This window comes from Spirillospora sp. NPDC029432 (assembly GCF_040703975.1).
Lineage (GTDB): Bacteria > Actinomycetota > Actinomycetes > Streptosporangiales > Streptosporangiaceae > Spirillospora.
The window spans coordinates 1-55,423 of record NZ_JBEZWH010000031.1; the positions used below are offsets into that span (position 1 = coordinate 1).

Annotated in this window: 57 protein-coding genes, 1 tRNA gene and 1 pseudogene (1 of these 59 cut by a window edge); 28 read left to right on the forward strand and 31 right to left on the reverse strand. The window is 74.1% G+C overall.

Annotation, left to right across the window (positions count from 1 at the left end; translation table 11 throughout):
- From AB0881_RS23495 to AB0881_RS23505, 3 genes and pseudogenes are all read left to right on the forward strand, one after another.
- Positions 1–185, forward strand: a pseudogene (locus AB0881_RS23495) (bifunctional (p)ppGpp synthetase/guanosine-3',5'-bis(diphosphate) 3'-pyrophosphohydrolase); the annotation flags it as partial.
- Positions 186–198: 13 nt separating this feature from the next.
- Positions 199–717: a universal stress protein gene (locus AB0881_RS23500; RefSeq protein ID WP_366619866.1), complete on the forward strand. Its 519-nt coding sequence runs from the start codon at positions 199–201 to the stop codon at positions 715–717.
- Positions 718–762: 45 nt separating this feature from the next.
- Positions 763–1,581, forward strand: a complete 819-nt coding sequence (locus tag AB0881_RS23505; RefSeq protein WP_366619868.1) for a hypothetical protein — start codon at positions 763–765, stop codon at positions 1,579–1,581.
- On the opposite strand, the gene AB0881_RS23510 is transcribed toward AB0881_RS23505, so the two are convergent.
- A complete protein-coding gene (locus tag AB0881_RS23510; RefSeq protein ID WP_366619870.1) occupies positions 1,578–2,207 on the reverse strand; it encodes a hypothetical protein in 630 nt (209 codons plus the stop codon). The two genes, AB0881_RS23505 and AB0881_RS23510, sit on opposite strands and share 4 nt — an antisense overlap.
- A gap of 65 nt (positions 2,208–2,272) precedes the next feature.
- Positions 2,273–2,551, reverse strand: coding sequence for a hypothetical protein (locus AB0881_RS23515; RefSeq protein ID WP_366619872.1), 279 nt, complete (start codon positions 2,549–2,551; stop codon positions 2,273–2,275).
- 191 nt (positions 2,552–2,742) lie between these two features.
- On the opposite strand from AB0881_RS23515, the gene AB0881_RS23520 reads away from it, so the two are divergent.
- On the forward strand, positions 2,743–3,114 hold the full coding sequence (locus tag AB0881_RS23520) for a DUF2203 domain-containing protein (RefSeq protein ID WP_366619874.1): 372 nt from the start codon (positions 2,743–2,745) through the stop codon (positions 3,112–3,114).
- A gap of 57 nt (positions 3,115–3,171) precedes the next feature.
- Here the strand turns inward: AB0881_RS23520 and glnII are convergent, their stop codons facing one another.
- A complete protein-coding gene (gene glnII / locus AB0881_RS23525; protein ID WP_366619876.1) occupies positions 3,172–4,185 on the reverse strand; it encodes a glutamine synthetase in 1,014 nt (337 codons plus the stop codon).
- A gap of 162 nt (positions 4,186–4,347) precedes the next feature.
- Positions 4,348–5,214, reverse strand: a complete 867-nt coding sequence (locus tag AB0881_RS23530) for an endonuclease (protein WP_366619878.1) — start codon at positions 5,212–5,214, stop codon at positions 4,348–4,350.
- A gap of 171 nt (positions 5,215–5,385) precedes the next feature.
- On the opposite strand from AB0881_RS23530, the gene AB0881_RS23535 reads away from it, so the two are divergent.
- Complete coding sequence (locus AB0881_RS23535; protein WP_366619880.1) at positions 5,386–6,228, forward strand: helix-turn-helix transcriptional regulator; 843 nt, start codon at positions 5,386–5,388, stop codon at positions 6,226–6,228.
- On the opposite strand, the gene AB0881_RS23540 is transcribed toward AB0881_RS23535, so the two are convergent.
- Both AB0881_RS23540 and AB0881_RS23545 read right to left on the reverse strand, forming a co-directional pair.
- Complete coding sequence (locus AB0881_RS23540) at positions 6,186–6,440, reverse strand: helix-turn-helix domain-containing protein (protein ID WP_366619882.1); 255 nt, start codon at positions 6,438–6,440, stop codon at positions 6,186–6,188. The two genes, AB0881_RS23535 and AB0881_RS23540, sit on opposite strands and share 43 nt — an antisense overlap.
- Positions 6,441–6,522: 82 nt before the next feature.
- A tRNA-Val gene (locus AB0881_RS23545) sits at positions 6,523–6,594 on the reverse strand.
- 235 nt (positions 6,595–6,829) lie between these two features.
- On the opposite strand from AB0881_RS23545, the gene AB0881_RS23550 reads away from it, so the two are divergent.
- Entirely contained in the window at positions 6,830–7,999 is a 1,170-nt protein-coding gene (locus tag AB0881_RS23550) for an alpha/beta hydrolase-fold protein (RefSeq protein WP_366619883.1), read from the forward strand.
- Here AB0881_RS23550 and AB0881_RS23555 read toward each other — a convergent pair.
- The 4 genes from AB0881_RS23555 to AB0881_RS23570 form a co-directional block, all read right to left on the reverse strand.
- A complete protein-coding gene (locus AB0881_RS23555; RefSeq protein ID WP_366619885.1) occupies positions 7,996–8,898 on the reverse strand; it encodes a PAC2 family protein in 903 nt (300 codons plus the stop codon). The two genes, AB0881_RS23550 and AB0881_RS23555, sit on opposite strands and share 4 nt — an antisense overlap.
- 73 nt (positions 8,899–8,971) lie before the next feature.
- Positions 8,972–9,970 (reverse strand): CbbX protein, encoded by a 999-nt coding sequence (gene cbbX, locus AB0881_RS23560; RefSeq protein ID WP_366619887.1) that lies wholly within the window; start codon positions 9,968–9,970, stop codon positions 8,972–8,974.
- Positions 9,967–10,386: a ribulose bisphosphate carboxylase small subunit gene (locus AB0881_RS23565; RefSeq protein WP_366619889.1), complete on the reverse strand. Its 420-nt coding sequence runs from the start codon at positions 10,384–10,386 to the stop codon at positions 9,967–9,969. The genes cbbX and AB0881_RS23565 overlap by 4 nt, the downstream gene beginning before the upstream one ends.
- Positions 10,386–11,819 (reverse strand): form I ribulose bisphosphate carboxylase large subunit, encoded by a 1,434-nt coding sequence (locus AB0881_RS23570; protein ID WP_366619891.1) that lies wholly within the window; start codon positions 11,817–11,819, stop codon positions 10,386–10,388. Before AB0881_RS23570 ends, AB0881_RS23565 begins: the two co-directional genes overlap by 1 nt.
- A 115-nt stretch (positions 11,820–11,934) precedes the next feature.
- Between AB0881_RS23570 and AB0881_RS23575 the strand changes: the two genes are divergently transcribed.
- On the forward strand, positions 11,935–12,810 hold the full coding sequence (locus tag AB0881_RS23575; protein WP_366619893.1) for a LysR substrate-binding domain-containing protein: 876 nt from the start codon (positions 11,935–11,937) through the stop codon (positions 12,808–12,810).
- Here AB0881_RS23575 and AB0881_RS23580 read toward each other — a convergent pair.
- Positions 12,807–12,977 carry a hypothetical protein gene (locus AB0881_RS23580; protein WP_366619895.1) on the reverse strand — a complete coding sequence of 57 codons (171 nt, stop codon included), beginning with the start codon at positions 12,975–12,977 and terminating at the stop codon, positions 12,807–12,809. The two genes, AB0881_RS23575 and AB0881_RS23580, sit on opposite strands and share 4 nt — an antisense overlap.
- Before the next feature lie 99 nt (positions 12,978–13,076).
- Between AB0881_RS23580 and AB0881_RS23585 the strand changes: the two genes are divergently transcribed.
- On the forward strand, positions 13,077–14,252 hold the full coding sequence (locus tag AB0881_RS23585; RefSeq protein WP_366619897.1) for a saccharopine dehydrogenase NADP-binding domain-containing protein: 1,176 nt from the start codon (positions 13,077–13,079) through the stop codon (positions 14,250–14,252).
- Between the two features lie 6 nt (positions 14,253–14,258).
- Here the strand turns inward: AB0881_RS23585 and AB0881_RS23590 are convergent, their stop codons facing one another.
- A complete protein-coding gene (locus AB0881_RS23590) occupies positions 14,259–15,473 on the reverse strand; it encodes a GAF domain-containing sensor histidine kinase (RefSeq protein ID WP_366619899.1) in 1,215 nt (404 codons plus the stop codon).
- Positions 15,470–16,126, reverse strand: coding sequence for a response regulator transcription factor (locus tag AB0881_RS23595; protein WP_366619901.1), 657 nt, complete (start codon positions 16,124–16,126; stop codon positions 15,470–15,472). The genes AB0881_RS23590 and AB0881_RS23595 overlap by 4 nt, the downstream gene beginning before the upstream one ends.
- Positions 16,127–16,288: 162 nt before the next feature.
- Between AB0881_RS23595 and AB0881_RS23600 the strand changes: the two genes are divergently transcribed.
- A complete protein-coding gene (locus AB0881_RS23600; protein WP_366619903.1) occupies positions 16,289–17,287 on the forward strand; it encodes a phosphoribulokinase in 999 nt (332 codons plus the stop codon).
- A 147-nt stretch (positions 17,288–17,434) separates the two neighbouring features.
- On the opposite strand, the gene AB0881_RS23605 is transcribed toward AB0881_RS23600, so the two are convergent.
- The 6 genes from AB0881_RS23605 to AB0881_RS23630 all read right to left on the reverse strand — a co-directional run bounded on the left by AB0881_RS23605 (position 17,435) and on the right by AB0881_RS23630 (position 20,873).
- A complete protein-coding gene (locus AB0881_RS23605) occupies positions 17,435–18,496 on the reverse strand; it encodes an ion channel (protein ID WP_366619905.1) in 1,062 nt (353 codons plus the stop codon).
- A 76-nt stretch (positions 18,497–18,572) separates the two neighbouring features.
- Positions 18,573–18,923: a hypothetical protein gene (locus AB0881_RS23610; protein WP_366619907.1), complete on the reverse strand. Its 351-nt coding sequence runs from the start codon at positions 18,921–18,923 to the stop codon at positions 18,573–18,575.
- Between the two features lie 54 nt (positions 18,924–18,977).
- The gene (locus tag AB0881_RS23615; protein WP_366619909.1) at positions 18,978–19,439 is read right to left on the reverse strand and encodes a peroxiredoxin; all 462 of its coding nucleotides are present in this window, start codon (positions 19,437–19,439) and stop codon (positions 18,978–18,980) included.
- Between the two features lie 151 nt (positions 19,440–19,590).
- Positions 19,591–20,019, reverse strand: coding sequence for a DUF3052 domain-containing protein (locus AB0881_RS23620; protein ID WP_366619911.1), 429 nt, complete (start codon positions 20,017–20,019; stop codon positions 19,591–19,593).
- 190 nt (positions 20,020–20,209) lie between these two features.
- Positions 20,210–20,617 carry a secondary thiamine-phosphate synthase enzyme YjbQ gene (locus tag AB0881_RS23625; RefSeq protein WP_366619913.1) on the reverse strand — a complete coding sequence of 136 codons (408 nt, stop codon included), beginning with the start codon at positions 20,615–20,617 and terminating at the stop codon, positions 20,210–20,212.
- A gap of 49 nt (positions 20,618–20,666) precedes the next feature.
- Positions 20,667–20,873 carry a DUF1918 domain-containing protein gene (locus tag AB0881_RS23630; protein ID WP_366619915.1) on the reverse strand — a complete coding sequence of 69 codons (207 nt, stop codon included), beginning with the start codon at positions 20,871–20,873 and terminating at the stop codon, positions 20,667–20,669.
- Between the two features lie 308 nt (positions 20,874–21,181).
- Here AB0881_RS23630 and aceE point away from each other — a divergent pair, with 308 nt between their 5' ends.
- Positions 21,182–23,992, forward strand: a complete 2,811-nt coding sequence (gene aceE, locus AB0881_RS23635; protein ID WP_366619917.1) for a pyruvate dehydrogenase (acetyl-transferring), homodimeric type — start codon at positions 21,182–21,184, stop codon at positions 23,990–23,992.
- Between the two features lie 144 nt (positions 23,993–24,136).
- On the opposite strand, the gene AB0881_RS23640 is transcribed toward aceE, so the two are convergent.
- From AB0881_RS23640 to AB0881_RS23650, 3 genes are all read right to left on the reverse strand, one after another.
- The gene (locus tag AB0881_RS23640) at positions 24,137–24,517 is read right to left on the reverse strand and encodes a VOC family protein (protein ID WP_366619919.1); all 381 of its coding nucleotides are present in this window, start codon (positions 24,515–24,517) and stop codon (positions 24,137–24,139) included.
- A 77-nt stretch (positions 24,518–24,594) separates the two neighbouring features.
- Positions 24,595–25,299 carry a YafY family protein gene (locus AB0881_RS23645; protein WP_366619920.1) on the reverse strand — a complete coding sequence of 235 codons (705 nt, stop codon included), beginning with the start codon at positions 25,297–25,299 and terminating at the stop codon, positions 24,595–24,597.
- Positions 25,300–25,341: 42 nt separating this feature from the next.
- The gene (locus tag AB0881_RS23650; RefSeq protein ID WP_366619922.1) at positions 25,342–26,292 is read right to left on the reverse strand and encodes an alpha/beta hydrolase; all 951 of its coding nucleotides are present in this window, start codon (positions 26,290–26,292) and stop codon (positions 25,342–25,344) included.
- Between the two features lie 194 nt (positions 26,293–26,486).
- On the opposite strand from AB0881_RS23650, the gene AB0881_RS23655 reads away from it, so the two are divergent.
- Positions 26,487–27,791, forward strand: a complete 1,305-nt coding sequence (locus tag AB0881_RS23655; RefSeq protein ID WP_366619924.1) for a helix-turn-helix transcriptional regulator — start codon at positions 26,487–26,489, stop codon at positions 27,789–27,791.
- Positions 27,792–27,987: 196 nt separating this feature from the next.
- On the opposite strand, the gene AB0881_RS23660 is transcribed toward AB0881_RS23655, so the two are convergent.
- Genes AB0881_RS23660 through AB0881_RS23670 form a run of 3 tightly spaced genes read right to left on the reverse strand, consistent with a single transcriptional unit; the run spans position 27,988 to position 30,290 of the window.
- Positions 27,988–28,338 (reverse strand): DoxX family protein, encoded by a 351-nt coding sequence (locus tag AB0881_RS23660; protein WP_366619926.1) that lies wholly within the window; start codon positions 28,336–28,338, stop codon positions 27,988–27,990.
- A gap of 4 nt (positions 28,339–28,342) precedes the next feature.
- Entirely contained in the window at positions 28,343–29,218 is an 876-nt protein-coding gene (locus tag AB0881_RS23665; protein ID WP_366619927.1) for a sigma-70 family RNA polymerase sigma factor, read from the reverse strand.
- Positions 29,219–29,261: 43 nt separating this feature from the next.
- Positions 29,262–30,290 (reverse strand): PHP domain-containing protein, encoded by a 1,029-nt coding sequence (locus AB0881_RS23670; RefSeq protein WP_366619929.1) that lies wholly within the window; start codon positions 30,288–30,290, stop codon positions 29,262–29,264.
- Positions 30,291–30,372: 82 nt separating this feature from the next.
- Between AB0881_RS23670 and AB0881_RS23675 the strand changes: the two genes are divergently transcribed.
- The 10 genes from AB0881_RS23675 to AB0881_RS23720 all read left to right on the forward strand — a co-directional run bounded on the left by AB0881_RS23675 (position 30,373) and on the right by AB0881_RS23720 (position 40,795).
- Entirely contained in the window at positions 30,373–31,713 is a 1,341-nt protein-coding gene (locus AB0881_RS23675; RefSeq protein WP_366619931.1) for a sensor histidine kinase, read from the forward strand.
- On the forward strand, positions 31,710–32,393 hold the full coding sequence (locus AB0881_RS23680; protein WP_366619933.1) for a response regulator transcription factor: 684 nt from the start codon (positions 31,710–31,712) through the stop codon (positions 32,391–32,393). Before AB0881_RS23675 ends, AB0881_RS23680 begins: the two co-directional genes overlap by 4 nt.
- Before the next feature lie 156 nt (positions 32,394–32,549).
- On the forward strand, positions 32,550–33,512 hold the full coding sequence (locus AB0881_RS23685; RefSeq protein WP_366619935.1) for an alpha/beta hydrolase: 963 nt from the start codon (positions 32,550–32,552) through the stop codon (positions 33,510–33,512).
- Positions 33,496–34,659 (forward strand): acyltransferase, encoded by a 1,164-nt coding sequence (locus AB0881_RS23690; protein ID WP_366619937.1) that lies wholly within the window; start codon positions 33,496–33,498, stop codon positions 34,657–34,659. Before AB0881_RS23685 ends, AB0881_RS23690 begins: the two co-directional genes overlap by 17 nt.
- A gap of 180 nt (positions 34,660–34,839) precedes the next feature.
- A complete protein-coding gene (locus tag AB0881_RS23695; RefSeq protein ID WP_366619939.1) occupies positions 34,840–35,781 on the forward strand; it encodes an alpha/beta hydrolase in 942 nt (313 codons plus the stop codon).
- Positions 35,782–35,892: 111 nt separating this feature from the next.
- Entirely contained in the window at positions 35,893–37,086 is a 1,194-nt protein-coding gene (locus AB0881_RS23700) for a helix-turn-helix domain-containing protein (protein ID WP_366619941.1), read from the forward strand.
- A gap of 127 nt (positions 37,087–37,213) precedes the next feature.
- Positions 37,214–38,134, forward strand: a complete 921-nt coding sequence (locus AB0881_RS23705) for an ACP S-malonyltransferase (RefSeq protein ID WP_366619942.1) — start codon at positions 37,214–37,216, stop codon at positions 38,132–38,134.
- Positions 38,131–39,099, forward strand: a complete 969-nt coding sequence (locus tag AB0881_RS23710; RefSeq protein WP_366619943.1) for a beta-ketoacyl-ACP synthase III — start codon at positions 38,131–38,133, stop codon at positions 39,097–39,099. Before AB0881_RS23705 ends, AB0881_RS23710 begins: the two co-directional genes overlap by 4 nt.
- A 48-nt stretch (positions 39,100–39,147) precedes the next feature.
- On the forward strand, positions 39,148–39,396 hold the full coding sequence (locus AB0881_RS23715; protein WP_366619945.1) for an acyl carrier protein: 249 nt from the start codon (positions 39,148–39,150) through the stop codon (positions 39,394–39,396).
- A gap of 91 nt (positions 39,397–39,487) precedes the next feature.
- Positions 39,488–40,795 (forward strand): beta-ketoacyl-[acyl-carrier-protein] synthase family protein, encoded by a 1,308-nt coding sequence (locus AB0881_RS23720; protein WP_366619947.1) that lies wholly within the window; start codon positions 39,488–39,490, stop codon positions 40,793–40,795.
- 104 nt (positions 40,796–40,899) lie between these two features.
- Here the strand turns inward: AB0881_RS23720 and AB0881_RS23725 are convergent, their stop codons facing one another.
- Positions 40,900–41,394: a DUF3145 domain-containing protein gene (locus tag AB0881_RS23725; protein ID WP_366619949.1), complete on the reverse strand. Its 495-nt coding sequence runs from the start codon at positions 41,392–41,394 to the stop codon at positions 40,900–40,902.
- Between the two features lie 291 nt (positions 41,395–41,685).
- Entirely contained in the window at positions 41,686–43,194 is a 1,509-nt protein-coding gene (gene lnt, locus AB0881_RS23730) for an apolipoprotein N-acyltransferase (protein ID WP_366619950.1), read from the reverse strand.
- A 99-nt stretch (positions 43,195–43,293) separates the two neighbouring features.
- On the opposite strand from lnt, the gene AB0881_RS23735 reads away from it, so the two are divergent.
- Genes AB0881_RS23735 through AB0881_RS23755 form a run of 5 tightly spaced genes read left to right on the forward strand, consistent with a single transcriptional unit; the run spans position 43,294 to position 48,722 of the window.
- Positions 43,294–44,463 carry a S8/S53 family peptidase gene (locus AB0881_RS23735; RefSeq protein ID WP_366619952.1) on the forward strand — a complete coding sequence of 390 codons (1,170 nt, stop codon included), beginning with the start codon at positions 43,294–43,296 and terminating at the stop codon, positions 44,461–44,463.
- Positions 44,450–44,986, forward strand: coding sequence for a sigma-70 family RNA polymerase sigma factor (locus AB0881_RS23740; protein WP_366619954.1), 537 nt, complete (start codon positions 44,450–44,452; stop codon positions 44,984–44,986). The genes AB0881_RS23735 and AB0881_RS23740 overlap by 14 nt, the downstream gene beginning before the upstream one ends.
- Positions 44,987–44,994: 8 nt before the next feature.
- Positions 44,995–45,441 carry a hypothetical protein gene (locus tag AB0881_RS23745; RefSeq protein WP_366619956.1) on the forward strand — a complete coding sequence of 149 codons (447 nt, stop codon included), beginning with the start codon at positions 44,995–44,997 and terminating at the stop codon, positions 45,439–45,441.
- Positions 45,438–48,059: a CHAT domain-containing protein gene (locus AB0881_RS23750; protein WP_366619958.1), complete on the forward strand. Its 2,622-nt coding sequence runs from the start codon at positions 45,438–45,440 to the stop codon at positions 48,057–48,059. Before AB0881_RS23745 ends, AB0881_RS23750 begins: the two co-directional genes overlap by 4 nt.
- 18 nt (positions 48,060–48,077) lie before the next feature.
- Positions 48,078–48,722 (forward strand): class I SAM-dependent methyltransferase, encoded by a 645-nt coding sequence (locus tag AB0881_RS23755; protein WP_366619960.1) that lies wholly within the window; start codon positions 48,078–48,080, stop codon positions 48,720–48,722.
- A gap of 9 nt (positions 48,723–48,731) precedes the next feature.
- Here the strand turns inward: AB0881_RS23755 and AB0881_RS23760 are convergent, their stop codons facing one another.
- A complete protein-coding gene (locus AB0881_RS23760) occupies positions 48,732–49,559 on the reverse strand; it encodes a sulfurtransferase (protein WP_366619962.1) in 828 nt (275 codons plus the stop codon).
- Between the two features lie 86 nt (positions 49,560–49,645).
- Here AB0881_RS23760 and AB0881_RS23765 point away from each other — a divergent pair, with 86 nt between their 5' ends.
- Complete coding sequence (locus tag AB0881_RS23765) at positions 49,646–50,428, forward strand: Clp protease N-terminal domain-containing protein (protein ID WP_366619964.1); 783 nt, start codon at positions 49,646–49,648, stop codon at positions 50,426–50,428.
- On the opposite strand, the gene AB0881_RS23770 is transcribed toward AB0881_RS23765, so the two are convergent.
- The 3 genes from AB0881_RS23770 to AB0881_RS23780 form a co-directional block, all read right to left on the reverse strand.
- Positions 50,415–51,530, reverse strand: a complete 1,116-nt coding sequence (locus tag AB0881_RS23770) for a nucleotide pyrophosphatase/phosphodiesterase family protein (protein WP_366619966.1) — start codon at positions 51,528–51,530, stop codon at positions 50,415–50,417. The two genes, AB0881_RS23765 and AB0881_RS23770, sit on opposite strands and share 14 nt — an antisense overlap.
- Positions 51,527–52,108, reverse strand: coding sequence for a DUF5998 family protein (locus AB0881_RS23775; RefSeq protein ID WP_366619967.1), 582 nt, complete (start codon positions 52,106–52,108; stop codon positions 51,527–51,529). The genes AB0881_RS23770 and AB0881_RS23775 overlap by 4 nt, the downstream gene beginning before the upstream one ends.
- 577 nt (positions 52,109–52,685) lie before the next feature.
- Positions 52,686–55,127: a GNAT family N-acetyltransferase gene (locus tag AB0881_RS23780; RefSeq protein ID WP_366619969.1), complete on the reverse strand. Its 2,442-nt coding sequence runs from the start codon at positions 55,125–55,127 to the stop codon at positions 52,686–52,688.
- A 189-nt stretch (positions 55,128–55,316) separates the two neighbouring features.
- Here AB0881_RS23780 and AB0881_RS23785 point away from each other — a divergent pair, with 189 nt between their 5' ends.
- Positions 55,317–55,423, forward strand: partial view of a sugar kinase gene (locus AB0881_RS23785; protein ID WP_366619971.1) — the 5' portion only. It continues 820 nt past the right edge of the window; only the first 107 of its 927 coding nucleotides appear in the window; its start codon is at positions 55,317–55,319; the stop codon falls past the right edge of the window.

Below are 55,423 nucleotides of genomic sequence, written 5' to 3' on the forward strand. Positions count from 1 at the left end.
GCCGCGCCCGGCTGCGCCGCGCGCTCGCGGGGCGCGGCGCCGACCTGCTGGCCGCCGAGGCGCGCGGCGTCTCGCTGGCCGTGGCGCGCGACCTCGGGTACGGCGAGGTCGACGGCATGTACGCGGCCCTGGCGGCGGGCTCGCTCACTCTGGAGGACCTGCTGGCCCGGTTCTCGCGGGCGTGACTAGGCTGGCGGCGTGAGCGAGGAAGCGCCGTCCGGCGAGGGCCCGTCTCAGGAGGGCCCGTTCGAGACCGGCCCGTTCGGCGAGGGGCCGTTCGAGATCCGCGGCGACGGGCCGCGCATGATCGTGGCCGGGGTGGACGGCTCGGACACCTCGATGCGCGCGGGCGCGTACGCGTGGGGGCTGGCCCGCCGCAACGACGCCCGGCTGCTGCTGGTGCACGTCGCGCCGCTGGCCTCGCTGTCCAGCCTCACCCCGGGCGGCGCCGCCGTCATGCGGGAGGCCGCCGAGGAGACCGCCCGCGAGCTGCGCGAGGAGATCGAGCGGGCCATCGCGCGGAGCCGCCCGCCGGTCCGCTACGAGTTCGTGGTGGAGCAGGGCGACGCGGCCGGCGCGCTGGCCCGGATCGCCGACCGGGTCCGCGCCGACGTCGTGGTCGTGGGCGCGTCCGCGCAGGCCGGGCACCGGCTGGTCGGGTCGGTGGCGGTACGGCTCGTGCGGACCGGCCGCTGGCCCGTGACCGTCGTCCCGTAGGGCCGCCGGCCGGTTCCGGAGCCCCCGGCGGGGAAGATCACCGCCATGGAGGAACCCTTCCTGACCGACGTGCGCTGGACCGGGAGCGTGCTGCGCGTCGAGGGCCGGCTCGGCTCCGCCGGCGGCGCTCCGGGCGAGCCGTCGATCGTGCTGCGCGAGCGCGACGGCGACCGGCGGCTGCGCGTCCCGGCGGCCCGGACCGGCGCGGGCGCGTTCCGCGCGGAGATCGACACCACCGCCGCGGCGGACGGCGCGCCGCTGCCCACCGGCCTGTGGGACCTGGAGCTGGCCGCCGGGGACGCGCCGCCGCTGCCGCTGGGCCGCGAGCACGGCGCCGGGCCGGATCTCGACCCGCAGCGCCGGTTCCGGCCCGACGCCACCGCGGTCACCGCGTACTTCAGCGTGTACGGGCCGCTGGCGATCGACGTGGGCGGCGCGTCCCATCCCGGCGACCCGGTCCGGGCCGACGAGCTGGCCTGGAACGGGCACGACGAGGAGCTGGTGGTCACCGGCCGGCTCGCGCTGGAGTCCCTGGCCCGGCCGCTGTCGGCGACGCTGGCGCTGCGCGAGCGCCGCACCGGCCGGATCTACGAGGTCATCGCCGCCCTCCAGGACGCGCGCGGGCGGGTGGGGTACGCGGCGGCCGTCCCGATGACCCGGGCGTTCGTGGACGATCCGCTGCCGCGCGGCTCCTGGGAGGCGTTCCTCGTCCTCGGCTTCTCCGGAATGCACCGGGAGCTGCGGCTCATGGCACCGGACCGCGCGATCGAGCGGCGGGTGCGGCGGCGGCTCGTCCCGGTGCGGTTCGGGACGACGCGCGCCCCGGAGCCGCTCACGATCACCGTCGGCCGCCGGCGGGCCTAGGGTCTGCGGCGCCGGCGGGTCCTGGACCTGCGCACGCAGGCGGGCGCGACCGCCGCCAGCAGGCCGACCAGGGTCGTCCCGCCGAACAGGTTGAGCCCGGCGGTCGCCAGCGCGGCCGCGGCGGGCACCCGCAGCGTCAGCGGCAGCAGCGTCACCAGCGCGACCGCCGCGCCGCCGATCCACACGAACGCCCGCACCGGCCGCTCGGCGACCCCGATCAGCAGGTGCAGCAGCGCCGTGGCCTGGAGCGCCGCGGTGATCGCGCACAGCGAGTAGGCGAGCGCGGCCGGCTCCGCGCCGACGTCGCGCCCGATGAACACCGGCACCTGGACGTCCAGCATGCCGCGGACCAGTCCCACGCCTCCGAACATCAGCGCGGCCACGATCGTCGCCGCCCCCAGCCCGCACAGCCAGAGCCGCCGCGCGTACACGCCCGGCCTGGCCGAGATCTCCTCGTGCAGGCGGACGAACTCCTCGTACTGGGACAGCGGCGCCACGGCGGGGCCGCGCAGCGACGCGCGGCACCGGAACGACCGTTCCAGCGGCCGCCGCCGCGCCCGCGATCCGCGTGCCTGGCCGCGCCGGCGAGGATCGTGGAAGAACGACTCGAACGGCGTCTCCCCCATACGGGACTGCTACCCGGTCCCGTTGGGGGGACTCCACGCCGGTTCTGATGTTTGTGGACTTTTTGTCACGCTAGGGCGAGGTCCGCGCCTCCGGCCGGTTCGCCCGCGTACGCCTCGTTCACCGCGCTCAGCGCCCACCGCATGCGCGGCAGGTAGACCTCCGGATGATCACCGGCCTCCTGCGCCACCAGCGCCAGGCAGTCCCCGGCACCGGCCGCCAGCGCGGCCTCCACCACGACCCTGACCTGCTGGGACGTGGGCCGTCCCGATTCCTGAAGCCGCGAGGCGAACAGCGCCCTGGCACGATCGGGCACGGTCAGTGCGTCCGTCGTCGCGTCCGTCATCGCGACGCCTCCCTCCGGGCGGGGAACCACCGCGGGCGGCGGCCGCTGCCCCCGTTCCCGCCCTACCGTCCACCATCTTCCCGGGAACGCTCCACGCATATCCGGGAATTCACGGACAAGTGGGACACCGTCCGGCAACGGCCAGGGCACCCCTGGGTAACGTGGCGGGACCGACGACCCCGGGAGTGACGATGGAGACCACGGAACGCGAGTTCACCGTGGACGAGGCGCGCGCGCTGATCCCCGAGGTGCGGGCCCGCGCCGCGGAGATCGTCCGGCAGCGTGCCGACCTCGCCGAACTGACCCTCGACCTGCGCGTCCACGGCGCCTCCGGCCGCGGCGGCATCCCGGAGGTCAAGGCCGCCGAGGCCCGCCTGGACGAGGAGATCGCCTGGTTCACCGGGCAGGGCATCGAGGTCAAGAACATCTCCCCGGTCCTGATCGACTTCCCCGCCGTGCTGGACGGCCGCTCGGTGCGGCTCTGCTGGCTGGAAGGCGACACCGAGCTCGCCTGGTACCACCGCACCGACCTCGGCTTCGCCGGCCGCCGCCCCCTCCCCTAGGCATGGAACAGGGGACCCCGGAAGCGCCCGCTCCGGGATCCCCTGAGTCCTGCCGGATCAGACCTGGCCGGCGGCCTCCAGCGCCTCGCAGCAGGTGCCGGTGATCAGGCGGGCGACCACGTACGGGTCGACGTTCGCGTTCGGGCGGCGGTCCTCGATGTAGCCCTTCTTGTCCACCTCGACCTGCCACGGGATCCGCACCGACGCGCCGCGGTCGGACACGCCGTAGCTGAACTCGCTCCACGGCGCCGTCTCGTGCATGCCGGTCAGGCGGCGCTCGATGTCGGCGCCGTACCCCTGCACGTGCTCCTGCGCCTTCTTCGCGAGCGCCTCGCAGGCGGTGATGATCGCGTCGTAGCCCTCGCGCATGGCCTTGGTGGAGAAGTTGGTGTGCGCGCCGGCGCCGTTCCAGTCGCCCTCGACCGGCTTGGGGTCGAGGGTGGCGGACACGTCGAACTCCTCGGCGATCCGGTACAGCAGCCAGCGGGCCACCCACATGTGGTCGCCGACCTCCAGCGACCCGGCCGGGCCGATCTGGAACTCCCACTGCCCCGGCATGACCTCGGCGTTGATGCCGGAGATCTTCAGCCCGGCGGCCAGGCAGGCGTCCATGTGCCGCTCGACGATCTCGCGCCCGAACACCTCGTCGGCGCCCACGCCGCAGTAGTAGAAGCCCTGCGGCGCCGGGTAGCCGCGCTCGGGGAAGCCCAGCGGGCGGCCGTCCTTGAAGAACGTGTACTCCTGCTCGATGCCGTACCAGGACTCCTGCGCCGCGTACTTCTCGGCGATCGGACGCAGCTGCGCCCGCGTGTTGGTCGGGTGCGGCGTGCCGTCCACGAGGAAGACCTCGCACAGCACCAGCTTGTTGTCACCGCCGCGGATCGGGTCCGGGCAGCTGAACACCGGCTTGAGCACGCAGTCCGAGTTGTCACCCGGCGCCTGGTTGGTGCTGGAGCCGTCGAAACCCCAGTCCGGCAGCTCGGCGCCGTCGGCAAGGATCCTGGTCTTGGAACGGAGCCGGGCGGTGGGCTCGGTGCCGTCGATCCAGATGTACTCGGCCTTGTAGCTCAACGTCGGGTCCCCTTCGCTCCATGTTTCGGGCCATGACGAGGTTGACAATCCGCCATTTCGGACCTGTTGCCCATATGTGAACGCCGTGTTAAATGCCCCCTGAGCTGCCCGAACACACATGAGAGCCCGCTCACATCACCCGATAACGGACCACCGTACCCGTCATCCGCTCCAGGTCAGCGTGGCCGCGATCGGGTAGTGGTCCGACATCATCGCGCCGCCGTCCGTACGGAACCGCGCGTTCTCGTTGGAGTAGCCCGACAGCCGCAGCGCGACCCGGTCGCTCCCCCTGAAAAGGATCTTGTCGACGACCTCGCAGGCATCCGTGACCGCCGCGTCATCGCAGGTCAGCGCCGGACTTCCAGCCGCCGGCGGCACCCCGCCCCGTTCCGCCTCCACCCAGGCGTCGGTCAGCCCGGCCGCGCTCACCAGCTCGCGGATGTTGTCCCCCGCTCGCGTGTACCGCGTGTTGGCGTCACCCATCACGATCACCGCATTCCCCGCCGAATTGGCCGCGATGTACGCCGCCAGCTGCGTGATGTTGTCCCGCCGCGCCGCGAGGTCGGCACTGGTCGTCCCCGCGTTGGCGTGCAGGTTGTAGAGATCGACCGAAACACCCTCCGCCAGGCGGATCCGCTTGAACGTGAACCCCTTCGGCGTCAGGCAGTCGAACCCGTTGCACCGGTTCCACCTGATCCGCCGCAGGTCGCCGTACGGATGATCGGACATCGTGTTGAGCCCGCTCCCGAACAGCACGCCCCCGCTCGTCGGCGTCCGGTACGGATGGCGGTCGGTGCTGTAGAGATCGGCGTGGTAGTTGAAGTCCTCCTGCACGTTGACGACGCCGTACGCGTTGACCCGCTCACCGATGGGCTTGGTGTTGTTCGCGGGGTCCCCACCGGAGATCGGCTCGGGCAGCCCCGCCACGTTGTACGTCAGCAGCGACAACGTCCCCCCGACCTCCGCCCGCGCGGGAACCGCCAGGCTCCCGGCCATGACCACCGCCGCCAGTACGAGAGAGATCCGCATGCCCGTCCTTCCGCCGACCTCCTCGCAATCTCCACCGTCCACCCCACCAAGAAAAGACCAAAAACTAACAAATCAGGCACCCGACTGAGGCCAGGCGGCCAACAAGATCGGCATCGCCCACCACGACCCCGGCTCCGCCACCCCTGCCGACCCGGCACGTACCCTCAGGGAATGGAATTCCCTCCGTTCGGCGTGCTCCTGGAACGGCTGCTCGACCATCGAGGATCGGACACGGCCTCCCTCGCACAGGCCGCCGGCGTCCCCGAATCCGAACTGGGAAATGTCATCGCGGGCCTCCGCCCAAGCCCCGAACTGCTCAGGGCACTGGCTCCGGCACTGGACCTGCACGCGGCGGACCTGTTCGTGCTGGCCGCCCAACGGGTGCCGGACGACCTGACCCCCTTGGACGGGTCCTTCTACTGCAGGCGGTACCTCGACCACTTGATGAGCGACACGAACTGCCTTCCGGCGGACCAGCGCGCCGAACTGCGCCGACTGGCGCAGGAAATGCCACAGGAACCCCGCCGCCGACCGTACGTGCCCTGGAAATGGTACGACCCGCATAAGGCAGGCCTCGGAGCCCTGGTCGGGAACCTCCTGTTCGCGAACCGGAATCTCAGCGGCAGCGAAGCGGCACCGATTCTGGCGTTCCTCTCACCGGGCCGCAGGTACGTGTCCTCGACCACGGTCGTGATGGTCGGAACGGGCCACCTCGAACTTACCCCCGACTGGCTGGCCGACCTGTCCGCCCTGATCGACATCCCCGCCGGCGATCTCGCCGCGATCACCGGCATCCCCCTACCGGACGGCTCTCTCCCCGAGGACCCCGCCGCCGCCGACGCGGCCGCCCTGCTCTGGGACGTCCGGCGCCTGTCCGCCGAGCAACTGTGGAAGGTCTGCGTCCGAGCGGAGGAAATGCGCTACGCCCAACCCGAAGACGCACTCGCCGGAAAAGCCCGCTACACAGGCCCCTACCGAGTCTCCCGCAACCCGCCGCTGAACCCGGATTCCTGACCTCGGCCGGCAATACTTCGGGAGCCCGCTCCTGGTAGGAAGCGGGGCCGTTCGCGTAAAGCGGGCACAACGAACGGGAGGCCGTCATGCTCCGCGCGCCTCCGCAGAGCCAGCCCGTCGTTGAAGACGGTGCGCGCGCATCCGAAGGCCCGGGCGAGCATGTCCCGCTGCTCGGCAGTGGGATACAGGCGGTAGTTGTATCGCAACCACACGTGACGAAAGTAGCAGGGGCCATTCGGCGATGCGGGCGAAATCCGAAGTCGGGAGGGACACCCGCAGCGGGAAGGGTCGGGGTGGGCGCAGCAAGGATCGAACTTGCGACCCCTCCGTTGTAAGCGGAGTGCTCTTCCACTGAGCTATGCGCCCCGGTCCACGCGAAGTGGCCCCGGTAAGCGTATCGGGTCCGGGCGGGTTACCGCGAAACGGTTTCCGGGGCGAGGTGGGGCGGAGCGGGGGGTTGGTTTGGGTGGTGGTTAGCTTAGGGTCGCCTAAGTTCTGGTGCCGTCCGGGAGGTTTGATGATCACGGGGCCGCCGCGGGTGCCACGTCCTGGTCCGGCCGAACGGGCGCGGAGTGCGCTCGTCGAGGCTCTGGAGAGGGACGTGCGGGACGGGCTGGCGGGGGCCGAGGAGGGGTTCTGGGGGGAGGTCGAGGAGCGGGGGACGCCGCTGGTCGAGCCGATCCCGGGCGACCCGGGCCATCTGGCCGTCACGTTCCTGTGGCGGGGTACGGGTGCGACGCGGCGGGTGCTCGCGCTGGTCAATCGCCTCATGGATCCGCTCGACCTGGGCGGCAGCCTGATGCGGCGCGTGCCGGGGACCCGCGTCTGGTCGATCACGTACCGGATGGCGCCCGATCATGCCGGCTCGTACCGGCTGGCCTCGGGTGAAGCGGAGGATCTCCGGGAGGTCGCCGCGCGGGCGGGGCATGATCCGTTGAACGGGCGTACGATCCCGGTCCGCTGGGGTGAGGGCCGGGCGTCGGTCTTCGAACTTCCCGGTGCGCCGGTGCCGCCGTGGCGTCCTTGGAACGGGCCACAGGCCGGTGTCCCCGAGGGCGCGGTCACGCGGGAGCGGATCCGCAGCGCTGCCCTAGGTGATGAGCGCGACGTCTGGGTCTACCTGCCGCCGGGGCCGCGGAACGGGCCGCTCGACACGCTCGTCCTGCTGGACGGCGACATGTGGTTCGGCAAGTTCGGCGTGCGGGCGCTGTTCGACCGGCTCGTCGCGGACGGGACGGTCCCGCCGCTCGCGGTCATCGCTCCGCACGCGGTGAGCAACGCGGTGAGGATGGCCGAGTACGGCGGGAACCCCGCGCACGCCGAATATCTAGCGGACGAGCTGCTCCCATGGGCGCGCGGGCGCCTGCCGCTCACGGCCGACCCGGCGCGCACCGTGATCGCCGGGGAGAGCCTCGGCGGGCTGACGGCGCTGCATCTCGGCCTGGCGGCGCCCGGCGCGTTCGGGAAGGTCCTCGCGCAGTCCGCGTCGCTGTGGTGGCACCCGGACGGCGACCGGGACGCCGATCCCTGGATCACCGCCCGGTACGCCGCCGCGCCGCGCCGCGGCCTGCGCCTGCATGTGCGGGTCGGGCGGCACGAGTGGGCCGTGGTGGACGGGCACAGGGATCTGGACCGCACGCTGCGCGCCAAGGGGTATCCCGTCGCGTACAGCGAGTACAACGGCGGCCACGACTACGTGTGCTGGGCCGATGGCCTGGCCGCCGGCCTCGCCGATCTGCTCGGCGGCGCCCGTGAAGGCCGTCCGGGTTAGGCGTCGGGGCCGTCCTGTTCGGCGAGGAAGCGTTCGAACTGGGCGCCGAGCTCGTCGGCGGTGGGCATGTCCTGGGACTCGGCGAGGAGGCTGTCGCGTTCCGCGGCGCCCGCGAACGCGTCGTACTGCTGCTCCAGCGCCTGCACGACCTTCTCGACCTCGTCGTTCCCGGCGACCTGCTCGGCGATGTCGGCGTCGGTCTTGGCGGCGGCCTCGCGGAGCGCGTCGGTGGGGAGGACCAGGCCGGTCGCCGTGATGACGGCCTCCAGGGCGGCCAGGGCGGCGGCCGGGTAGGCGGACTGGGAGAGGTAGTGCGGGACGTGCACGGCGAAGCCGAGCGCGTCGTGGCCCGCCTCGCCCAGCCGGTACTCCAGCAGGCCGGCGGCGCTGCCGGGGACCTGGACCTTGTCGAACCAGGACGTCTTGGTGATCAGCTCGGGGCGGGTGGCGTGCGAGGTCAGCCCGACCGGCCGGGTGTGCGGCACGCCCATCGGGATGCCGTGGAAGCCGACCACGAGGCTGACGCCCAGCCGCTTGACCAGGTCCTGGACGGCGGCGACGAAGCCCTCCCAGAGGCGGTCGGGCTCGGGGCCGGTCAGGAAGAGGAACGGGCTGCCGACCTCGTCCTTGACCAGGTGGACGGCCAGTTCGGGGGCGTCGTAGGACGCCCAGTGGTCGCGGTCGTAGGTCATCAGCGGCCGCCGGGCCCGGTAGTCGATCAGCGAGTCGACGTCGAAGCGCGCCACGACGCGGTGGTCCAGGTGCTCGAGGAGGTGGTCGCGGACCAGCTGGCCGGTGGAGCCGGCGTCCACGAAGCCGTCGAGGCTGTGCAGCAGCACCGGCCCCGCCATCTCCGGGAGCCCGGCGTCCAGCTCGTACAGATCCTCAGGGTTCAGCACCGTCTCCCCCACATCTTCATCGGACAGTCTCCAGATTAAAGCCTGAGATCCGCCGTCCGATTCCTGCGGGGCGCTATCCGGCGAAGACGCGGCTCCCCCGGAAGTCCTCCGGCCGCAGGGTCGTGAGGTCCTCCAGGCCGACCTCGCCGGCCGCGGCGACCAGCCGGCTCGCGTGCCGCAGCCGGGCGCGTTCGATGCCGTTCCGTACGGAGCGGGCGTTGGCGAAGCGGGGCTGCGCGCGGCGCCGTTCCAGGTAGTCGCGGAAGACGGGCTCGGTCTCGGGGGCCAGCCGGTAGCCCTCGCGGGACATCATCAGGTGGCCGATCTCCTCCAGTTCCCCGGGCTCGTAGTCGGGGAAGTCGATGTGGTGGGCGATGCGGGAGCTCATGCCGGGATTGGAGGAGAAGAACGCGTCCATCCGGTCCTTGTAGCCGGCGAGGACGACGACCAGGTCGTCGCGCCGGTTCTCCATGACCTGGAGGAGGATCTCGATGGCCTCCTGGCCGTAGTCGCGCTCGTTCTCGGCCCGGTACAGGTAGTAGGCCTCGTCGATGAACAGCACGCCGCCCATCGCGCGTTTCAGGACCTCCTTGGTCTTGGGGGCGGTGTGGCCGACGTACTGGCCGACGAGGTCGTCGCGGGTGACGGAGACCAGGTGGCCCTGGCGGATGTAGCCGAGGCGGTGCAGGAGTTCGGCGAGCCGGGTCGCGACGGTCGTCTTGCCGGTGCCGGGGCTGCCGGTGAAGCACATGTGCAGGCTGGGGCGGCCGGAGTCGATGCCGTAGCGGGCGCGGACGCGGTCGACGAGGAGCAGGGCGGCGATCTCCCGGATGCGGGTCTTGACGGGGGCGAGCCCGACGAGTTCGGCGTCCAGGGCGTCCAGGACCTCGTCGGCGTGCGAGTCGGCGCGCTCGCGGGCCAGGTCGACGCGGGCGTGCGGCGGCAGCGGCGGGGGCTCGTCGGGCAGCGGTTCCCCGGTGCCGAAGGGGGGGTTCGGGGACTGCACCGGGGAACCGCCGTTCTGGGACGGCCGCATGCCGAAACCGGGCCGGTCGTTCGTTCGCTCGGTCATGGGTAGCGCTCGCCCTGGGGCCGGTCGAGGGCGTACGGGTGGATCCGGACCCGGACGCGGCGGTCCGAGGTCTCCTCCCGCTCCAGCCGGAATCCGGGCTCGGCGGCCGGGCGCTGGACGATGAACGACAGGGCCGTGGTCTGGCGGCCGTAGCGCGCGTCGTAGGCGTTGAGGCGCACGTAGTGGCCGGGGTACGCCCTGCGGCACTCGTTGAGCTCGTACAGGACGCCGGCGGGGTCGGCGAGGTCGAACATCGGCAGTCCCCACATCTCCCAGTACGAGTTGCGCGGGTGCGGGTCGTCGGTGAACTCGACCGAGCACGGCCAGCCCTGCCGCAGCGCGTACGCGATCTGTGCCGTGATCTCCTCGTCGGTGAGGTCGGGCAGGTACGAGAAGGTGCCTTGGGTGATCCGCATCAGACGCTCACAGGGGTCTCGACGACGTCGGGGGTGTCGGTGGACTCGTAGGTGAAGGTGATGTCGCCCCAGGTGGAGAGGGCGACGTCCAGTTCGCGGCTGTGCTTGGCGGCCGTCCGCAGGATGTCGGGGCCCTCGGCCAGGTAGTCGCGGCCCTCGTTCCGCGCCTTGATCATCGCCTCGAGCGCGACCCGGTTGGCGGCGGCGCCGGCGGCGATGCCCATCGGGTGGCCGATGGTGCCGCCGCCGAACTGGAGGATGACGTCCTCGTCCAGGTAGTGCAGGAGCTGGTGCATCTGCCCGGCGTGGATGCCGCCGGACGCGACCGGCATGCAGCCGGGCAGGGACGCCCATTCCTGGTCGAAGTACAGGCCCTTGACGGGGTCGGCGGCGGTGCGGTCCTGGCGCAGGGTGTCGTAGTAGCCGGCGACGCTGTTGGGGTCGCCTTCCAGCTTGCCGACGACGGTCCCGGCGTGGATGTGGTCGACGCCCGCCAGCCGCATCCATTTGGCGATCACGCGGAAGTTGACGCCGTGGTTCTTCTGCCGGGTGTACGTGGAGTGCCCGGCGCGGTGCAGGTGCAGCAGGACGCCGTTGCGCCGCGCCCACAGCGCCATCGACTGGATGGCGGTGTAGCCGACGGTCAGGTCGATCATGACGATGACGCTGCCGATCTCCCGGGCGAACTCGGCGCGCTCGTACATCGCCTCCATCGTCCCGGCGGTGACGTTGAGGTAGTGGCCCTTGACCTCGCCGGTGGCGGCCTGCGCCTTGTTGACGCCCTCCATGCAGTAGAGGAAGCGGTCGCGCCAGCGCATGAACGGCTGGGAGTTGATGTTCTCGTCGTCCTTGGTGAAGTCGAGGCCGCCGCGCAGCGCCTCGTACACGACGCGGCCGTAGTTGCGGGCGGACAGCCCGAGCTTGGGCTTCACCGTGGCGCCGAGGAGGGGGCGGCCGAACTTGCCGAGGTACTCGCGCTCCATGACGATGCCGTGCGCCGGCCCCTGGAACGTCTTCACGTAGTGGGTGGGAATCCGCATGTCCTCCAGCCGCAGCGCCTTGAGGGCCTTGAAGCCGAAGACGTTGCCGATGATGGAGGAGGTCAGGTTCGCGATCGACCCTTCCTCGAAGAGGTCCAGGTCGTAGGCGATGTAGGCGATGAACTGCCCTTCGGAGCCCGGGACCGGCTCCACCCGGTAGCACTTGGCCTGGTAGTTCTCGTACGCGGTGAGCCGGTCGGTCCACACGACGGTCCAGGTGGCGGTGGACGACTCGCCGGCCACGGCCGCGCCCGCCTCCTCCGGCGGGACGCCCGGCTGCGGGGTGATCCGGAAGGCGGCCAGGATGTCGCTGTCCTTCGGCTGGTAGTCCGGGCGCCAGTAGCCCATCTCCGCGTACGGGATCACGCCCGCCGACCAACGGCCACCGCTCATCGGTTTCCTCCTCCGTGGGGTTGCCTTGAGCCTGCCGCCGCGATACTTGCCTTGTCCATCAAGTGTTCCGGGCGGACGATCAACCGATCGCTCAAGTGAGAGGCGGGACGGCGGCATGACCGAGGCGCGGCTGCGGACGTTCGTGGCGCTGGCGGACACGGGTTCGGTGCGGGAGGCGGCGCGGCGCCTGTACGTGACCGAGTCGGCGGTGTCGGCGGCGGTCGCGGCGCTGGCCCGCGAGCTGGGCGTGCCGCTGGTGGAGCGGGCCGGGCGCGGGCTGGCGCTGACGCCGGCCGGGTCGGTGTACGCCGCGTACGCCCGGCGGGTACTCGGGCTGCTGGAGCAGGGCCGGGCGGCGGCGCGCGGCGCGGCCGACCCGGCGCGCGGGCCGCTGCGGCTGGCGGCCGTCACCACGGCCGCCGACCAGGTGCTGCCGGGGCTGCTGGCGGGCTTCCGGGCCCGGTTCCCGGAGGTGGAGCTGGCGCTGGAGGTCGGCCCGAGCCGCCGCGTGTGGGCGAGCCTGGCCGCGCACGAGGCCGATCTCGTCCTGGCCGGCCGGCCGCCCGCCGGGACCGCGGCGACGGTGCTCGCGCGCCGCCCGAACGAGCTGGTCGTCGTGGGCACCCCGGAGCTGGCGGGCGCGTTCTCGCTCACCGCGACGCCGTGGGTGATGCGCGAGCCGGGTTCGGGCGTGCGCGCGACCGCCGAGGCCTACCTGGCGGAGCGGGACGTGGCCCCGCCGCGCCTGGTGCTCGGCTCCAACGGCGCGGTGATCGCGGGCGCGGCGGCCGGGCTGGGCGTGGCGCTGGTCTCCCGGGACGCGGTCGGCGCCGAGCTGGCGGCCGGCCGGCTGGTGGTGGTGGACGCGCCCGGGATGCCGCTGGACCGCCCCTGGCACGCGGTCGCCGGCACGGCCCCCACGCCGACGACGCGCCTGTTCGTCGGCCATCTGCTCGGCGCCCCCGGCTGGACCGCCGCGAGCCCCGCCTAGCCGCCGTCGCCGCCCGCGGCGGCCAGCCACAGGGCGATCGACAGCAGCGCCAGGCTGGCGGCGACCATGGCCAGGCCCGTCCGGCTCCAGCCGTCCCGGGCCGGGAGGCCCGCCGCCCCCAGGACCAGCAGGGCGGCGACGTCCATCGACAGGGCCAGCGCGATCACCGTCCCATCGTAGGCAGGCCGCGGCGCTTCGCGAACGGGCCCGCCGCCCGAGTAGCGTTCGGTGCGGGACCGTACCGAACGCCTCCGGGAAGGGCAGCCATGACCGCCGACCGCTCGTACGACATCGTCCTTTTCGGCGCCACCGGGTTCACCGGCGGGCTCACCGCCGAGTACCTGGCCCAGCGCGCCGGGGAAGGCACCCGCTGGGCGCTGGCCGGCCGCAACCAGGCCAGGCTGGAGGCGGTGCGCGAGCGGCTCGCCCAGGTCGAGCCCGCCTGCAAGGACCTGCCGCTGCTGCACGCCGACAGCACCGACCCCGCCTCGCTGGAGGAGATCGCCCGCGCCGCCCGCGTCGTGATCACCACGGTCGGCCCGTACGCGCGGTACGGCGAGCCGCTGGTCGCCGCGTGCGCCCGGAACGGCACCGACTACGTCGACCTGACCGGCGAGCCGACGTTCGTCGACCGGATGTACGTGAAGTACCACGACGAGGCCGCGCGCAGCGGCGCCCGGATCGTGCACGCCTGCGGGTTCGACTCCATCCCGTACGACCTGGGCGCGTACTACACCGTCCAGCGGCTGCCGGAGGGCGTCCCGCTGCACGTGGAGGCGTTCCTGCGGGCGTCCGCGCAGTTCTCCGGCGGGACGCTGCACTCGGCGCTGGACATCTTCGCGGACCCGGCCGGGATGGTGCGCGCCGAGCGGGAGCGGCGCGCGGCCGAGCCGCGCCCGGCGGACCGGCGGGTCCGGATCTCGCGGCGGCCCGTCCCGCGGACCCGCGTCGCCGGCGGCTACCTGCTGCCGATGCCGACGCTGGACCCGCAGATCGTGGAGCGTTCGGCGATGGCGCTCGACCGGTACGGGCCGGACTTCTCGTACGGCGAGTACCTCGCGGTCCGGCACCTGCCCGCCGCGCTGGGCATCGCCGCGGGCGCGGCCGCGCTGCTGCCGCTGACGCAGCTGCCGCCCGCCCGGTCGCTGCTGATGCGGCTGGGCACGCCCGGCGAGGGCCCGTCGGCGGAGCGGCGCGCGCGGAGCTGGTTCAGCGTGAAGTTCGCCGGCGAGGGCGGCGGCGAGAAGGTCGTCACCGAGGTCAGGGGCGGCGACCCCGGCTACACCGAGACGGCCAAGATGCTGGCGGAGTCGGCGCTGTGCCTGGCGCACGACGATCTGCCGCCGACCGCCGGGCAGGTCACCACGGCGGTGGCCATGGGGAACGCGCTCATCGAGCGGCTCGACCGCGCCGGGATCACGTTCCGCACGCTGCGCGGCTGAGGCGGGCTAGGCGCCCGGGACGGGGATCACGGCCTCGACGGTGGTGCCGGCGCCGAGCCTGCTGGTGACGGTGAACCGGCCGCCCAGCAGCTCGGCGCGCTCGGCCATGCCGCGCAGGCCGTACGACTCGGCGCGGCGGCCCGGCCGGTCGTGGCCCGCCGGGGCCAGCACGTCCGGGAGCGAGAACCCGACGCCGTCGTCGCGCACCCGGAGCCTGACCCGGTCGCGGTCGTGCTCCAGCAGCAGGTCCACGTACGAGGCCGACGCGTGCCGCAGGCAGTTGCCGACGGCCTCCTGCGCGATGCGGTAGAGCGCCGTCTGGACGTGGTCGGGCAGCGCGTCCTCCAGCTCGCCGGACACGGCCACGGTCACCTCCAGCCCGGAGCGGGCCGAAGTGGGCGAAGTCGAGGTGGGAGAGGAAGCGGCCCCGCACGGGGTGCCGCCGGCCTCGCGGGCGAGCGTGGCCAGCGCCGCCGACAGGCCCAGGTCGTCCAGTACGGGCGGCCGCAGCCCGCCGATCGCGGCGCGGGTCTCGGCCGCGGCGAGCTCGCAGAGCCCGCGCGCGTGCCGGATCTGCTCGCGCGCCTCGGGATGGTGGGCGGGGACCGCGCTCTCGGCCGCCGACAGGTGGAAGCCCAGCCCGGCCAGCCGCTGCGCGATGCCGTCGTGGATCTCGCGGCTGAGCCGCGACCGCTCGGCCTCCTGCACCTCGACGGCGCGTTCGGCGAACCGCTCGGCCGCGCGCTCGCGCTCCTCGGCGGCCCGCAGCCGGCGGCACGAGCAGAGGACCGGCGCGAACAGCTCGGCCAGCGCGGTCACCAGCAGGACGTCCTCGGGCGCGCAGCGGCCCGCCGACCGGGCGTCCAGGACCGCGATGGTCGTCCGGCCGCTGTGCATGGGCACGGCCACGCCGCGGCCGTCGGCGTGCTCGCGGGGGCGGCCGTGCGCGGCCACCCATCCGGCGTCGCCCTCCCCCAGCGGTACGGGCGGCCCGGTCCCGGAGCGGCGCAGCGCCCGCTCGTCGTCGTCCAGCAGGTAGACGTCGCAGAACGCGATCTCCCGCGCGGACCGCACGACGAGCCCGGCCAGCTCGTCGGCCATCTCCGCCAGGGTCCGGTCGGAGCAGGCGACGGCGACGATCCGTACGAGCAGGTCGCGGCCGTGCGCGGCCAGCGGTTCCAGCGCGGCGGGCGGCCCCGGCCGGGACGGCGCGGCCGTCACCGGAACAGTCCTTCGCGCAGCGCCACCGCGATCGCCGCGGACCGGTCGGTGACCTCCAGCTTGCGGTAGAGCGCCCGCAGATGGCTCTTCACGGTCTCCTCGCCGACCACGAGCCGGGCCGCGATGGCCTTGTTCGAGAGCCCGCCGACCAGCAGCGACAGCACCTCGCTCTCGCGCTGCGTGAGGCCCCGGTTGGCGCCCGGCCAGAACTCGCCGCGGGTGAGCCGGGCGGCGGTGACCGCCATCCGCCCGGCCAGGGTCGGATCGACGACCGTCTCCCCCTGCGTGACCTCCTCCAGCCGCCGCACCAGCTCGGCCCCGTCGACCCGCTTGAGCAGGTAGCCGCCGGCGCCGGCGCGCAGGGCCTCGAAGACGTACTGCTCGTCGTCGTACACCGACAGGAACACCACCCGCGACTCCGGCACCCGGGTGGTGATCACCCGGCACAGGTCGAGGCCGCTCTCCGGGCCGAGCCGGACGTCCAGCAGCACCACGTCCGGGCGCAGCGTGGTCACCAGCCGGGTCGCCTCGCCGGACGTCCCGGCCTGGCCCACGACGCGCACGCGCCCCGCGAAACCGGCCAGCATCGCCTGCAGCCCGGCGAGGATCATCTCGTGATCGTCCACCAGGACGACGCGCACAGGGGGGTTCACTCCGGCACGATAACAACCGCAAACTACCGGCCAGTAGCCCCCGCGGGCGCGAAGGTTTCACGCTTTTCACCCGCCATCTCCCCTGATTGGGGGACGCCCCAACCGGAACGCCCGCCTACCGTCTCGGGCGACAACAGAACACCGCCGGGACGGAGGACACACGTGCCCCATCGGATCGTGCACATGCTCCGGGCGCGCGGCTCGGGCCGCCGCCCCGTCATGCTCGCCATCGCCGGGGACAGCGCCGCGGGCAAGACGACACTGACCAGGGGGCTAGTGCGGTGTCTGGGGGAGGACCGCATGACCGCGGTCTGCGTGGACGACTACCACCGCTACGACCGTTCCGAGCGCGAGGGGAAGCCGTTCACGGCGCTGCACCCCGACTGCAACCACATCGACGTGATGGAGCAGCACCTCCAGTTGCTGTCCATGGGCGAGCCGATCCTCAAGCCGGTGTACGACCACGCGACCGGCGAGCTGGTCCGGCCCGAGCTGGTCGAGCCCCGCGAGTTCGTGATCGTCGAGGGCCTGCTGCCGCTGCACACCCGGCTGGCCCGCGCCTGCTTCGACATCACCGTCTACCTCGACCCGCCCGAGGAGCTGCGGCACGCCTGGAAGGTCCGCCGCGACTGCGACAAGCGCGGCTACACGCCCGAGCAGGTCAGGGCCGAGCTGGACCGGCGGGAGCCGGAGAGCGCCGCCTACATCCGGCCGCAGCGCCGGTGGGCCGACATCGTGGTCAGGTTCGCGCCCGTCGCCGGCCGGCAGGACCCGCCGGGCACGCCGCTGTCGGCCGAGCTGCTGCTGCGGCCCACCATCGACCACCCCGAGCTGGACACGGTCATCGGCGACTCCGCCCCGCCGCCGCCCGCCCCCGGGTCGCCGCACGGCGCGGAGACCGCCATGCACCTGCGGCTGCACCGCGACACCGACGGCCGTCCCGTCGACGCGCTGCACGTCCACGGGTACGTGTCGCCCGACGAGTCGCGGATCGTCAAGAAGGCCATCTGGGAACGGCTCGGCCCCCGCGCCGGCGACGGCGGCCTCGACCCGGACGCGCTCGGCCGCTTCGGCGACGGCGGCACCAGCGACCCGCTCGCGATCACGCAGCTGCTGCTGCTCTACCACCTGCTGGACGCCGACCGCCGGCAGGCCGCCTGAGACTCCGCGGCACGCGCGGGGAGGCCCCGGGACGCCGCTGACCCGCGTCCCGGGCCGCGCCGCCGCGGCGAGCCAGGAGGGCACCTCGGTTGGGCGCTGGAGGTGCCTTCCTGGCTCACTCCCGCCGGGCTCCCGGGGCGGACCGCCTCAGGCGACCTCGTGCCACGGGATCTCGGGACGGTCGGCCGCCACGACGGCCAGCGACTGCCCGCCCCGCACGACCTCGTCCGGGAGCGCCGCCAGCCGGAACCGGGCGTTGGGCCGGTGCGACTCGCCCACCGCGAGCAGCGTGCTGCCGCGCCGCAGCAGGAAGATGGCCAGCTCCAGCCGCGGCCACTCCCCCGCGCCGTCGGGCACGTCCACCCGGTACAGCGTGGAGTCGGCGTCCAGCGTGCTGGCGAGGTTGTGGTAGATCGCGGCCACGCCGGGGTTGCGGATCGCGACCGCCACCACGGCCGGATCGTCCACGTCCACCGGCTCGATGTCCTCGCCGATCAGCGCCAGCGCCTCGTTGATCTCGACCCGCCGGCCGCCGTCGTGCACCCCGGCCAGCAGGTGCGCCGGCGGGCTCCCGTGCCGCCGCAGGTAGGCGTACACCCCGAGCATGACCCGGACGGTCTCGTCGTCGTTGCGGCCGACCACCAGCACCGTGCGGGCGTCGGCGAGCCGGACCCGGTCGTACGCCGTGTCGTCGAACGCCACGACGTCGTACAGCTCGGGGTCGGGGTTCTCGCCGGACAGCTGCTCCGGCCAGAACACGGCGGCCACCGGCGTCTTCGCGTACTCGGGGTCGGCGCGCAGCTGGCCGATGATCGCGCGCAGCCCGTCCCGCTCGTACCCGATGATCACCAGATGCCGGCGGTGGTGCAGCCGGGCGAGCCCGTTGGCCTTCATGGTCCTGCCCTTCGCCATCCAGAGGGTCAGCTCGGCGAACAGCATCAGGCCCGCCGTCAGCCCCGCCACGATCACGATCGCGCCGCCGAGCCGGCCGCCGGCCGTCTCCGGGTAGAGGTCGCCGTAGCCGGTGGTCGTCCCGCTGACGAAGAAGTACCAGAGGTAGTGCGCCGGGTTCCGGATCTCCGCGTCCGGCTTCTCGAACGCGGCGATCAGCGCCCAGCCGAGCACCGCCGCCAGCAGCAGGACGAGGGCCGGGGCTCGCCAGGCGCGCGCGGTGAGCCGCTGCGCCACCCTGAAGATGATGAACGGCATCGGCGCCTCCCCCTCCCTGCTCCCTCGCGTGCCCCGCGAACGCTGCGTCGCAGCGTCCCAGCCTGCGAAAAGAAGGTCAAGAGCCGGGGCCGCGCCGGAAGAACCGGGTCAGCGCCGCCGCGACCTCCTCCGACAGGCCGCCGTCGGCCTGCTGGGCGCCGGACGGCACCAGATCGCCGGGCGGCGCGTCGGCCGGGGCCGCCTCGCGGGTGTGCCCGCAGTCACGGCACTCGATCTCGCCGAGGCGGCAGATCAGCGCGGCGGAACCGCAGGAGGCGCAGCGGTCCAGCGCGGCGCCGTCGTCGTCGTGGACGTTCTGGCACCGCGGGCAGATCAGGACCTGCCGGTCCGCCCGTACCCCGCGCCGCCACGGGCTCGCGCCGCGCACGGGGTCGGTCTGCCGGGCCCCGCACCGGAAGCAGGGCATCACACCTCCAGGGGTGCGGGGGCCGGATCCGGTCGCGGACCCGGCCCGGATCACTCAGAGGCCGGCGAGCGCCTTGCGGTACTCGTCGAGGTCCCGCGCGTCGGGGACGGCGTTCACGACCTTCCAGCGGACCGTGCCCGCGCGGTCGATCACGAACGTGCCGCGGAGCGCCACGCCCTTCTCCTCGTCGAACACGCCGTACAGGCGGGCCGTGCCGCCGTGCGGCCAGAAGTCGGCGAGCAGCGGGAACCGGTACTCCTCCTGGTCGGCCCACGCCCGCAGCGCGAACATCGAGTCGACCGAGACCGCCAGCACCTGCACGTCCTCGGCGGCGCCCAGGGACGGCAGCTCGTCGCGGATCGCGCCCAGCTCGCCCGTGCAGACGCCGCTGAACGCCAGCGGGTAGAACACCAGGAGGACGTTCTTCCTCCCCTTGAAGTCCGACAGCCGCACCGGCGTGCCGTGCTGGTCCTTCAGCTCGAAGTCGGGTGCGAGGTCGCCTGCCTCAACCGCCAATTCCTCTCCCGCGGCTCGTCCCCGCCGCGCGGGCGGGGTGATGCGTGCCCCCACGGTCATGGGGGGACGGCGCGCGGGCGCGCGCCGGGGCGGCCGCGCCCGTGCGCGGCGCGGCGGGGATCGCCTCGGGCCGGCGTACGGCCGGCCGCGGCTACTTGTGGCCCTTGGGGGCGACCAGGCGGGTGCCCGACCATTCCTTGGCGGCGCTGACGCTGCTGGTCTGCGCCAGGCCCGCGGTCTGGGCGGCCTCGCCGATGTCGCTCGGCTCCACATGGCCGTCGCGGCCCGCCTTGGGGGTCAGCAGCCAGATGTGGCCGCCACCGGTCAGGGGGACCATCGCGTTGGTCAGCTCGTCGAAGAGGTCGCCGTCCTCTTCACGCCACCACAGCAGCACGACGTCGACCACGTCCTCGTAGTCCTCGTCGACCAGCTCGTTCCCCGTGACGGCCTCGACGGAGTCGCGGAGCTCCTCGTCGACGTCGTCATCGAAGCCGATCTCCTGCACCACCTGGCCCGCCTTCAGGCCGAGCCGTTCGGCCAGGCTGCGCTCAGACTGCGCCTGACCCGCGGTCGCGCTCACGAAAGTCCTCCCATGGTCGTCATTGCGGGCCGCCGTGCCGGCGGCCCTTCCGCTCCGGTTCGAGTTTTGCGGGACAGTCCACACAAGTAATGGGTCCCAGCGCAAGTGTCTGCACGGCTTTTGGTGGCCTCATGGGCCCGAATACGGCCGCGGTCGTCCCTGGACACCCGTCGAGCGTAACAACGCGCGCTCATCCCGCAAGAAACGACAATCGCACCTGGCGATCCGGATTGTCGACATTGAGGTCGACGAGCGCCACCGACTGCCAGGTCCCGAGCGCGAGCCGGCCGCCGATCACGGGGACGGTCGCGTACGGCGGCACGAGCGCGGGCGAGACGTGCGACCGGCCGTGGCCGGCGGAGCCGTGCCGGTGCCGCCAGCGGTCGTCGGCGGGCAGCAGGTCGCCCAGCGCCGCCAGCAGGTCGTCGTCGCTGCCCGCGCCCAGCTCGATGATCGCGATCCCGGCGGTGGCGTGCGGCACGAAGACGTGCAGCAGCCCGTCCTCCCCGGCCTCGGCGGCGAAGCGCTCGCACTCGGCCGTGATGTCGTGCACGACCTCCCGGTTTCCGGTGGTCACCCTGACCACGGTGCTCTTCATGCCCCAGGTCTACCCCATCGGGGCCGCCGGACGCGGATCGGCGGCCGGGTCAGTGGTCGGTGCCGGCCCGCTGGCCGGGGACCTCCACCACCGCGTCCGGGCCCGGGAAGACCAGGCGGGTGTGGCCGTCGTCGAAGCGGACCATGTAGGGCGGCTCGCCGCGCTCGCCGCGCACCTCCACGATCTCGCCGACCCTGTCGGGCTGCCCGACGGTGTTGCCGTGCACGTGAAGTCGATCTCCGACCGAAGCGTTCATCACTTCCCCCAGCGCGCCCCGGCCGCGCTCCCGCGGCCGTTCGGTGTGGTTCCGGCGTGGTGCTCTCTCTCCACCTTCGTACGACTTCCCTGCCTCGTCGAGAGGGGGCCCAAACCCTGCCCGGAACGTCCCGCGCACCCCCCGTGACCGGCAAGAATGGTTACTGGTTGGTAGAGATGCGTTAGCCGTCATAAACGGCGACGATGGATCACGAACCCACGACGGCGGACCGTCGTCGCGGAGGCCGACGCCGGCTCACCGGGCGGGCGCGCGGCCTCACCCAGGACCGTGAGCACAGAGGGGACCCCGTGGCTTCCGGACGTCAGCGTTATTCGATCATCAGTGACGGCCTGCCGAGCCAGCTCCCGGACATCAACCCGGACGAGACCCGGGAGTGGCTGGAATCGCTCGACACGGTGATCAAGACCGAGGGCCGCAGCCGGGCGCGGTACGTGATGCTGCGCCTGCTGGAGCGGGCCCGCGAGCAGCAGGTGGGCGTGCCCGGCCTGCGCAGCACCGACTTCATCAACACGATCCCGCCGGAGCACGAGCCGTGGTTCCCCGGCGACGAGCACATCGAGCGCCGGATCCGCGCCTACATCCGGTGGAACGCCGCGATCATGGTGTCCCGGTCCAACCGGCCGGAGCTCGGGGTCGGCGGGCACATCGCGACCTACGCCTCGGCCGCCTCCCTCTACGAGGTCGGCTACAACCACTTCTTCCGCGGCAAGGACCACGGCGAGTCCGGCGACCAGGTGTTCTTCCAGGGCCACGCGGCCCCCGGCGTGTACGCGCGCGCGTTCCTGGAGGGCCGCCTGCCGCAGGAGAAGCTGGACGGCTTCCGGCAGGAGATGTCGCATCCGGGCGGCGGCCTGTCGTCGTACCCGCACCCGCGGCTGATGCCCGACTTCTGGGAGTTCCCCACGGTCTCCATGGGGCTCACCGCGATCGACTCGATCTACCAGGCGCGGTTCAACCGCTACCTCTACAACCGCAAGATCAAGGACACCTCGCGGTCGCACGTGTGGGCGTTCCTCGGCGACGGCGAGATGGGCGAGCCGGAGTCGCTGGGCGCGATCGGGCTGGCCGCCCGCGAGGAGCTCGACAACCTCACCTTCGTCATCAACTGCAACCTCCAGCAGCTGGACGGCCCGGTCCGCGGCAACGGCAAGATCATCCAGGAGCTGGAGTCGTTCTTCCGCGGCGCCGGCTGGAACGTGATCAAGGTGGTGTGGGGCCGCGACTGGGACCCGCTGCTGGCCCAGGACGCCGACGGCGTGCTGGTCAACAAGATGAACACCACGCCGGACGGGCAGTTCCAGACCTACACCGTCGAGACCGGCGCGTACATCCGCGACCACTTCTTCGGCGACGACCCCCGGCTGCGCAAGATGGTCGAGCACCTGTCCGACGACGACCTGCGGCGGCTGTCGCGCGGCGGGCACGACTACCGCAAGGTGTACGCGGCGTTCAAGGCGGCCCGCGAGCACGTCGGGCAGCCGACCGTCATCCTGGCGCACACGATCAAGGGCTGGACGCTGGGGCCGGACTTCGAGGCCCGCAACGCCACCCACCAGATGAAGAAGCTGACCAAGGCCGAGCTCAAGGAGTTCCGGGACCGGCTCTACCTCGACATCCCGGACTCGGCGCTGGAGGGCGAGCTGCCGCCGTACTACCACCCGGGCGAGGACTCCGACGAGATCGAGTACATGCGGGAGCGGCGCGCGGCGCTGGGCGGGTTCCTGCCCCGGCGTACGGTGCGGGCCAAGCCGCTCAAGCTGCCCGGCGACCCGGTGTACGCGGAGCTGAAGAAGGGCTCGGGCAAGCAGAACGTGGCCACCACCATGGCCTTCGTCCGGCTGCTCAAGGACCTGATCAAGGACGAGAACATCGGCGCCCGGTTCGTCCCGATCGCTCCGGACGAGTACCGCACGTTCGGCATGGACTCGCTGTTCCCGACGTCCAAGATCTACGCCCCGCACGGGCAGACGTACGAGGGCGTGGACCGCAAGCTGCTGCTGGCCTACAAGGAGTCCGAGTCCGGCCAGATGCTGCACGAGGGCATCAGCGAGGCCGGCTCGATGGCCTCCACGATCGCCGCGGGCACGGCGTACGCCACGCACGGCGAGCACATGATCCCGGTGTACATCTTCTACTCGATGTTCGGGTTCCAGCGGACCGGCGACCAGATGTGGGCGCTGGGCGACCAGATGGGGCGGGGCTTCCTGCTGGGCGCCACCGCGGGCCGCACCACGCTCACCGGCGAGGGCCTCCAGCACGCCGACGGGCACTCGCCGCTGATCGCGGCGACCAACCCGGCGTGCGTGCACTACGACCCCACCTGGGCGTTCGAGCTGGCGCACATCGTGCGGGACGCGCTGCGCCGGATGTACGGCTCGTCCGAGGAGCACCCCGAGGGCGAGAACGTCTTCTACTACCTGACCGTCTACAACGAGCCGTACCAGCAGCCAGCGGAGCCCGAGGGCCTCGACGTCGACGGCCTGCTGAAGGGCCTGTACCGGCTCAAGGCGGCTCCCGAGCGGGTCGAGGCGGGAGGAGGCACGGAGGCCGGCAACGGGCAGCCGCCCAGGGCACAGATCATGGCCTCGGGCGTGGCCGGGCGCTGGGCGCTGGAGGCGCAGCGGCTGCTGGCCGAGGAGTGGGGCGTGGCCGCCGACGTGTGGTCGGCGACCTCGTGGAACGAGCTGGCCCGCGAGGCCCGCGCGTGCGACGACTGGAACCTGCTGCACCCCGACGCGGAGCAGCGCGTCCCGTACGTCACCCGCGCGCTGGAGGGCGCCGCCGGGCCGATCGTGTCGGTGTCGGACTTCATGAAGGCCGTACCGGACCAGATCGCGCCGTGGGTGCCGGGCGACTACTCGTCGCTGGGGACCGACGGGTTCGGGTTCTCCGACACCCGGGCCGCGGCGCGGCGGGCGTTCCACGTCGACTCGGCGTCGATCGTGCTGGCGGTGCTGACCCGGCTCGCCCGGCAGGGCGAGGTCAAGCCGGAGACGCTCCAGCAGGCGATCGAGCGCTACCGCCTGAACGCCGACGTCAGCGCGGTGTTCGCGGGCGGCGTGCAGAGCGCCGAGAGCAACACCGGCGGCGACGCCTGACGGCGGGCTCCGCCGGCGGGGCGCCGATCACGGAGGTGTAGGCCGTGATCGCGCCCCAGCAGCACGTGGGGGCTTCCGGGGCTCCCCAACGGTCCCGGAGGCCCTCGCCCGCCCGCGAGGGCCCTCCGGGCCGTTCAGCGCCCCTCAGGCGGGCACCGGGGGCGGCGTGAAGACGCCGAAGCGGTTGCCGGACGGGTCGTCCAGGTAGGCGAAGACCAGGCCGCTCGGCGAGGTGCTCGGCTCCAGCGCGACCTTGCCGCCGAGCTTCGCGGCCTGCTCGCAGGCGGCCGGCACGTCCCGCACCACCACCAGGAACGTCGCGTGGTTCTCCTCGGGGCCCGCGCCGTGCGCGATCCCGCCGCTCGGCGCCTCCGCTCCCGGATAGCTGACCAGGTCGTACCCGTCGCCGTCCGGATCGAGGGTGAACTTCCAGCCGAACAGGCCGCCGTAGAAGCTCCGGGCCCCCTCGGAATCGTCGGTGCCGATCTGGAACCAGCTCACGGTGTCGTATGCCGGCGCGTTCATGGTGATCCTCCGTCGCGTCGCTTCGCTCAACGGGGACCACGATCGAACATATTGGCGACAACCCCCTGTCGGTGTTTCTAGAGGAATTCCAGCGGGCGCATCACGTAGTCGCGCGGCTCCTCGTCGAAATCCTCGACGCGGCGCTCCGGGGCGGTCTCGTCCAGCAGGGCCGCGCGGCGCACGCGGTCGGTGCGGAAGACGCGGAACGTGCCGCGCAGCCGGCACCAGCCGATCAGGTACCAGCCGGCGGAGCCGCCGCTGAACGCGACCGGCTCCACGTCGCGCTCGGTCTCGGCGCCGGCCTTGTCGACGTAGACCAGCCGTACGACGCGGCGCGCCGCCATCGCCTCCTCCAGGACGGCGGGGACCGAGGCGGGCTCGCCGCGCGACGGATCGGCCAGGAAGCGGATACGGCCGGCGAGGTCGCGGGCGGTGGCGCCGTCGGCGGCCGGCATCGCGGTGAGGATCTTGTGCAGCGCGGTGCGGGCGGCCCGCGAGAACGGGGTGCCGCCGGCCCGGCCCAGCATGATCGCGATGGCCACCGCCTCGGCCGGGGTGAAGTTGACCGGCGGCAGCGTGCGGCTCGGGTCGAGCGTGTAGCCGCCGGTCCGGCCCACATCGGCGAAGATCGGCACCCCGGCCTGCTGGAGCGCGCCGATGTCGCGCTCGACCGTGCGGACGCTGACCTCGTAGCGCGCGGCCAGCTCGCGGGCGCTGACCCGGCGCGGGGCGCGCGCCCGCAGCTCCTCAACCAGGGCGTACAGCCGGTCGGTGCGGTTCACCCCGCCGACCGTACGGCCCGCCACCGACATTTCCCGGCGCGGTCAGAGCCCGCGGAGGAAGCCGATCATGGCGTCGTTGACCTCGGCGGGCCGCTCCTGCTGCGTCCAGTGGCCGCAACCGGACAGCCAGACCGTGCCGCGGAGGTTAGGGACGAAGTCCGCCAGCCGGTCGACGGCCTTGCGCGCCCCGCCTGCCACGACCGGGTCGCGGTCGCCGCCGATGTAGAGCGCGGGCGGCGTGACCGGGGCCCGGTGCCAGGCGGCGGTCAGCTCCCAGTTGCGGTCCAGGTTGCGGTACCAGTTGATCGGGCCGGAGAAGCCGGACCCCTCGTACTCGGCGACGTACGTCGCGATGTCCTCCCGCGTGAGCCAGCCCGGCAGCCGCTCCGGCTCGGGCGCCGCGTCCGCGAACCCGCCGCCCTCCGGCACGGGCGGCAGCGCCGCGGGGCCGTCCCCGGACGCGCCGAACAGCGTCCGCCGGAACGCGCCCTCCGGATCGGACTCGAAGCTCGCCTCCGGCACGTCCCGCTGCTGGAAGTGCACCATGTAGAAGCTCTCGCCGAACATCTCCCGCATGGCCTGGACGGGCGGCCGCGAGCTGCGCGGCCGGTGCGGCACCGACAGCCCGATCACGCCGCGCACCCGTTCGGGACGGAACTGCGCCGCGTGCCACGCGACCGGGGCGCCCCAGTCATGCCCCACCACGACCGCCGTCTCCTCCCCCAGCGCGTCGATCAGCCCGACCGCGTCCCCCACCAGGTGGTGGATCGTGTACTGGTCCACCTCGGCGGGCCCACCCGTACGCGCGTACCCGCGCTGGTCGGGCGCCACGGCGTGATACCCGGCCTCCGCCAGAGCGATCAGCTGATGCCGCCAGGAATACCAGCATTCGGGAAAGCCGTGCAGGAGCAGAACCAGCGGCCCTTCCCCGGCCTCGGCGACATGCATGCGCAGCCCGCTGGTGGACTCGACGAAACGGTGCTGGATCTCCATGGGCGCCCCTCACGTTCTAGGCCGATCGGCAGCCACCCCGAACGCTAACCGCCACCCCATACGCCCACCGCACCGGGGACCGTCCCCCAGATGAACACCCGCCCCGGGCACCACACCGTCGTGTTCATTCCGCGTCCACGATCTCACTCTCCGTGGTATTTGAAAGGAAAGCGCACGCGGGAAAGGCGGGCAGCATGCCGGACGAGACCGCCGTCCACATCGGTCGGCGCCTGCGCGCCGAGCGCAAGGCACGCGAGTACACCGTCGCCGACCTGGCCGAACGCATCCGCGACACGGCCCCCGAACGCGACCGGCGAGGCCTGCCCAAGCTCAGGGACATCGAGCGCACCATCCGCGGCCACGAAGCCGGCGCGCACACGGTGGGTCCCCGCTACCGCCTCCGGTACGCCCGCGCACTCGGCATCACGGAAGACGAACTCTTCGGCCAGCCCCTTCTCTCCACCCCGCGGGGTACCAATAACAAGGAAACGCCCCTTCTTAATGATTGGGACGAAATGGAACGCCGCGTTCTGCTGCGGCTGGCCGCCGTCGGCGTCGGCACCGGCGCCCTCGCATCACCCGGGGAAGCGGCCCGCTGGTTCGTCAACTCCGCGCTGACCGGCCCGCCTCGGGACTTGGACGGCTGGGCTCTCGCCTGCGCGGACCACCTGCACGCGATTCGCACCCGTCCCGCCAAGGACGTTCACGACGAGGTCCTTCTGGATCTGCTCGCCCTCCGGCGGCGGATCCAGGAGCCGGGCGACGAGGATGTCAGGGAGCTGTACCGCATGCTCGCCACCCTCTCCAGCCTCCAGGCCAACATCCTCACCCGCTTGGGGGACTTCGGCCCGGCACTGCGCTGGTGGCGCGGCGCCCGCGACGCGGCCGACGCTTCCGGGGACCTCCAGTTGGGCCTCATGATCCGCAGCACGGAGGCCGGATTCAGCCTGTACGGGCTCCGTTCCCCCGACGCCGCGCTGCGGCTGGCGCGGGAGGTGCGGCGCCGCATGGGCGATCGGCCGTCCCACCTGCGGACGCTGATCATCGGCACCGAGGTCAAGGCGCTCTCCCTGCTCGGCAGGCACGAGGAGGCGCTGCGGGGGTTGGAGACCCTCGGGAACGACGTGCCGGAGAACGGGCCATCGACATACCCCGCGTACTGGAACGGGTGCCAGGCCGATTTCGCGGCGAGCTGGGTCCATGCGGGCGCGGGCAGGGAGGCGGCCGCGGACGCGGCCCGTGGCAGGGTGCTGGCCTCCGCGAAGAGCGACTACCAGTACGGGGCCAACGTCCAACTGCACGAGGCGTTGTGCACGGTCACGAAGGGCGGTGTCGAGCGAGGGGCGCGGCAGGCGGTGGAGGTGATCGACGGGCTGGCGCCCGCGTACCGCAGCCGGATGATCCTCGAAACCGGCAAGAACGTCCTGCGCGCCGTTCCACCGGCACAACGGCGGCGGGCCCCCGTACGCGACCTCCAGGTGCTCCTCGCCGCCGGATGACGGCGAGCGGCGGCCGTCCCTTGCCCGCACCGCGCGGCCGCCGGGGTCAGAGGAGGAGGAAGAACAGCACCAGCAGGGCGGTGACGGCGAGGCTGATCAGTACCGATCCCAGGCAGCCCACGCGGTTGGAGAAGAACACGACCATGAGCGGCCCCTACCCCGCTCGCCGGTGTCGTACCTGGGTCCCCTTTCCTGGTCAGTGCGCGACGGCGAGGGCGAGGGAGGCGGCGGCCAGGGCGAGGTAGCCGCCCGGGAACGCGATGTTGTGGAAGACGCGGGCGCGCACGTGGGCGATCACGGCGCCCGTGAAGAAGAGCACGAGGCCGGTCGCGGCGGCTACGGCGAGGGCGGGGAGCGCGACGAGGCCGATCAGGAGGCCGGCCGCGCCGGCGCCCTTCAGCGCGGCCAGGTACGGCAGCCACGCGGGCGGCAGCCCCACCTCGGCGGAGTTCGCGAGGACGAACCTCGCCCTCGCGAGGTCGGCGATGGTGATCGCGGTGTTGGCGATGATCGTGGCGATGGCCACGGTGACGTAGGCGGCGTACATGTCCTCAGTCCTCGATTCGCAGCAGGGCGAGCCGGCGCGGGTCGGCGATCACGTCGTAGTGGACGATGCGGCCGGCCGCGATCCGGAAGACGAGCGCGGCCTCCAGGTCGCGGCCGGACCGGACGGCGATCCCCGGCCGGCCGTCGATGGTCGCGGGGCGGGCGCGGCCGGCGGTGGCGCGCAGCGCCCGGGTCTCGGCGATCACGGCGCGTGCACCGCCGACGCGCTGCGCGGCGCCGGGCGGCAGGGCCTGCGGGTCGGCGGTGCGCGTGACGGCCGGGTCCAGGAGCCTGACCAGGCCGTCCAGGTCGCCCTCGCGCGCCGCCCGCAGGAACGCGCCGACGACCCGGCGGGCCTCGCCGGGATCGGCGCCGGGCGGTTCGGCCGGGCGGCGGACCCGGCCGCGGGCGCGGCTGGCCAGCTTCTTGGCCGAGCCGGGAGTGGTGTCCAGCACGTGCGCGATCTCGTCGAACGGGATCCCGAACGCGTCGTGCAGCACGAGCGCGACCCGCTGCGGCGGCGTCAGCTCGTCCAGGACGACGGCGAACGCGTCGGTCAGCTCGCTCGCCAGCAGCGCGACCTCCTCGGGGCCGTCGCCGGCCGCCGCCCGCGCCGGCTCCTCGCGCGGGTACTCGCGGGTGCGGCGCAGCGAGTCCAGGCACAGGCGCGTCACCACGGTCGTCAGCCAGGCCGGGACGTTCCTGATCTCCGCGGGGTCGGCGCGGGCGTACCTGAGCCACGCCTCCTGCACCGCGTCCTGGGCGTCGGCGTCCGAGCCGAGGATCCGGAACGCCACCGCCAGCAGCCGCGGCCGCTCCCGCTCGTAGACCGCCTGCCGGTCGCCGTCCATGCGTGCCGCCTCCTCGCCGTCGTGGAACATCTCGCCCGTATCGACGCGGCGGCGGTGCGAAAGGTGACCCGGCCTAGGCCGCGGCCGTCGTCCAGGCGAGCAGGTCGGCGGCGGGGAGGGTGTTGACGACGCGGTCGGCGGGGACGCCGCAGCGGGCGGCGCGCTCGCAGCCGTACGGCTGCCAGTCGAGCTGGCCGGGCGCGTGCGCGTCGGAGTCGATCGAGAACCGGCAGCCCGCCTCCACCGCCAGGCGCAGCAGCCGCTTGGGCGGATCGAGGCGTTCCGGACGGGAGTTGATCTCCACGGCGACGTCGTAGGCGGCGCAGGCGTCGAAGACCAGGGCCGCGTCGAACTCCGACTCCGGGCGCAGCCCGCCGCGCTTGCCGCCGGCCTTCACGATGCGGCCGGTGCAGTGGCCGAGGACGTTCACGCGCGGGTCCGCGACGGCCGCGACCATCCGCCGGGTCATCGCGACGCGGTCCATCCGCAGCTTGGAGTGGACGCTGGCGACGACGACGTCCAGCCGGTCGAGCAGGTCCGGGTCCTGGTCGAGGGCGCCGTCCTCCAGGATGTCGACCTCGATGCCGGTGAGGATCCGGAACGGCGCCAGCTCCTCGTTCAGCTCCGCGACCGCGTCGAGCTGGCGGCGCAGCCGGTCGGCGGACAGGCCGTTGGCGACCTTGAGGCGGGGCGAGTGGTCGGTCAGCGCGATGTAGTCGTGCCCGATCGAGCGGGCGGCCTCGGCCATCTCGCGGATCGGGGAGCCGCCGTCGGACCAGTCGCTGTGGGTGTGCAGGTCGCCCTTGAGCGCGGAGCGGAGGGCCGCGGTGGCCTCGTCCAGCGGCTCGCCCTCGGTGGCCTCGAGGCGCCGCAGGTAGACGGGCACCTCGCCGCGCAGCGACTCCTCGATCACCAGCGCGGTGACCTTGCCGATCCCGTCGAGATCGGTCAGGGTGCCCGCGCGGGCGCGGGCCTCCAGGTCGGCGGGCGGGAGTCCGGCGGCGACGCCGGCGGCCTTGCGGAAGGCCCGGACGCGGTAGGTCGGCTCGTGCGCGCGTTCGAGCAGGAAGGCGATCCGGCGCAGCGCCTCGGCGGGTTCCACCCTCAGACCGTACCCAGGTACTACGCCGCCATGGCACCGTGGTGGCATTCGGGGTGTCCGCCACCCGCTCTAGCCTGGGCGCATGTCCAGCGAGAACCCCGGCGGCGCCGGCGAGACCTTCCGGCTGCTGACACGTCCCATCGCCTGGCCCGCGGCCGCGCTGGTGACGGGCCGGGCCGACCCGCCGCTCCCCGACGACCGCCCGTGGCCCGGCTGGCTGGGCTGGACGCGGCGGTTCCGGCTCGACCGGGTGCCGTACGGCCTGGCGACCCAGGTCCTCGACGTGCTCGTCGCGGTCGCCACGCTGCTCGGGACGTACTCGCTGCTGCAGAACCAGACCGCCAAGACCGAGCCGTACGCCCCGCACTGGTACCTGTTCGCGTGCTCGTTCGCGCTGGCGGTGCCGCTGGCGCTGCGGCAGCGGCATCCGGTCGGCGCGTTCCGGGTGTCGGCGTTCGCGATGCTGGTCACCACCACGCACGGCTGGATGGTGGACTCGCCGAAGGACCTGCCGTACGTGCCGGGCGGCGTCTTCGTGCTCATCCTCGTCCTTTACACGCTCGCGGCGCGCAGCCCGCGCGGCGTCACGATCGGCGCGGGGCTGGCGCTGTGGGTCGCGGCCTTCCTCCTCGACCAGCAGAACCCGGCCGGCCCGGCGGTGGTGATCGTGCTGCCGCTGCTCGCCGGCTCGCTCGTCCGGCAGCGCCACCTCGCGTACCGGGAGCTGGTCGAACGGGACGAGGCCGCGCAGCGCGAGCTGGCCGAGCAGGAGCGCCGGCACCGCGACACCGAGGCGGTGCTGAAGGAGCGGCAGCGGATCGCCCGCGAGCTGCACGACGTGGTCGCCCACCACATGTCGATGATCGCGATCCAGGCGGAGGCGGCGCCGTACACGGTGCCCGAGGTGCCCGACAAGATCCGGTCGGATCTGAAGGAGATCCGCGCGACCGCCCTGGACGCGCTCACCGAGATGCGCCGCATCCTGGGCGTGCTGCGCTCGGAGGACGGCATGGAGCGGGCCCCGCAGCCCGGCCTGGAACGGCTCGACACGCTGCTGTCCGGCACCCACGGCAGCGGGCTGTCGCTGCACACCAAGGTGGTCGGCGACCTGGACGAGGTGCCGCAGGGCGTCAGCATCACCGCGTACCGGATCCTCCAGGAGGCGCTCAGCAACGCGATGCGGCACGCGCCCGGGTCCAGGGTGGACGTCGAGCTGATCCAGAAGGAGGGCATACTCCTCCTCAGCGTCATCAACGGCCCGCCGTCCGGCGCGCAGTCCACGATCTCGCCGCCCGGCAGCGGGCACGGGCTGGTCGGCATGCGGGAGCGGGCCGCGATGCTGAACGGCGGGCTGACCGCCAAGGCCACCCCCGAAGGAGGATTCGCCGTGACCGCCACCCTGCCGCTGAAGCCGCGGGCATGACGATCCGGGTAGTGATCGTCGATGACCAGGGCATGGTCCGCACCGGGTTCGGCGTGCTCCTGAACGCCCAGCCCGACATCGAGGTGGCCGGCGAGGCGGTGAACGGCGAGGAGGGCCTGCGTGTGATCGCCGAGCTGCGCCCCGACGTCGTCCTGATGGACGTGCGGATGCCGGTGATGGACGGCCTGGAGGCCACCCGCCGGCTCCTCGGCGGCGACGCGGCCGGCGCGCCCGGCGACCCCGCCAGGCCGAAGGTGCTGATGCTGACCACCTTCGACCTCGACGACTACGTGTACGAGGCGCTGCGCGCCGGGGCCAGCGGGTTCCTGCTGAAGGACGCGTCCGCGACCGAGCTGTCGGACGCCGTCCGGGTGGTCGCCGAGGGGAACGCGCTGCTGTCCCCGTCCATCACCAAGCGGCTGATCGCCGAGTTCTCCCGGCTGGGCGCCCCGCGCGCGCCGACCCGCAAGCGGCTGGACGAGCTGACCGAGCGCGAGACCGAGGTGCTGACCCTGGTCGCGCGCGGGCTGTCCAACGGCGAGATCGCCGACGAGCTGGTCGTCGCGGAGCAGACCGTGAAGACCCACTTCGGCCGCGTCCTGATGAAGCTCGGCCTGCGGGACCGCCCGCAGGCGATCGTCTTCGCCTACGAGACGGGGCTCGTCCGCCCCGGCGATTGACCCCGGCGATTGACCCCGGCGACTGACCCCGGCGACTGACCCGCGTAGTACCCCGGTCGTACGGGGGAAGACGGCTCCCCGGGTTGATCACCGTTACGGGCCGCGGTTCCTAGCTTCCTACTCAGTGAACGTCTCGCTGAGCAGGAAGGACAGGCCGTGCGCCGCAGGACCCGCAACAGGGGCATCGCAGCGTCGCTGACGCTGGCCGCGCTCGCCGCGACCGCGGCGCCCATGACGCACCGGGAGCCGTACGCCGCCCCGGCCGCCGCCCCGGGGCTCACCTCCGCGTCGGCGCTCACCGGCCTGTACGCGGCGGTCGAGCGGGACATCCGGAAGGCCCGCTCGACCGCGCTGGCCGCGGGCGACACCGGCCGGGCCGGGACGATGACCCGCTTCCTGGCGCCGGGCCGCCGGTTCCTGGCGTTCGACCCGCGCGGGAGCGGCCGGGCCGTCGAGGTGAACGGCGACCTCGCCCGCGCCGGCCGGATCGCGGTCGTGGTGCCGGGCGCGGACGGCCTGCTCACCAACTTCGAGTCGGAGAAGTGGGCCGGCGGCGGCGCCCGCACCCTGCACCGGCGGGCCGCCGCGGTCGCGCCGGGGGCGCGGCTGGCGACGGTCGGCTGGCTCGGGTACGACTCGCCGTCCACCCGCAGCGCGGCCGTCGTCACCGATGGGCGCGCCGACGACGCCGCCCGCGCGCTGGCCCGCTTCGTGACCGGGCTGCGCCGCGTCAACCCCGGCGCCGAGGTCGCGCTGCTGTGCCACAGCTACGGGTCGGTGGTCTGCGCCAAGGCGGCGCCGCGGCTCGCCCGTTCCCAGGTGGACGAGGTCGCGCTGTACGGCAGCCCCGGCGTGGACGCCCGGTCGGCCGCCGCGTTCCGGTCCACCGCACGCCTGTGGACGGGCCGGGCGGGCGGCGACTGGACGCGGTTCGTCCCCAAGTTCCGGCTCTTCGGGCTCGGCTTCGGCGCCGACCCGGTGGCCGTCGGCGCCGCCCGCTTCGACGCCGGCGGCGGCACGCACAGCTCGTACCTGGTGCCCGGCTCCCCCGCGCTGCGCAACCTCACCATGATCGCGCTCGGCCGTGACTCGGAGGTCACCCATGCTCGCAACGCCTGACCGCCGGACCGGCCCCGCCGGCCGGCCCGCCGGGTTCGCCGCCCGCATCGGCGCGGCCACGCCCCCGAACCGGGACCGGGCGGTGGACGCCCTGCGCGCGTTCGCGATCCTCGGCGTCGTCCTCGGGCACTGGCTCGTCACGGCGTTCGTCGCCACCGGCGGCGGTGAGGGGCTGCGGGTCGCCAGCCCGCTGAAGTCGATGCCCGGCTTCACGCCCGTCTCCTGGGTGCTCCAGACGCTCGCGGTGTTCTTCCTGGTCGGCGGCTACACGGCGGCCAAGGGGTACCGGGCGGGCGAGCCGTGGGGGCCGTGGGCGCGGCGCCGGGCCGCCCGGCTGCTGCGGCCCGTGCCGGTGCTGCTGCTGGCCTGGATCCCCGCGACGGCCGCGCTGCTGTGGGCCGGGTTCTCCGGCGACACCGCGCGCGTCCTGGTCAAGCTGGTGCTCAGCCCGCTGTGGTTCCTGCTGGTGTACGGGGCGCTGACCGCGCTCACTCCGCTGTTCACCGCCCTCTGGAGCCGGCTCGGCGTCGCCGGGGTGCTGCTGCCGCTGGCCGCGACCGCCGCGATCGACGCCACCCGCTTCGGACTCGGCGGGCCGCAGTGGCTCGGCTGGGGCACCCTCCTCACCGGCTGGCTCGTCCCCTTCTACCTGGGGATGGCCTGGGCGAACGGGGCGCTCGCCGCCCGCCGCACGGCCGCCGCCATGCTGGTCGGCGGCGCCGCCGCCACCGCCGCGCTCGTCCTGTACGCGGGGTACCCGGCGAGCATGGTCGGCGTCCCGGGCGCCGAGATCTCCAACCTGAACCCGCCCACGCTGGCCGCCGTCGCGTTCGGGATCGCGCAGGCCGGGCTGGCGCTGCTGCTCCGCGAGCCGCTGCGGCGCTGGATGGAGCGCCCGCGCCCGTGGGCGGCGGTCGCGCTGGCCAACCTGTCGGCCATGACCGTCTTCCTGTGGCACCAGACCGCGATGATGGCCGTCACCGTCGGCGCCCTGCTGCTCTTCGGCGCGGTCCCCGGCCTGCACTCGCTGCCCGGCGACCCCGGCTGGGCGCTCGCCCGGCTCGGCTGGCTGCCGGTGTTCGCGGCCGCGCTGGCCGCGTTCTGGGCCCTCGCCCACCGCTTCGAGCGGCCGCGCGGAGCGGGCTGATCCCAACCTCGGGGGCGTCCCGTACATCTCTACCGAGAACACGCAGGACGACCCCCGGGTGCTCGGAGCACCGCCGGGCATCCGGTAGAAAGACGGACCATGCCGCCGCCCCGCCAGACACCTCAGCGTGCCCGACGGCTACGACGGGCCCTCGCCGGCCTCGCGACGATCGCGGGCATCATGCTGACCACCACGGGCACGGGCCACGCCGACCCGTACGCCCCGCCGCTGCCCGCCCCCGAGCTCGCCCCCTCCACGCTGGACGCCCGGTACGCGGCCGAGCGCCGCTCCATCGAGGCGGCGCTGCGCACCGCGCACGAGATCGGCGACCGGGAGCGGGCCCGGGCGCTGGGAGGGTTCCTCCGGCCGGGGCGGCACTTCCTGTACTTCGACCCGCGCGACCGGGGCCGGGCGGTCGAGGTCGTCGGCGACCTCGCGCGGGCGCGGCGGGTCGCCGTGCTCGTCCCCGGCGCCGACACCACGCTGGCCACGTTCGACGACCGCGCGGGCAAGCCGTGGTCCACCCCCGGCGGCGGGGCCCGCGCCCTCTACCGGGAGGCGGCGCGGACCGAGCCGGGCCCGGACCTCGCGGTGGTCGCCTGGCTCGGCTACGCGGCGCCGCGCACGTTCAGCGGCGACGTGCTCACCGACGAGCGCGCCGCCCACGGGGGCCGCGAGCTGCGCCGCTTCCTCGGCGGCCTGCACGAGGCCAACCCGCGCGCCTCGGTCGGGCTGCTGTGCCACAGCTACGGCTCGGTCGTGTGCGGCCGCGCCGGGCTCGAAGGGCGCGGGCCGGAGGCGGCCGCCTGGCGGCGGGTCACCGACATCGCGCTGTTCGGCAGCCCCGGCACGGCCGCGTGGTCCGCGTACGGGCTCGGCCGCGCCGCCCGCGTCTGGGCCGGGCGCGGCGCGTCCGACTGGATGGAGGACGTCCCGCACGTGCGGGTCCTCGGCCTCGGCCTCGGGCCCGACCCGGTGTCGCCGGAGTTCGGCGCGCGCGTCTTCCAGGCCGGGTCCGGCGGGCACAGCGATTACCTGGCGCCCGGGTCGCCGTCGCTGCGCAATCTCGCCGGCGTCGCGCTCGGCCGGCCGGACCAGGTGACCCAGGTCACCCGGGCGTGACTCCGGCCCGTCCAGAACCGGCCGCACCCCCCGTCCCACAAGGGCTTTCTCCGGCGGGCACTCGCGGCGTCCGGGTCGGGCCACGCCCGGAATGGTGGCACTCTGGGGGGCGTGGACACCGCGAACGAGGCCGAGATCCGGGAGCAGACGACCGAACGCCTGGAGAAGGCGATGGGCACGTTCGGCACCGCCGCGCTGGCCAGCATGGAGCAGCAGCTGCCCTGGTTCCGGCGGATGCCGCCCGACCAGCGGTCCTGGATCGGGCTGGTGGCGCAGGCCGGCATCGCCGCGTTCGTCGAGTGGTTCAAGAACGCCGAGCAGACCCGGCCCGCGATCGCCGGCGAGGTGTTCGGCACCGCGCCGCGCGAGCTGCTGCGGGCCATCAAGCTCCAGCACACCATCGACATGGTCCGGGTGATCATCGACGTGGTGGAGACCAGGCTGGGCGAGCTGGCCGCCCCCGGCGGCGAGCCGCAGCTGCGCGAGGCGATCCTGCGCTACACCCGGGACGTCGCGTTCGGCGCCGCGCAGGTCTACGCCCGCGCCGCCGAGACCCGCGCCGCCTGGGACGCCCGGCTGGAGGCCCTGGTCGTGAACGCGGTGCTGCGCGGCGAGGTCGACGACGGCATGCACTCCTGGGCCGCCGCGCTCGGCTGGACGTCCAAGCCCGTCACCGTGATCGCCGGGTACACCCCCGAGGACGAGGAGCCCGAGGTCACCATCGACCAGATGCAGCTGGCCGCCCGGCGGGCCCGGGTGGACGTGCTGGCCGGCGTGCAGGGCCGCCGGGTCGTGGTGATCGTCGGCGGTGCCGACGAGCCGCTGGAGGCCGCCCGCCCGATCGCGGCCAAGTGCGGGCCCGGCCCCGTCGTGATCGGCCCCCAGGTGGACGACCTGTACGGCTCCACCGTCTCCGCGCGGGCCGCGATGGCCGGGCTGCGCGCCGCCGCCGGCTGGCCGGACGCGCCCCGTCCCGTACCGGCCGGGGAGCTCCTGCCCGAGCGCGCGCTGGACGGCGACGACGCCGCCCGCCGCTACCTGGTGGAGGAGGTCTACAACCCGATGCTCGCGGCGGGCGCCCCGCTGCTGGACACCCTCACCACCTACCTGGAGCAGGGCTCGTCGCTGGAGGCGACGGCCCGGCTGCTGTTCGTCCACCCCAACACGGTGCGCTACCGGCTGCGCCGGGTCACCGAGCTGACCGGGCTCGCGCCGACCGACGGCCGCAACGCCTTCACGCTGCGCATCGCGCTGGTGCTCGGCCGGTTCGGCTACCGCGGCTCGCACACCGGCTCGCACACCTGAGCGCTACGCCCGTTTCGTTAACGGTCGTCCGTTCGGGGCGCTTGTAGGTCTCGTACAAAGCCCCTCGATGAAACTTCGTGCTGATCCGCATCGAGAGGCACGGGACGTTCCCGGCAGGCTGGAGCCTGTGATTCTCCTCGCATCGCCCGGCCAGGGCGCCCAGACCCCCGGATTCCTCCAGCCGTGGCTCGAGGTGCCCGGCGTCGCCGACCGCCTGGCGTGGTGGTCCGCGGTCACCGGGCTGGATCTGGTCCGCTACGGCACCACCGCCGACGCCGAGGAGATCCGCGACACCGCCGTCGCCCAGCCGCTGCTGGTCGCCGCGGCGCTGGCCGCCTACGAGGCCCTCTACGGCGACGGGACGGACGGGGCGCCGGGGGCCGTCGCCGGGCACAGCGTCGGGGAGCTGGCCGCCGCCGCCATCGCGGGCGTGCTCTCCCCGGAGGCCGCGCTCGTCCTCGTCCGGGAGCGGGGCCGCGCCATGGCCGAGGCCGCCGCGACCACCGAGACCGGCATGACCGCGGTGCTCGGCGGCGACGCCGACGAGGTCCTCGCCGCCATCGGCAAGCACGGGCTCACCCCCGCCAACGTGAACGGCGCCGGCCAGGTCGTGGCCGCCGGGACGGTCGAGCGGCTGGCCGCGTTCGCCGACGAGCCGCCCGCCAAGGCGCGCCTGCGCCCGCTGTCGGTGGCGGGCGCGTTCCACACCGAGCACATGGCCCCGGCGGTCGACACGCTGCGCCGCCTCGCGCCGGGCGCCCCGGTCGCCGACCCGCGCGCCAAACTCCTGCAGAACCGCGACGGCGCGGTCGTGGAGTCCGGCCGCGAGTTCGTGTCCCGGCTGGTCAACCAGGTCAGCGCCCCGGTCCGCTGGGACGCCTGCATGGCCTCCATGCGCGAGATCGGCGTCACGGCGATCATCGAACTGCCGCCGGCCGGTACCCTCGTGGGGCTCGCCAGGCGCGAGCTCAAGGGCCTGCCGACGCTCGCCCTCAAGACCCCCGACGACCTGGCCAAGGCCCGCGAGCTCATCAAGGGGCACTCATGAGCAAGGGCCTGCGGATCCCCGAGGTCGCCAAGGGCGCCCGGGTCCTGGCGTTCGGCGACTACCAGCCGGCCCGGGTCGTCACCAACGACGAGATCGCCGAGAAGGTCGACACCAGCGACGAGTGGATCCGGTCCCGGGTCGGCATCGCCGAGCGGCGCATCGCCGGGCCCGAGGAGGGCATCGTCGAGATGGCCGTCCAGGCCGGCGGCAAGGCGCTGGCGGGCAGCGGGCTGTCGCCCGAGGACATCGACCTGGTCATCCTCGCCACCTGCTCGGCCGAGTCGCCGATGCCCGCGTACGCGCCGCAGGTCGCCGACAAGCTCGGCATCGTCGCGCCCGGCGCGTTCGACCTGAACGCCGCCTGCGCCGGCTTCTGCTACGCGCTCGGCACCGCCAGCTCCGCCGTACGGGCCGGCAGCGCCCGCAACGTGCTGGTGCTCGGCGCCGAGAAGATGTCGCAGTGGCTCGACTGGACCGACCGCTCGACCTGCATCATCTTCGCCGACGGCGCCGGCGCCGCGGTGGTGGCCGGCAGCGACGTCCCCGGCATCGGCCCGGTGGTGTGGGGCAGCTCCGGCGACAAGTACGACAAGATCATCATCCCGGACCGGCACTCGTTCATCCGGCAGGAGGGCCAGGCGGTCTTCCGCTGGGCGACCAGCGAGGTCGCGCCGGTCGCGCTGGAGGCGTGCGAGCGCGCCGGGATCTCCCCGGCCGACCTCGCCGCCATCGTGCCGCACCAGGCCAACCTGCGAATCGTGGACGCCATCGCCCGCAAGGTGAAGGCGCCCAACGCCGTCGTGGCCGACGACATCGTCCACGCCGGCAACACCTCGGGGGCGTCGATCCCACTGGCGCTCTCCCGAATGATCGAACGCGGCGACGTCCCGTCCGGCGCCCCGGCCCTGCTGGTCGGGTTCGGCGCCGGGCTGGCCTACGCTGCCCAGGTCATCCAGATCCCGTGACCGCCTCCAGGGCACGAGGAAGCAACCCGAAAAGGAGATAGGACGCACATGGCAGTCAGCGAGAAGGAGATCCTGGACGGTCTCGCCGAGATCATCGACGACATCGTCGGCATCGACAAGTCCGAGGTGACCCCCGAGAAGAACTTCATCGACGACCTCGACATCGACTCGCTGTCGATGGTGGAGATCGCCGTGGCCGCCCAGGACAAGTTCGGTGTCGAGATCCCCGACGACGAGCTGCGCAACCTGAAGACGGTCAAGGACGTCATCAACTTCGTCCAGAACCTCCAGTCGTAAGGCGACCAGGGCGGCGCGCCACCCCTCCCGAGACCTCGGGAGGGGGCGCGCCGCGTTTCCCTACCCCCCAGTTGTGCGAGGAGCACTAACGATGAGCACTAGCCAGACCACCGTCGTCGTCACCGGGCTGGGCGCCACGACACCGCTCGGCGGAGACTGGCCGTCGACCTGGTCCGCGCTGCTCGCCGGAAAGTCCGGGGTGCGCAAGCTGGACTGGGAGGGCATCGAGGACCTGCCCGTACGGTTCGCCGCCACGCTCGCGGTGGAGCCGTCCGAGGTCTTCCCCAAGCAGCAGCTGCGCCGGCTCGACCGCAACCAGGCGATCGCGCTGACCGCGGCCCGCGAGGCGTGGACGCATGCCGGTTTCGCGCCGCCCGCACGCGCGCGCAAGGGCGCCGCCCAGGAGGACGCGGACGCCGCGCCCGCCGAGGGCTTCGTCGTGGACGGCGACCGGCTCGGGGTCGTGCTGTCCAGCGGCATCGGGGGCCTGCACACCGCGCTCGGCAGCTACGACGTCTACCGCGAGAAGGGCTGGAACCGCGTCAGCCCGTTCACCGTGCCGATGCTGATGCCGAACGGCGCGTCCGGGCACGTGGGCATCGAGTTCGGCGCGATGGCCGGCTCGCACGCGCTCGTCAGCGCCTGCGCGTCCAGCGCCGAGGCGGTCGGGTACGCGATCGACATGATCCGGGCCGGCCGCGCCGACGTGGTGATCTGCGGCGGCACCGAGGCGTGCATCCACCCGCTGCAGCTGGCCTCGTTCGGCTCCATGCGGGCGCTGTCGACGCGCAACGACGAGCCGGAGCGCGCGTCCCGCCCGTACGACAAGAACCGCGACGGCTTCGTGCTCGCCGAAGGCTCGGCCGTGATGATCCTGGAGTCGGAGGAGCACGCGCGCGCCCGCGGCGCCACCGTCCACGGCATCGCCGCCGGCTGCGGCTACTCCGGCGACGCGCACGACATCGTGCAGCCCGAGCCGACCGGCGCCGGCCAGTCCAAGGCGATGCGCCGGGCGATGCGGGACGCCGGGCTGGAGCCGTCCGACATCAAGCACATCAACGCGCACGCCACGTCCACGCCGCAGGGCGACGTGGCCGAGCTGGCCTCCATCAAGGTCGCGCTCGGCGACGCCGCGTCCGACGTCGTGGTGACCGGCACCAAGTCGATGACCGGGCACCTGCTCGGCGGCGCCGGCGCGCTGGAGTCGCTGATCACCATCGCGGCGCTGCGCGACGGCCTGGTGCCGCCCACCATCAACCTGGAGGACCTCGACGACGAGGCCGACCTGGACATCGTGCGGGGAGAGCCCCGCAAGCTGCCGGACGGCCCGCTCGCCGCCCTCAACAACTCGTTCGGCTTCGGCGGCCACAACGTGTCGGTCGCCTTCCGCCGCGCCTGAGCGCGCGGCGCACCGACGGCAGGACCCTGGCCTCCGCCTCCCGGCGGGACCAGGGTCCTTTCACGTCACGTCACGTCACGTCACGTCGTGCCGCAGCGGGTCGGTCACACGGCGGCGTGCAGCCAGCGCACGGGCGCGCCGTCGCCGGCCCGCCGGAACGGCTCCAGCTCGTTGTCCCAAGGCGTGCCGAGCAACCGGTCGAGCTCGCCCTCCAGCGAGCCCTTGCCGACCGCGGCGTTCGCCATCACCGCCCGCAGCCGGTCCTCGGGGACCATGATGTCGCCGGCGGCGCCGATCACCCCGGTGAAGACGCCCAGCGACGGCGTGAAGCTGTAGCGGACGCCGTCGCAGCCGGGGGTGGCGTCCTCGGTGACCTCGAAGCGCACGAGCTTCCAGTTGCGCAGCGCGGAGGTGATCCCGGCGGCGGTACCGGGCTTGCCCTCCCAATGCAGTTCGGCGCGCAATGTCCCCGGCGCGGCCGCCTGATCGGCCCACTCAAGGGAAACGGGCACGCCGAGAACACCTGCGGCGGCCCATTCAACATGCGGGCTCAGCGCAGGTGGCGCGGAGTGGACGTAGAAAACGCCACGTGCGGTCACCGGACCTCCTGGATCTGTACTGAGGCTCGTCTTCCCCTACGGCCTCGCACACCCCAAGACGGCGTCCGCGCCCCTCATTCTGCATCATCGGCACGGGTCGCACCACCGCGCGACCGCTGTTTGCCGAAGCCTTGCCCGCCGATCACCTCCGCGGCGGGGCGGCCGCGCCGCGTCCCGGCGGCGCCGCCGGAGGGGCCCGGACATGCGACGGCCCCGCTCGCCCGTCCCGCGGAAACCCCCGTCCTGCGGCGTCGGCGAGCGGTGGTCAGGTGGCCGTCGCGTGTCAGAACGCTACGCGGAGCCGGGTCCCGGCGGGGAGGGACGGCGGTCCCGCCGACGCCGGGCCGTACACCCGAGACTCCGGAACGTGATGACCAAGATCACACCGGTGGCGGCCGCCGAGAGGTACGCGACGTAGTCGCCGAACCGGTCGTACGGCGTCCGGTGGCCGGCCGGCGGCACGGCCAGCGTGACCACGGCCGCGCCGCGGCGGCCGGTGTCCAGCCACGCCAGCCGCCGGCCCTGGGCGTCGAACGCCGCCGACACCCCGGTGAGCGCGGCCTGCACGGCGGGACGGCCCGTCTCCGCCGCGCGCACGGCCGCGAGCGAGGCGTGCTGCGGCGGCGCCCAGCTCTCCTGGAACGTGGACGTCGACGACTGGTACACCAGCACCTGGGCGCCCCTGCCGGCGACCGCCCGCGCGTAGTCGGGGAACGTGGACTCGAAGCAGATGAGCGGGCCGATGGTGACGCCGTCCACGCGCATGACGCGCACGCCCGTCCCCGGGACCCGGTCCTCGCCCGCCGCCCCGCTGACGCTCGCCAGCCAGCCGAGCGCCGACCGGAACGGGACGTACTCGCCGAACGGCACCAGCCTCGTCTTCACGTATCGATCGCGCGTGCCGTCGGGGCGCAGCAGGATCGCGCTCTTGGAGATGCGACCGCCGGCGTCCCGGGCGTCCTCGTTCACGAGCACCGGGCGGGTCCTGGCGAGCGCCTCCAGGCGAGCGGACACCCTGGCGTCGCGTACGACGTCGTACCCGACGCTGCTCTCCCCCCATACGGCGAGGTCCACCGGCGGTAGCGCGGCCGTGATGCGCTCTCCTGCGTCGAGGCGTACAGCCCGGTTGTGAACGATGCCGGTCTGCACGAGCGCGATGCGGACCGTACGGTCGGCGGGCGGCGCGGGACGGATCGCCCACGCGAGCGGGGCGGTGCAGGCGAGCGCCACCGCGAGCACGGCGAAGCCCGGCTTCCTGGAGACGACGGCCATCGCGATCGCCGTGTTGACCGCCACCAGGACGAACGAGACGAGCCACACGCCTCCCACGGCCGCCAGGCTCAGCATGACCGGGTGCTTCCACTGCGTCGCCCCGAGCAGCGCCCACGGCCCGCCCAGGCGCGGCCAGTAGCGCACGAACTCGATGCTCACCCAGACGCACGGCAGCACCACCACCGCCGCCACCGGGGACAGCCGATGCGCCGCCGCGCCCCACACAGCCCACAGGGCGCCGAAGACGGCGGCGACGAGCAGCAGCCCCGGGCCGATGTTGGGGACCGTCCAGTAGAGGGCCGCCAGCAGGTATCCGGTGCCGAACCACCAGCCGCGGTACGCCGCCGTACGGGCGTCCGGTGCCGACCGCATCAGCAGCAGACCCGGGACCAGGACCACCCACGCGAGCCACGACAGCGCGGGGCGCGGGAACGCGAGCACGGGCAGCACCCCGCAGGCCAGGCAGGCGGCGCGGGCCCACCGTTCGGACGCGGAACTCAGGGGCCGCACCACCGCACGTCCGATCACGTCTCCAGTAACGCACATTTTCCCGAACCGCCATCGCACCACCCCACATACGTGCACCATGGGTGAATTAATGGTCACTCCACGTGAAAGCGAGGTCCGATGTTCGACCAAGAGGCACGGCTGGAGCGGCTGCTGGCCCGCCATCCGGACGCCGCCGTCGTGGAGCCCGTCCCGGGCCGCCCGGCCCTGATCCGCCGGGACCAGCTCCTCGTCGCCGGGCCCGACGCGGCCGCCGTCGAGGACCGCGTCCGGCGCTGGTACGACTCGCGCCGCGACGAGCACGGCGTCGCGAGCCTGCGGCTGCGCCCGCGGGCCAAGGTGGACGTGTGCGAGCTGGCCGCGCGGCTCGCCGGCGACGCCCGGCACCGCAGCCTCGGCGCCTCCCCCAACCACCTCGTGCAGGGGCAGCCGCTCTGGTGGAGCGGCCCCGCCGACCTGCCCCGGCCCGCCGCGCCGCTTCCCGCGCCCGTCCCGGCCGCGCCGCCGCGGCGCGAGGTGACGGTCGCCGTCCTCGACACGGGCCTGTGGCCGCACCCCTGGTACGAGCACGCCGCGTGGTACGCGCCGCAGCGGGAGGAGGCGATGGAGGTCCTGGACGCCGACCTGGACTACGAGCTCGACGCGCAGGCCGGGCACGGCACGTTCGTCGCGGGCGTGCTGCTGGGCCGCGCCCCGTCGGCGCGGCTGCGCGCGTACCGCGTCATCGGCGGCGACGGGGTGGGCGACGAGCTGGACGTCATCCGCGCGCTCGGCCGGCTGGCCGCGGCGGGCGGCGCCGACGTGGTCAACCTGTCGATCGGCTGCCACACCTACGACGACCGCCCGTCCCCGGTGCTGGCGCGCGCCGTAGCGGCGCTCGGCCGCGGCACGGCCGTCGTCGCGTGCGCGGGCAACACCGCCACCGACCGGCCGTTCTGGCCCGCCGCGCTGAAGCCGGTGATCGCCGTGGCGGCGCTGGACGGCCCCGACCGCGCCTGGTTCTCCAACTACGGCTGGTGGGTGGACGCCTGCGCGCCGGGGACCGCCGTCACCAGCAGCTTCGTGCGGTTCGGCGCGTTCGGCGGGTACGCGACCTGGAGCGGCACGTCGTTCGCGGCGCCGGACGTCGCGGGCCGCATCGCCGATCTGGCCGCGGCCGGCGGCGGGACGGCCGCGGAGGCCGCCGACCGGCTGCTGGCGGGCGCCGGCCGCTCGCTGCCCGACCTCGGCGCGGTCATCGGCGCCGACGCCCCGGCCGCCGAGGAACGGGTCGCCAGTGGACGGGCGTGACACCGCCGACGCGGCGGAGCTGGTCGAACGGGCCCGGCACGGCGACGGCGCCGCGTGGGCGCGGCTGGTGGAGCTGTACAGCGGGCTGCTGTGGTCGGTCGCGCGCTCGTACGGCCTGGGCGAGGCGGACGCGGGGGACGCGGTGCAGACGACATGGCTGCGGCTGGTCGAGCGGATCGACGGGATCGAGCGGCCGGGCGCGGTCGGGCGCTGGCTGGTGGTGACGGTGCGCCGGGAGAGCATGCGCACCGCCCGCCGCGCCTCGCGGCAGGCGGCGCTGGGCGCGGCGGACGCGCTCCCCGCCGCGGCGCGGGAGCCCGAGGAGATCGCGCTGGCGCGGGAGCGGTTCGGGCAGGTCGCCGCGGCGCTGCAGGCGCTCCCCCGGCGCTGCCAGGTGCTGCTGCGGCTGTTCGCGCTCGCGCCGAGCTACGCGGAGCTGTCTGCGGCGCTGGAGATGCCGGTCGGCAGCATCGGCCCCACCCGGGCCCGGTGCCTGGAGAGCCTGCTGCGGCGGCTCGCATGACGCGCCGCATGGACCACGACGACCTGCTGGCGCGGGTCCGGGAGACGTACCAGGCGCTCGACCCCGTACCCGCCGAGGTGCTGGCCTCCGCCCGCGCGGCGCTGGCCTGGCGCCGCCCCGGCGCGGAGCTGGCCGGCCTCACCGGCGACCACACCGGCCTGGCGGGCGCCGTCCGCGGCACCCCGGCGCGCACGCTCACGTTCACCGCCCGGGACACGGTGATCGAGTTGGAGATCGCCGGCACCGGCCGGGAGCGCGAGATCGCGGGCCGCCTGGCCCCGCCGTCCCCCGCCCGCATCCGCGTCCGCCACCCCGCCCTGCCGCCCGAGGGCCCGGAGACCCGCGCCGACGACACCGGCCACTTCGCCCTCCCCGGCATCCCCGAGGGCCTGGTCAGCCTCCTCTTCCACCTCCCGGACGGAACGTCCGTCGTCACAAGCTGGATCCGCCTGTGACCGGCACGCCCCCACCCCCTGAACACCTTCACCCGACCTTCGACGGCGGCACCGACGATCGTGGCGGCGCGAGCGAAGGCGACGGCGCGGACCTCTCGGCGGAGGCGCTCGGGCTGTTGCGGCTCTCGGCGGCGGATCCGGCGGCCTGCTACGCGCGGGCACGGGCGCTGGTGGCGCGGGCCGAGACGGCCGGCGACCCGGCCTCCGCGCTGGTCGCGCTGCGGGCCGCCGGGCTGGCGGCCAAGGAGCTGGGGCTGCTGGAGGAGGGCATCGCCCTGCTGCGCCGGGCCCTGGCCCGCGCGGACGGGTACGGCGCCGCGCTCGTGCGGATGAACCTGGTCGGGCTGCTGGCCGCGCGCGGCGACGTGCGGGAGGCGCTCGCGGAGGCGGAGCGGGCGGAGGACGTCCTGCGCGGCCCCGACGCCGACCGGCTGGCGGCCAACGTCGCCTGCGCGCTCGCCCGTGCCGGGCGCGTGGCGGAGGCCGGGCGGGTGGCCGCGGAGGCGCTGCCCCGGCTGCGCCGCGGCGGCGATCCGGTGACGCTGACCGGGCTGCTCACCAACCTGGGCCTGGCGCGGGCCCTGACGGGCGACCTCGGCACGGCCGAGACGGCGCTGAACGAGGCCGTCGCCGCCGGGGAGGCCGCCGGTCTCGCGCATCTGGCGGCGATGGCGCGGGCGAACCTCGCGTTCGCCGCGTCCAGGAGGGGCGACGTGCCGCGCGCGCTGCGGCTGTTCGCCGCCGCCGAGCCGGGGCTGACCCGCGAGCGCGTCGCGCAGTGCCGGTTCGACCTCGGCGAGACCCTCGTCCAGGCGGGCCTGCCCGGGGAGGCCCGCCCGCTGCTGGCGGCGACGCTGGAGGAGGTCGCGGCGCACGGGTACCGCTGCGACATCGCGGACGGCCTGCTGCTGCTCGCGCACGCCGAGCTGGCCGGCGGCGATCCGGAGCGGGCGGCCGGGACGGCCGAGCGGGCCCGCGCGGCGTTCGCCGCGCAGGAGCGCACCGGGTGGATGCCGCTCGCCGAGCACTGCCTGCTCCGCGCCCGCTGGGCGGCGGGCGACCGGTCGGCCGTGTTCCTCCGCACGGCCGCCGCGACCGCCGACCGGCTCGCCGAGGGCGGCTGGGCGGACACCGCCGCCGAGGCCCGCGTGATCGCCGCCCGGATCGCCCTCGCGCTGGGCCGTCCGGCCGGCCATCTGCTGGAGCCGGTGGCCCGCGCCCGCGAGGAGGGCCCGCCGCCGCTGCGGGCCGCCGCGTGGCACGCCGCCGCGCTGGACCGCTGGGCGTGCGGGGACGACGACGGCGCGCGCGGCGCGGTCGACGCCGGGCTGCGGGTCGTGGAGGAGTACGCGGAGGTGTTCGGCGCGCTGGAGCTGCGCGCGCGTGCCGCGGGGCTGGGCGAGGAACTGGCCGCGTTCGGGCTGCGGCTGGCCCGGTCGGCGCGCGAGCTGCTGCTGGCCGAGGAGCGCCGCCGCGCGGCCGTACGCCCGGTGTCGCTGCGGCCGCCGCGCGATCCGGTGCGCGCGGCGGCCCTCTCCGAGCTGCGCGCGCTCAGCGCCCGGCACGCCGCGGCCCGCGCGCACGACGCGCCGCCCGCCGAGGTGTCCCGGCTGGAGGCGGCGATCCGGGCCCGGACGCGCACCCGGTCCGGCGAGCCGGGCGCCCGAGTCCCGCTGGACGCCGCCCGGCTGGAGGCGGCGCTGGGCGCTCGTACGCTCGTCGAGTTGGTCCGGGTGGAGAACGACCTGCACGCCGTCACCGTCGGCGAGGGCCGGTTCCAGCACCACCACCTCGCCCCTTACGACGAGGCGCTCCACCACGCGCGGCTCGCGTGCTTCGCCCTGCGGCGCCTGGCGCTGCGCAAGGACGACTCGCAGGCGCGTACCGGCCTCGATCGCGCCTGCGAGCGCCTCGACCGCCTCCTGGCCCCGCTGGGACGCCAGGGCGGCGAGCTGGTCATCGCCCCTACCGGCCTGCTGCACGCGCTGCCCTGGGCGGTCCTGCCGTTCCTGCGCGGCCGTCCGTACACGATCGTCCCCTCGGCCGCCGCCTGGCTGCGGGCCCGTTCCGCCGACGTGCCCCGGCCGTCCCGCCGGGTCGTGCTGGCCTCGGGGCCCGGGCTGGCGCACGCTCAGGAGGAGGTCAGGGCGGTGCGGCGCCTCTACCCGGACGCCCGCTCCTTCCTCGGCCCGGCGGCGCGGGCGGAGACCATTCGGGACGCCCTCGCGGGCGCCGACGTCGCGCACCTGGCGGCGCACGGCGAGTTCCGCGACGGCGGCGCGCTGTTCTCCCGGCTGCGGCTGGCCGATGGCCCGCTGATGCTCTGCGACCTGGAGGAGCTGGCCGCCCCGCCGCGGCTGGTCGTGCTGTCGGCCTGCGACCTCGGCCGTACGGGCGAGGGCGACCGGGACGCGGTGACGAGCATGGTCGGCGTGCTCCTGGCGCTCGGGACCGCCACCGTGATCGCGAGCGTGGCGCCGGTCGGCGACGCGGACGCCCCGGCGTTCATGGCCGCCTTCCATGCCCGGCTGGTCGCGGGCCGCACACCGGCCGAGGCCCTGGCCGACGTCGACCGGTCCGCGGGAGTGGCGGGGTTCAACTGCTACGGCGCGGGATGACCGCTAAGTTCGTGGACCATGATCGGCTCCCCGCACTCCGCCCGCCAGGACACCATCCGGACCTCGTACGACTCCGTCGCCGCCCTCTACTCCGACCTCGCCCGCGACGCGCTCGACGAGCAGCCGCTCGACGGCGCGCTGATCGCCGCGTTCGCCGAGCTGGTCCGGCGCGGCGGCGGCCCGGTCGTGGACGCCGGCTGCGGCCCCGGCCACAACACGGCGCGGCTGCGCTCCCTGGGGCTCGACACGTCCGGCGTCGACCTGTCGCCGGAGATGATCGCGCTGGCCCGTGCCGAGTACCCGGAGCAGCGCTTCGACGAGGGCTCGCTGACCGCGCTCGACGCGGCGGACGGCGCGCTGGGCGGCGTCCTGTCCTGGTACTCCGTCATCCACCTGGCGCCGGAGCTCCTGCCGGAGGTCCTGGCCGAGTTCCACCGGGTGCTGGCGCCCGGCGGCCACCTGCTGCTCGGCTTCTTCCACGCCGAGGGGGACGAGCCCGAGGAGTTCGACCACAAGGTGACGTTCGCGTACCGGCTGCCGCTCGACCTGCTCGCCGGCCTGGCGCGGGCGGCCGGCCTCACCGAGATCGCGCGGATGGTGCGCGAGCCCGGCGAGAACGAGCGGTTCCTGCACGGCCGCCTGCTGCTCCGCAGGCCCGGCTGAGGCTCGGGCTCAGGTGTCGCCGGTGGCCACCGGGTGGGACGGGTCCGCGATCCAGTTCGACCAGGAGCCCACGTACAGGGCGGCAGGGACGCCGGCGAGGGTCAGCGCGAGGATCTCGTGGGCGGCGGTGACGCCCGAGCCACAGTAGGCGCCGACGTCCACGGCGTCGGTCGCGCCGAGGCCCGCGAAGCGCTCGCGCAGCAGCTCGGGCGGGAGGAAGCGGCCGTCGACGCCGACGTTGCCGAGGGTGGGGGCGTTGCGGGCGCCGGGGATGTGCCCGGCGACGGGGTCCACCGGCTCGGTCTCGCCCCGGTAGCGTTCGGCGGCGCGGGCGTCAAGGAGGGCGCCGGCCTTGGCGAGCGCGGCGGCGCCGTCGGCGTCCAGGACGGGCAGCCGCCCGGGGCGGGCGATGAAGTCGCCGGGTTTGGCGGCGGGCTCCTCGGCCGTCACCGGCAGGCCGGCCTCGGTCCAGGCGCGGAAGCCGCCGTCCAGGACCCGGACGCGCTCGTGGCCGAAGTAGCGCAGCGTCCACCACAGGCGCGCGGCGGCGGTGGAGTCGGCGTCGTCGTACACGACCACCGGCCGGCCCGCGTCGACGCCGGCGCGCCGCATCGCGGCCTCGAAGGCGCCCGCGGCGGGCAGCGGGTGGCGGCCGCCGCCACCGGGCGGCCCGGCGACGTCGCGGTCCAGGTCGACGAAGACCGCGCCGGGCAGGTGGCCGCGCCGGTACGAGTCGATGCCCGGCGGGCCGGCCAGATGCCAGCGCACGTCGAGCAGGACGGGCGGTTCCCGGCGGAGGGATCGGGCCAGAGCGGGGACGTCGATGAGTGGATGCACACCGCCAGTTTGGCCCGCGATGCCGGGATTTGGGAGGGGGGTGGACAACTCGGCGTGGCTGGGGTTATATGCGGGTTATAACCCCAATGGAGGTACAGCCGGTGCCGAAGATCAACGTGTATCTGCCGGACGAGCTCGCCGAGGCGGTCAAGGAGGCGGGGGTGCCGGTGTCGGCGGTGTGCCAGCGCGCCCTGGAGCAGGCGGTACGCCGGGTCACCGCCATCCGCGAGACCGCGTCGTCCGCCTCCGACCTCCAGGAGGCCGTCGCGAACCTGAGCCACTTCACCCAGCGCGCCCGTACCGCGGTCACGCTCGCGCACGAGCAGGCCCGCGCGTCCGGGGCCGCCGAGATCGGCACCGAGCACCTGCTGGGCGGGCTGCTGGCCGAGGGCGGCAATCTGGCCCTCCAGGTGCTGCGCGCGCTGGAGATCGACCCGGACCGGGTGTGGACCGAGATCGTCCGCAGGAGTCCGGCGGGCGCCCCGGTCGAGGACGACCCCGCCCTCCGCTTCGGCTCCCTGGCGGCCGCCGCGCTGGAGCTGACCGTGACGGAGGCGACCTCGCTCGGGCACAACTACGTCGGCTGCGAGCACCTGCTGCTCGGCCTGATCGCCGAGCCGGACGGCACCGCCGGGCGGATCCTGCGGTCGATGGGCGCCGAGCCGCGGCTGGCGCGGCGCGCCGTCAGCGCGGCACTGGCCGGGTACGTCCACCTGCGCGCCCAGACGGCCGCGCAGGCCCCCGCCGCCTCGCCGGGCGCCTCGCCGGGCGGCGGCCCTCAGGAGGCCCTGGCGGCGGCCCTCCGGCAGGAGCTCGCGCCGATCGTCCGGCGGCTGGAACGGCTGGAGGAGCGCCTCACGGACGGGTGACGCGCAGCAGCGGCACCAGCAGCTCCGCCGGGACGAGCGAGCCGTGCATGCCGACCATCCTCGTCAGCCACGGCTCCCGCTCGGACGCGACGATCGCCAGGTCCGTGCGCGGAACCGCGATCACGTCGCCGATCCGCTCCAGCAGGCCGGGCGCGACGTCCCCGAACCAGCCGGCCGCCACGGCCTCGTCCCGCGGGACGACCCAGGCCCGGTCGCCGAGCACGTCCCGCCAGGCGTCCAGGACCTCGGCCGCGGCGCCCGGCTCGCTGTAGACGTACCGGGCGCGGGCGTCGCCGCCGATCAGGGCCACGCCCCGCTGGAGCGCGGGCGTCGTGTCGACGTCCACCCGCTCGGTGGGGTCGACCATGCCGTGGTCGGCGGTGACGTACAGCGCCGCCTCGGGCGGCAGGACCTCCGCGATCTGCTCGGCGAGCAGATCGACGAAGCGCAGCTGGTGCCGCCAGTCCGGCGAGTCGGCGCCGTACCGGTGGCCGGTCGCGTCCAGGTCGGCGTGGTAGACGGTGACGAAGCTGCGCTCCCCCTCGCGCAGCGCCTTCTCCGCCCGCCCGACCAGCTGCCCGAGCCCGCTGGCCTTCACGTAGTCCGCGCCGCGGACGGTGGCCAGGCTCAGCCCCGAGCCCTTGTACTCGCCCAGCGCCACGTAGGCCACCCGCACCCCGTCGGCGGCGGCCCGCTCGTACACCGTCGGGGCCGGCTGGAACGTGGCGGGATCGACGGTCTCGTCCTGCCAGCGCAGGCAGTTGAGCAGCCGCCCGGTGCCCGGGATCGCCACCTGGACGCCCAGCAGCCCGTGCCCGCCCGGCGGCAGCCCGGTGGCCAGCGATCCGAGGCTGGCGACGGTCGTGGCCGGGAAGCCCGCCGTCAGCGGCCCCCCTTGGAGCGAGGACAGGAACGGAGCCAGTTCCCGATGGGCCTGGAGCAGCTCCCAGCCCAGCCCGTCCACGATCAGCACGCAGGCCCGCCGCGCCGCCGGCAGGCCGAGGACGTTCGGGACGCCCGGCACGCCCAGCGAGGCCAGCACCGACGGCGGCAGGTCGGCGAGCGCGCTCGTCCCGTACCGGGGAACGGGCGGCGCGCTCACCCGGCGGTCTCGGCCGACAGCGCCTCGGCGAACGCCAGCACCTGGACGACCGCGTCCCGGCCGTCGGCGGCCTCGCTGACCCGCAGCGACAGGTCGTCGGCGGTGACGCTGCCGGTGTAGCCGTGGTCGGCCTCGCAGTTCTCGTCCCCGCACGTCGCCGGTTCCAGATCGACGTGCGCGATCGCGCCCCACCCGATCGTCAGCACCACCTCGCTGGGCGGCACGCCTGGCACGTACGAGGCGGGGTCCGGGACGACCCTGGTGACCGCGACCGACTGGACGCGGTCCAGCTTGACGGCCTCGGTGGTGGTGGACGCGTGGGGCTGCGCCATGCCCTCGCCGGGCGGATGCTCGTCAGTGTGGCACACCAGCAGCCGCGACGCGGACAGCACCAGCACGGTCACGTGCCGCCGCACCTCCATCGCGGGATCGAACGTCGCCTCGTGATGGACCACATAGGCGATGACACGCTCATCGCCTATCGCCGACTCGACCGCGTCCGCGACCAGGGCCGGGTAGTAACCGCTGCGCTCGATGGCCGTGCGCAACCCGTGAGCCGTCGCTCGGGTTTCCCTCATGGTCCCCATCCTGCCCTGTCCGGGGCGGCCGGCGCACATGACGTACCGCGACACGGACATTTCGGGATGGTCGTCCCGCTCTCCTCCGGGTAAGGGGTGGGCATGGCCGACCGTGATCCCTTGCCGTCCCCGCCGCCGGTGCCACCGCCGACCCCGGACCCGGCGCCGCCTCCGAAACCGCCCGTCCCGGCCCCGGGCCCACCGCCTCCGGCCCCGTCACCGCCGGGCCCCGTACCGCCCGGCCCGGCCCCGGATCCCGTTCCGCCGACCCCGGAGCCCGAGCCCGTACCGCCGGGCCCGCCACCCGAGCCTTCTCCGCCGCCCCCAGAGCCCGACCCGATCCCGCCCACACCAGAACCCCAACCGGCCCCACCGTCCTGACCACCCGAACTTCCACCCCGACCAGCACACGATCCGGGGGCAAGGGGCGGAGCCCCAAGGGGGTCGAGGGGGCGGAGCCCCTCGCAGGGGGTGCGGGGGACGGAGTCCTCTGCCCCGGGGCGGGCGCACGTAGCGAGGAACGAGCGAAGAGCGCCCGCCCCGGGCCCGGGTGGTGTGGAGGGTCGCCCCTCCACAATTAGGCGAGCCTGCGGGGGCCTAGTTCTGGGCGGGGGCCTCTTGGGCGGGCCAGGTGGAGGGTCACTTCGCGGACGGCGGCGCCTGACGGGCCCATCATGACGGGGTCGAGTTCCAGGCGGGCGACTTCGGGGAGGTCGTCGGCGAGGCGGGAGGCGCGGAGGAGGAGGTCTTCCAGGGCGGGGACGTCGACGGGTTCGGCGCCGCGGTGGCCGAGGAGGAGGGGGGCGGTGCGGACGGCCCGGACGATCTCGGCGGCCTCCACGTCGGTCAGGGGTGCGAGGCGGTAGGCGCGGTCGTCGAGGAGGGCGGCGGTCTCGTCGGCGAGGCCGAAGGAGACGACGGCGCCGAAGGAGGCGTCCTCCATGGTGACGATGCGGGTGGGTACGCCGTCGCCCTTGTCCTGGACGGTGATGCCGTAGCAGGAGAGGAGTTCGGCGGCCTGTTCGGGGGTGGCGGTGACGGCTTCGCCGGGGGCGAGCCATTCCGTGACGAGGGTCCGGGCGCGCTTGCGGTCGGTGCCGGGGAGGTCGGGGATGTGGCCTTGGGGGCTGCGGCGCCACTGGGCGTAGCGGATGACGTAGGCGAGGGCGCGTACGGCGTCCTCGGGGGCGGGGTAGGAGGGGACGGATCCTTCGGCGGGCATGCCGTCGGGGCCGGTGACGCGGAGGTCTTCGGGCATGCCTTCGGAGCCGAGGTAGGTGGCCACGATCGGTTTGCCGCTGCCGGCGGCGAGCCTGCGGAGGCGTTCGGGGACGCGGAGGTCGTAGCCGCCGATGGTGGGCGGGGTGAACAGGGCCACGACGGCGTCGATCTCGTCGTCCTCCAGGGCGGTGGCGAGGGCGGCCTCGTACTCCTCGGCTCCGGCGCGGGGGCCGAGGTTGACGGGTGCGCCGGCCTGGAGGCCGAGCGCGGCGGCGGCGTCCTGGGCGAGCAGGCCGAGCGAGTCGGAGTTGTCGATGATCGCGACGCGGTCGCCGGCGGGGAGCGGCTGGTAGGCGAGCAGCTGGGCCACGTCGAACAGTTCCGCCAGGTCCTCCACGCGGATCACGCCGGCCTGGGCGAACAGGGCGCTGACGGCGTGGTCGGGCAGGCTGAGCGCCTGGGCGGCGTGCCCGATCGGGACGCCCTGGAGGCTGCGGCCGGTCTTGACGGCCACGATCGGCTTGCGGCGGCCGAGGCGGCGGGCCAGCCGGGCGAACTTGCGGGGGTTGCCGAGCGATTCCAGGTAGAGGAGGACGGCCTTGGTGGCGGGGTCCTCCTCCCAGTACTGCATGAGGTCGTTGCCCGACACGTCGGCGCGGTTGCCGGCGGAGACGAAGGTGGAGAGGCCCAGGCCGCGTTCGGCGGTGCGCTCCATGATGGCGATGCCGAGGGCGCCCGACTGGGAGAAGAAGCCGACGGGGCCGCGGCCGGGCATGCGGGGGGCGAGGGTCGCGTTGAGGCGTACCTCGGGGTCGGTGTTGGCCACGCCCAGGCAGTTGGGGCCCACGACGCGCATGCCGTACGCGCGGGCGAGCCGGACGAGTTCCTCCTGGCGTTCGCGCCCTTCGGCGCCCGTCTCCCCGAAGCCGGACGAGACCACGATGAGGCCCCGTACGCCCTTGCTCGCGCACTGCTCGACGACCTCGTGCACGGAGGGCGCCCGGACGGACACGACCGCGAGGTCGACGTCGTCGGGGATGTCGAGGACGGAGGCGTAGGCGCGCACGCCGGCGACGGCGGTGGCGGTGGGGTGGACCGGGTAGACGGGGCCGCTGAAGTCGCCGCGCAGGAGGTGGCGCAGGACGGTCTGCCCCACGCTGTGCTCGGCGCGGCTGGCGCCGATGACCGCGACCGAGCCGGGGAACAGCAGCCGCTGTATGGAGCGGGACTCGGCGCGGTGCTCGCGGGCCGCCATGACCTCCACCGAGGTCTCGGTAGGCTCCAGGTCGAGGACGAGTTCGATGACGCCGTCCTCGAAGTGCTGCTCGGCGCGGTAGCCGACCTCGCGGAAGACCCGGGTCATGCGCCTGTTGTCCGGCAGGACGCTGGCGACGAACCGTTCGAGTCCGCGTTCGCGGGCGGCCGCGGCGATGTGCTCCAGGAGGACCGCCCCGAGGCCCCGGCCCTGGTGGGCGTCCTCGACGAGGAACGCGACCTCGGCGGTGCCGGGGCGGTCGGCGAGCGTGTCGTAGCGGACCACGGCCACCATCGCGCCGCCGATCGTGGCGATCAGCGCGACCCGCCGGTCGTGGTCGACCTGGGTGAAGTGCTCGATCTCACGGTCGGACAGCCGCGGCCGCGGCGAGAAGAACCGGTAGTAGATCGACTCCGGGGACAGCCGCGCGTAGAAGGAGCGCAGCAGTTCGGCGTCGTCGCCCGTGATGGGACGCAGGTGGGCCGTCCCGCCGTCGGTGAGGACGACGTCGGCCTCCCACTGGTCCGGGTACCCCTCGCTCACGTACCCGAGGGTAAGGCACGCCCCGCGCGGGCCGCCCGGGACCGCGCCCGGGGAACGCACCGGGAAAAACGCCGGGTTCCCCGGTTTCGCTGCGCGTTCGAGACCTAATCGGGGGTCAAGAGCTGTTACGGTCGTCCACACGCCCAGTATGCCGCTCGCGCGGGCCGTGTTGATCGAGGTGATGACTCCATGACGCGCGTGGTCGTGGTCGGCGATTTGATGACTGACACCATTGCACGTGCCGCATATCCCTTGGCCAAGGGCAGCGACACGCCCGCCGCCGTGACGACGCACGG

Excerpts from the sequence above, each read along its gene's own strand:
- AB0881_RS23505 (WP_366619868.1), top strand. The coding sequence starts at position 763 with ATGGAGGAACCCTTCCTGACCGACGTGCGCTGGACCGGGAGCGTGCTG.
- AB0881_RS23510 (WP_366619870.1), bottom strand. The coding sequence starts at position 2,207 with ATGGGGGAGACGCCGTTCGAGTCGTTCTTCCACGATCCTCGCCGGCGC.
- AB0881_RS23515 (WP_366619872.1), bottom strand. The coding sequence starts at position 2,551 with ATGACGGACGCGACGACGGACGCACTGACCGTGCCCGATCGTGCCAGG.
- AB0881_RS23520 (WP_366619874.1), top strand. The coding sequence starts at position 2,743 with ATGGAGACCACGGAACGCGAGTTCACCGTGGACGAGGCGCGCGCGCTG.
- AB0881_RS23530 (WP_366619878.1), bottom strand. The coding sequence starts at position 5,214 with ATGCGGATCTCTCTCGTACTGGCGGCGGTGGTCATGGCCGGGAGCCTG.
- AB0881_RS23535 (WP_366619880.1), top strand. The coding sequence starts at position 5,386 with ATGGAATTCCCTCCGTTCGGCGTGCTCCTGGAACGGCTGCTCGACCAT.
- cbbX (WP_366619887.1), bottom strand. The coding sequence starts at position 9,970 with ATGACCGAGCGAACGAACGACCGGCCCGGTTTCGGCATGCGGCCGTCC.
- AB0881_RS23565 (WP_366619889.1), bottom strand. The coding sequence starts at position 10,386 with ATGCGGATCACCCAAGGCACCTTCTCGTACCTGCCCGACCTCACCGAC.
- AB0881_RS23570 (WP_366619891.1), bottom strand. The coding sequence starts at position 11,819 with ATGAGCGGTGGCCGTTGGTCGGCGGGCGTGATCCCGTACGCGGAGATG.
- AB0881_RS23575 (WP_366619893.1), top strand. The coding sequence starts at position 11,935 with ATGACCGAGGCGCGGCTGCGGACGTTCGTGGCGCTGGCGGACACGGGT.
- AB0881_RS23585 (WP_366619897.1), top strand. The coding sequence starts at position 13,077 with ATGACCGCCGACCGCTCGTACGACATCGTCCTTTTCGGCGCCACCGGG.
- AB0881_RS23605 (WP_366619905.1), bottom strand. The coding sequence starts at position 18,496 with ATGCCGTTCATCATCTTCAGGGTGGCGCAGCGGCTCACCGCGCGCGCC.
- AB0881_RS23610 (WP_366619907.1), bottom strand. The coding sequence starts at position 18,923 with ATGCCCTGCTTCCGGTGCGGGGCCCGGCAGACCGACCCCGTGCGCGGC.
- AB0881_RS23625 (WP_366619913.1), bottom strand. The coding sequence starts at position 20,617 with ATGAAGAGCACCGTGGTCAGGGTGACCACCGGAAACCGGGAGGTCGTG.
- AB0881_RS23630 (WP_366619915.1), bottom strand. The coding sequence starts at position 20,873 with ATGAACGCTTCGGTCGGAGATCGACTTCACGTGCACGGCAACACCGTC.
- AB0881_RS23640 (WP_366619919.1), bottom strand. The coding sequence starts at position 24,517 with ATGAACGCGCCGGCATACGACACCGTGAGCTGGTTCCAGATCGGCACC.
- AB0881_RS23650 (WP_366619922.1), bottom strand. The coding sequence starts at position 26,292 with ATGGAGATCCAGCACCGTTTCGTCGAGTCCACCAGCGGGCTGCGCATG.
- AB0881_RS23655 (WP_366619924.1), top strand. The coding sequence starts at position 26,487 with ATGCCGGACGAGACCGCCGTCCACATCGGTCGGCGCCTGCGCGCCGAG.
- AB0881_RS23660 (WP_366619926.1), bottom strand. The coding sequence starts at position 28,338 with ATGTACGCCGCCTACGTCACCGTGGCCATCGCCACGATCATCGCCAAC.
- AB0881_RS23665 (WP_366619927.1), bottom strand. The coding sequence starts at position 29,218 with ATGTTCCACGACGGCGAGGAGGCGGCACGCATGGACGGCGACCGGCAG.
- AB0881_RS23675 (WP_366619931.1), top strand. The coding sequence starts at position 30,373 with ATGTCCAGCGAGAACCCCGGCGGCGCCGGCGAGACCTTCCGGCTGCTG.
- AB0881_RS23680 (WP_366619933.1), top strand. The coding sequence starts at position 31,710 with ATGACGATCCGGGTAGTGATCGTCGATGACCAGGGCATGGTCCGCACC.
- AB0881_RS23690 (WP_366619937.1), top strand. The coding sequence starts at position 33,496 with ATGCTCGCAACGCCTGACCGCCGGACCGGCCCCGCCGGCCGGCCCGCC.
- AB0881_RS23695 (WP_366619939.1), top strand. The coding sequence starts at position 34,840 with ATGCTGACCACCACGGGCACGGGCCACGCCGACCCGTACGCCCCGCCG.
- AB0881_RS23710 (WP_366619943.1), top strand. The coding sequence starts at position 38,131 with ATGAGCAAGGGCCTGCGGATCCCCGAGGTCGCCAAGGGCGCCCGGGTC.
- AB0881_RS23715 (WP_366619945.1), top strand. The coding sequence starts at position 39,148 with ATGGCAGTCAGCGAGAAGGAGATCCTGGACGGTCTCGCCGAGATCATC.
- AB0881_RS23720 (WP_366619947.1), top strand. The coding sequence starts at position 39,488 with ATGAGCACTAGCCAGACCACCGTCGTCGTCACCGGGCTGGGCGCCACG.
- AB0881_RS23735 (WP_366619952.1), top strand. The coding sequence starts at position 43,294 with ATGTTCGACCAAGAGGCACGGCTGGAGCGGCTGCTGGCCCGCCATCCG.
- AB0881_RS23745 (WP_366619956.1), top strand. The coding sequence starts at position 44,995 with ATGGACCACGACGACCTGCTGGCGCGGGTCCGGGAGACGTACCAGGCG.
- AB0881_RS23755 (WP_366619960.1), top strand. The coding sequence starts at position 48,078 with ATGATCGGCTCCCCGCACTCCGCCCGCCAGGACACCATCCGGACCTCG.
- AB0881_RS23765 (WP_366619964.1), top strand. The coding sequence starts at position 49,646 with ATGGAGGTACAGCCGGTGCCGAAGATCAACGTGTATCTGCCGGACGAG.
- AB0881_RS23775 (WP_366619967.1), bottom strand. The coding sequence starts at position 52,108 with ATGAGGGAAACCCGAGCGACGGCTCACGGGTTGCGCACGGCCATCGAG.